The sequence below is a fragment of the Candidatus Latescibacterota bacterium genome (assembly GCA_020633725.1).
In the GTDB taxonomy this organism is placed as follows: domain Bacteria; phylum Krumholzibacteriota; class Krumholzibacteriia; order JACNKJ01; family JACNKJ01; genus VGXI01.
In genome coordinates, this window is the sequence record JACKDC010000003.1 from 288,358 (window position 1) to 346,028 (window position 57,671).

Annotated in this window: 42 protein-coding genes (2 of these 42 only partly in view); 18 read left to right on the forward strand and 24 right to left on the reverse strand. The window is 70.1% G+C overall.

What is annotated here, in order from left to right:
• From H6693_08575 to H6693_08605, 7 genes are all read right to left on the reverse strand, one after another.
• A protein-coding gene (locus tag H6693_08575) for a T9SS type A sorting domain-containing protein (protein MCB9516237.1) crosses the window boundary here: on the reverse strand, positions 1-1,862 show its 5' portion. 1,405 nt of this gene lie to the left of the window's left edge; 1,862 of the gene's 3,267 nt are visible here — the first part of the coding sequence; the start codon lies at positions 1,860-1,862; its stop codon lies beyond the left edge, outside the window.
• 10 nt (positions 1,863-1,872) lie between these two features.
• On the reverse strand, positions 1,873-3,531 hold the full coding sequence (locus H6693_08580; protein MCB9516238.1) for a T9SS type A sorting domain-containing protein: 1,659 nt from the start codon (positions 3,529-3,531) through the stop codon (positions 1,873-1,875).
• A 10-nt stretch (positions 3,532-3,541) separates the two neighbouring features.
• A complete protein-coding gene (locus H6693_08585; GenBank protein ID MCB9516239.1) occupies positions 3,542-5,212 on the reverse strand; it encodes a T9SS type A sorting domain-containing protein in 1,671 nt (556 codons plus the stop codon).
• 180 nt (positions 5,213-5,392) lie between these two features.
• Positions 5,393-5,761 (reverse strand): VOC family protein, encoded by a 369-nt coding sequence (locus H6693_08590; GenBank protein MCB9516240.1) that lies wholly within the window; start codon positions 5,759-5,761, stop codon positions 5,393-5,395.
• 36 nt (positions 5,762-5,797) lie between these two features.
• Complete coding sequence (metH, locus tag H6693_08595; protein MCB9516241.1) at positions 5,798-9,472, reverse strand: methionine synthase; 3,675 nt, start codon at positions 9,470-9,472, stop codon at positions 5,798-5,800.
• Entirely contained in the window at positions 9,472-11,355 is a 1,884-nt protein-coding gene (locus H6693_08600) for a bifunctional homocysteine S-methyltransferase/methylenetetrahydrofolate reductase (protein MCB9516242.1), read from the reverse strand. The genes metH and H6693_08600 overlap by 1 nt, the downstream gene beginning before the upstream one ends.
• A 1-nt stretch (position 11,356) precedes the next feature.
• Positions 11,357-12,280 (reverse strand): NYN domain-containing protein, encoded by a 924-nt coding sequence (locus tag H6693_08605; protein ID MCB9516243.1) that lies wholly within the window; start codon positions 12,278-12,280, stop codon positions 11,357-11,359.
• Positions 12,281-12,324: 44 nt separating this feature from the next.
• On the opposite strand from H6693_08605, the gene H6693_08610 reads away from it, so the two are divergent.
• Positions 12,325-12,978, forward strand: a complete 654-nt coding sequence (locus H6693_08610; protein MCB9516244.1) for a hypothetical protein — start codon at positions 12,325-12,327, stop codon at positions 12,976-12,978.
• On the opposite strand, the gene H6693_08615 is transcribed toward H6693_08610, so the two are convergent.
• On the reverse strand, positions 12,975-14,192 hold the full coding sequence (locus H6693_08615) for a right-handed parallel beta-helix repeat-containing protein (protein ID MCB9516245.1): 1,218 nt from the start codon (positions 14,190-14,192) through the stop codon (positions 12,975-12,977). The genes H6693_08610 and H6693_08615 overlap by 4 nt on opposite strands.
• A gap of 456 nt (positions 14,193-14,648) precedes the next feature.
• On the opposite strand from H6693_08615, the gene H6693_08620 reads away from it, so the two are divergent.
• From H6693_08620 to H6693_08645, 6 genes are all read left to right on the forward strand, one after another.
• Positions 14,649-15,476: a T9SS type A sorting domain-containing protein gene (locus H6693_08620; protein ID MCB9516246.1), complete on the forward strand. Its 828-nt coding sequence runs from the start codon at positions 14,649-14,651 to the stop codon at positions 15,474-15,476.
• 126 nt (positions 15,477-15,602) lie between these two features.
• Positions 15,603-16,616, forward strand: a complete 1,014-nt coding sequence (locus H6693_08625) for a ThiF family adenylyltransferase (GenBank protein ID MCB9516247.1) — start codon at positions 15,603-15,605, stop codon at positions 16,614-16,616.
• Between the two features lie 74 nt (positions 16,617-16,690).
• Positions 16,691-17,809 carry a hypothetical protein gene (locus H6693_08630; protein ID MCB9516248.1) on the forward strand — a complete coding sequence of 373 codons (1,119 nt, stop codon included), beginning with the start codon at positions 16,691-16,693 and terminating at the stop codon, positions 17,807-17,809.
• A gap of 90 nt (positions 17,810-17,899) precedes the next feature.
• Positions 17,900-18,949: a hypothetical protein gene (locus tag H6693_08635; protein ID MCB9516249.1), complete on the forward strand. Its 1,050-nt coding sequence runs from the start codon at positions 17,900-17,902 to the stop codon at positions 18,947-18,949.
• Between the two features lie 162 nt (positions 18,950-19,111).
• A complete protein-coding gene (gene pruA, locus H6693_08640) occupies positions 19,112-20,749 on the forward strand; it encodes an L-glutamate gamma-semialdehyde dehydrogenase (protein MCB9516250.1) in 1,638 nt (545 codons plus the stop codon).
• A gap of 81 nt (positions 20,750-20,830) precedes the next feature.
• Entirely contained in the window at positions 20,831-21,565 is a 735-nt protein-coding gene (locus H6693_08645) for a hypothetical protein (GenBank protein ID MCB9516251.1), read from the forward strand.
• Here the strand turns inward: H6693_08645 and H6693_08650 are convergent.
• A complete protein-coding gene (locus tag H6693_08650; GenBank protein ID MCB9516252.1) occupies positions 21,562-22,446 on the reverse strand; it encodes a polysaccharide deacetylase family protein in 885 nt (294 codons plus the stop codon). The two genes, H6693_08645 and H6693_08650, sit on opposite strands and share 4 nt — an antisense overlap.
• A 224-nt stretch (positions 22,447-22,670) precedes the next feature.
• On the opposite strand from H6693_08650, the gene H6693_08655 reads away from it, so the two are divergent.
• Together H6693_08655 and H6693_08660 are read left to right on the forward strand one after the other, a co-directional pair.
• Positions 22,671-23,036, forward strand: a complete 366-nt coding sequence (locus H6693_08655) for a DUF2089 domain-containing protein (protein ID MCB9516253.1) — start codon at positions 22,671-22,673, stop codon at positions 23,034-23,036.
• Positions 23,037-23,131: 95 nt separating this feature from the next.
• Complete coding sequence (locus H6693_08660) at positions 23,132-23,632, forward strand: hypothetical protein (protein ID MCB9516254.1); 501 nt, start codon at positions 23,132-23,134, stop codon at positions 23,630-23,632.
• Between the two features lie 6 nt (positions 23,633-23,638).
• Here H6693_08660 and H6693_08665 read toward each other — a convergent pair whose 3' ends face one another.
• The 14 genes from H6693_08665 to H6693_08730 all read right to left on the reverse strand — a co-directional run bounded on the left by H6693_08665 (position 23,639) and on the right by H6693_08730 (position 46,396).
• Positions 23,639-25,372: an ABC transporter ATP-binding protein gene (locus H6693_08665; GenBank protein ID MCB9516255.1), complete on the reverse strand. Its 1,734-nt coding sequence runs from the start codon at positions 25,370-25,372 to the stop codon at positions 23,639-23,641.
• Complete coding sequence (locus H6693_08670) at positions 25,353-27,149, reverse strand: ABC transporter ATP-binding protein (protein MCB9516256.1); 1,797 nt, start codon at positions 27,147-27,149, stop codon at positions 25,353-25,355. Before H6693_08670 ends, H6693_08665 begins: the two co-directional genes overlap by 20 nt.
• A 98-nt stretch (positions 27,150-27,247) precedes the next feature.
• Positions 27,248-27,856: a hypothetical protein gene (locus H6693_08675; GenBank protein MCB9516257.1), complete on the reverse strand. Its 609-nt coding sequence runs from the start codon at positions 27,854-27,856 to the stop codon at positions 27,248-27,250.
• 165 nt (positions 27,857-28,021) lie between these two features.
• Positions 28,022-29,218, reverse strand: coding sequence for a glycine C-acetyltransferase (gene kbl / locus H6693_08680; protein MCB9516258.1), 1,197 nt, complete (start codon positions 29,216-29,218; stop codon positions 28,022-28,024).
• Between the two features lie 17 nt (positions 29,219-29,235).
• Positions 29,236-30,210, reverse strand: a complete 975-nt coding sequence (locus H6693_08685) for an NAD-dependent epimerase/dehydratase family protein (protein ID MCB9516259.1) — start codon at positions 30,208-30,210, stop codon at positions 29,236-29,238.
• A 260-nt stretch (positions 30,211-30,470) separates the two neighbouring features.
• Positions 30,471-33,587, reverse strand: coding sequence for a T9SS type A sorting domain-containing protein (locus tag H6693_08690; GenBank protein MCB9516260.1), 3,117 nt, complete (start codon positions 33,585-33,587; stop codon positions 30,471-30,473).
• 248 nt (positions 33,588-33,835) lie between these two features.
• The gene (locus H6693_08695) at positions 33,836-34,507 is read right to left on the reverse strand and encodes a hypothetical protein (protein ID MCB9516261.1); all 672 of its coding nucleotides are present in this window, start codon (positions 34,505-34,507) and stop codon (positions 33,836-33,838) included.
• 212 nt (positions 34,508-34,719) lie between these two features.
• On the reverse strand, positions 34,720-36,573 hold the full coding sequence (locus H6693_08700) for a T9SS type A sorting domain-containing protein (protein MCB9516262.1): 1,854 nt from the start codon (positions 36,571-36,573) through the stop codon (positions 34,720-34,722).
• A 282-nt stretch (positions 36,574-36,855) separates the two neighbouring features.
• Positions 36,856-37,185, reverse strand: a complete 330-nt coding sequence (locus H6693_08705; protein ID MCB9516263.1) for a DUF971 domain-containing protein — start codon at positions 37,183-37,185, stop codon at positions 36,856-36,858.
• Positions 37,186-37,582: 397 nt separating this feature from the next.
• Positions 37,583-39,796: a hypothetical protein gene (locus H6693_08710; protein ID MCB9516264.1), complete on the reverse strand. Its 2,214-nt coding sequence runs from the start codon at positions 39,794-39,796 to the stop codon at positions 37,583-37,585.
• 32 nt (positions 39,797-39,828) lie between these two features.
• Positions 39,829-42,057 carry a hypothetical protein gene (locus H6693_08715; GenBank protein MCB9516265.1) on the reverse strand — a complete coding sequence of 743 codons (2,229 nt, stop codon included), beginning with the start codon at positions 42,055-42,057 and terminating at the stop codon, positions 39,829-39,831.
• A gap of 89 nt (positions 42,058-42,146) precedes the next feature.
• Entirely contained in the window at positions 42,147-43,235 is a 1,089-nt protein-coding gene (locus tag H6693_08720) for an Mrp/NBP35 family ATP-binding protein (protein ID MCB9516266.1), read from the reverse strand.
• Positions 43,236-43,304: 69 nt separating this feature from the next.
• Entirely contained in the window at positions 43,305-45,650 is a 2,346-nt protein-coding gene (locus H6693_08725; protein ID MCB9516267.1) for a thioredoxin domain-containing protein, read from the reverse strand.
• A gap of 29 nt (positions 45,651-45,679) precedes the next feature.
• A complete protein-coding gene (locus H6693_08730) occupies positions 45,680-46,396 on the reverse strand; it encodes a TVP38/TMEM64 family protein (protein ID MCB9516268.1) in 717 nt (238 codons plus the stop codon).
• 190 nt (positions 46,397-46,586) lie between these two features.
• Between H6693_08730 and H6693_08735 the strand changes: the two genes are divergently transcribed.
• From H6693_08735 to ccoG, 8 genes are all read left to right on the forward strand, one after another.
• Positions 46,587-46,823: a CDGSH iron-sulfur domain-containing protein gene (locus tag H6693_08735; protein MCB9516269.1), complete on the forward strand. Its 237-nt coding sequence runs from the start codon at positions 46,587-46,589 to the stop codon at positions 46,821-46,823.
• A 29-nt stretch (positions 46,824-46,852) separates the two neighbouring features.
• Entirely contained in the window at positions 46,853-47,623 is a 771-nt protein-coding gene (locus H6693_08740; GenBank protein ID MCB9516270.1) for a sulfite exporter TauE/SafE family protein, read from the forward strand.
• 175 nt (positions 47,624-47,798) lie between these two features.
• Positions 47,799-50,276: a heavy metal translocating P-type ATPase gene (locus H6693_08745; GenBank protein MCB9516271.1), complete on the forward strand. Its 2,478-nt coding sequence runs from the start codon at positions 47,799-47,801 to the stop codon at positions 50,274-50,276.
• Positions 50,264-50,512 (forward strand): cbb3-type cytochrome oxidase assembly protein, encoded by a 249-nt coding sequence (locus H6693_08750; protein MCB9516272.1) that lies wholly within the window; start codon positions 50,264-50,266, stop codon positions 50,510-50,512. Before H6693_08745 ends, H6693_08750 begins: the two co-directional genes overlap by 13 nt.
• Positions 50,499-52,871: a cytochrome-c oxidase, cbb3-type subunit I gene (gene ccoN / locus H6693_08755; GenBank protein ID MCB9516273.1), complete on the forward strand. Its 2,373-nt coding sequence runs from the start codon at positions 50,499-50,501 to the stop codon at positions 52,869-52,871. The genes H6693_08750 and ccoN overlap by 14 nt, the downstream gene beginning before the upstream one ends.
• 1 nt (position 52,872) lies before the next feature.
• Complete coding sequence (locus H6693_08760; protein MCB9516274.1) at positions 52,873-53,106, forward strand: hypothetical protein; 234 nt, start codon at positions 52,873-52,875, stop codon at positions 53,104-53,106.
• A gap of 1 nt (position 53,107) precedes the next feature.
• Positions 53,108-53,665: a c-type cytochrome gene (locus tag H6693_08765; GenBank protein ID MCB9516275.1), complete on the forward strand. Its 558-nt coding sequence runs from the start codon at positions 53,108-53,110 to the stop codon at positions 53,663-53,665.
• Positions 53,662-55,068: a cytochrome c oxidase accessory protein CcoG gene (ccoG, locus tag H6693_08770; protein ID MCB9516276.1), complete on the forward strand. Its 1,407-nt coding sequence runs from the start codon at positions 53,662-53,664 to the stop codon at positions 55,066-55,068. The genes H6693_08765 and ccoG overlap by 4 nt, the downstream gene beginning before the upstream one ends.
• Before the next feature lie 191 nt (positions 55,069-55,259).
• On the opposite strand, the gene H6693_08775 is transcribed toward ccoG, so the two are convergent.
• Positions 55,260-56,324, reverse strand: coding sequence for a tetratricopeptide repeat protein (locus H6693_08775; GenBank protein ID MCB9516277.1), 1,065 nt, complete (start codon positions 56,322-56,324; stop codon positions 55,260-55,262).
• A 337-nt stretch (positions 56,325-56,661) separates the two neighbouring features.
• Here H6693_08775 and H6693_08780 point away from each other — a divergent pair, with 337 nt between their 5' ends.
• Positions 56,662-57,671, forward strand: the start of a protein-coding gene (locus H6693_08780) for a response regulator (protein ID MCB9516278.1). The gene runs 1,606 nt beyond the window's last position; only the first 1,010 of its 2,616 coding nucleotides appear in the window; the start codon lies at positions 56,662-56,664; its stop codon lies off the right edge, out of view.

A 57,671-nucleotide genomic window follows, 5' to 3' on the forward strand; every position in this document is an offset into this window, starting at 1 on the left:
GTGTTCGAGCAGTCGAGGATCCGCCCTAGCCACTGGCCGTTCACCAGCACCGACCCGGGCGCATCGACGTCTCCGCGCAGAACGGCACCAGAAACCATGCTCAGCCCGTGCTCAAAGTAGCTGCCAGGGGCCAAGGTCACCGTGTCATGGCGAGCGGTCGCGAGCAGAGCTTCCGCCACGGTGCCCGCGTCCTCGGGCACCCGGGTCTCGTGCGTTCCCACCTTGAAGGGCGCATCGCTGATGTCTTCACGGTCGGGGGACTTCACGCGAAGGTAGCAGTTGGTGGAGTACTCCCCGGCGACGATCCAGGTCTCCTGCCCGTCGTGGGCCGTCCCCGCGAACAGCGTTTCCCAGGGTCCGTCGGGACCGGAACGCGAGAGCTCCACATCCACCAGCTCCCCCGTCTCCCCGGCGTCGGGCAACCAGCGCAGATTGACCTGCGCGCCGAAGTGAAGGACCTCGCCGCCATTGGGACTCGTCACCACGATGTCCGGGGTCAGGCGCTTGCCCTCAGCATAGGCCAGCGGGCTCGCTCCGCCATCGATGATGGCACGGAGGGCGTAATCGTGCTCGCCAACCTCGGCAGCGCTATCCAGCCACGACCGCTGCTGGGGATCCACGCCCACCAGAACGGTCTCGTGATCGCGCTCGATCTGGAATCCCGACGGCGGACTCCCCGTCCAGCCCCAGGTCATGAAGACCCCGTCGCTGCGATCCGCGCTCGCGACGAAGCCGTCAGGAGCAGGCCCGCTACAGCCCATCCCCAGTGCACCAATGAGCGCGCCGCAGGAGTTGTTCTCCGGGAGACAGGGCGATACTTCCGACACGGTCAGAACACCCTCCTTCCAGCCGCACAGCCAGGGATTGATCGTCAGGTTGCCGTTGATCCCCTCCTGGCCATCGAGGCCGCCCACCCAGTTCCCGCCCGTGTTTCCGTAGGACAAACAGCAACTTGCCGTCACATCTCCCACCACCGGAAGTCCGGGAGAAAACCAGCCGATCCCGTTGTAGGCGATCAGTACCCGCTCTAGGGCCAGCGTCCCATCAATGACCTTGATCACCGACCCTGAGCCCCTGCGCGCTCCGTTGCCCACGAACGTCGCATCGGACAGCGTGATGTCGCCTCTGGAGTAGAGTCCGCCGCCCTGCCCGCTGCCATTGCCTCCGGTGTAGAAGATGGCCTGGTTCTGGTAGAACACGAGGTGGTGCAGATCGACATCGCAGTACTGGAGGAAGACACCACCACCATTAGCCTCGGGGCAGCACTCACCGCCGACATCTCCCGCCCAAACCGTGTTTCGCTCGAAGCGGACGTCGTGGATGAGGGGCGACGACACGTAGGCCCCCAGACCGCCACCACCGCCCCCCCAGGAAATCGGGGACCCTGCCTGGCAGTTCCGCACGGTGGAGAAGGTGAAGCTAGCGCTGCTATGCCGCAGGTAGAGGCCGCCTCCGATGCCCTGGGCGACGCAATCGTCGATGACGAGTTCGCGTAGGGTCGGTGAGGCATCCTCGCAGTGGATAGCACCACCATTCCACTCGCTGCCCTGATACAGGGTAAAGCCCGAGACGAGGCTGCTCGGCCCCTCGCCGCTGCCGAACGTGATCGCTCTCGACTCATGCTCACAGTCGATCACCGTCGCCTCTGCCCCGGCCTCCGAGGTGAGCACGAGATTCACCCCATGGAAGTTCAGGTCGCGATTCCCCGCCCCCGTGTACGTCCCCGGCGCCACCAGCACCGTGTCGCCCTCGGAGCAGGCGTCGATGCCCGCCTGGATCGTGGCGTAGTCCGACGGCACACGGTGGGTCGCCGCACTGGCGGCGGCTGGTATCAGCAAAAGCAGGAACGCGAGCCCTTTCATCACGACCTCCTCATCGCAGCAGTACGAGACGCTTGGATTCGGTGTGTCCCGCCGACGTGAAGCGCAGCAGATAGACCCCGCTGGCCTGGTCGGCGCCGTCCCAGGTCAGGTCGTGGGCGCCGCTTTCGAAGTGCCGGTCGACCAGCGTGGCGACGCGCCGGCCGGCCAAATCGAAGATCTCCACGCGCACGCGCCCCGGCGCGGCCAACGAGAACGGCACGGTGACCTTCGGGTTGAAGGGATTCGGGTGGGGCTCCAGCAGGCGCGTGACGAAGGCCGGCGGCACGTTCACGGTGAGGGCCCGTAGCAGCTGCCAGGTCTCGCCGGGCTCGCGGCCCTCCAGCGTGTAGACGAACTCGCCCCCGGGGGCGAGTTGGGGGGCGGTGTCGCGGACGGAGTAGCGGCCCTCGCCGGTAGCCGCCCAAGAGACGTCCCAGGTGGTTTCGCCGGCGGCCGCGGTGAGACGGAACTCGCCGAGGCTGGCCTGCCACGTCAGGTCTACCGCGCCGGCGGCGGGAGCCGCCGTGAAGCTGGCGAGAAGAACGGGCGTGTTGTCACAGCCCGCGCCGAAGGCGCCGATCAGCACGCCGCAGTCGTTGTTCTCCGGCAGGCAGGGGGAATCAGAACCGACACGAAAGTTCCCGCCGGGCAGATCGCAAAACATCGGGTCTGCAAGCAAGTTGCCCCCCATGCCCTCGAAAGCAGCATCGCTGCCGTCATTCGCCCAGAACACACAGCATGTCACTTGCGATGGATCCACCGCATGAACGGCATCGCTCTCGGTGTTGTAGACAAAGGCACTCGCCGTGAGCGTCGTATGTGAACCAGCCAGGACGGCCGCAGCAGCATCCGCCGCATTGCTGGAAAAGACGCAGTTCTCGATGGAAGCCTCCCCGCTACTCCAGAGGGCGCCACCTGTCGAGGCGGCGCTGTACGGCGTATCCTGCACCGACGCGACGTTGTTCACGAAGACGCAGTTGCGAAGGACATTGGAGCCGCCAGACAGGAAGGCACCGCCTCCGTCTGAGTAGGGGCAGCACTCGTCATAGCCAAGCACTTCGTTGTAGGCCAGATTCCCGCGGAACTCGACGTGGTCCATCGTGATCTGCGAACTGTAGGCAAAAAGGCCGCCCCCTAGGGCGTACCGAGTCCCGAACCAGCTGTCGGACCGAGCCCATGCCGTGTTCTCGACGAACTTCACCCTTTCGAGAGCAACGGCTGATCTATCACACCTTATGGCGCCACCCGTCCCCCCGTAGGGGTGCTGGTCCGAAGCGTTGTGAACCAAAACCAAGTCCCGGAAGCTCACGGAGACTTGGCTGCACAGGATCGCACCTCCCCACGTCGCTCTGCCGTTCGCAATCGTGAAGCCCTCGACCAGAGTGCCTTCAGTCTCGCCGCTGGAGAGCGTAAGTGCGCGGCTCTGCAGCTCGCAGTCGACTACTGTCACCTCCGGCCCGGCCTCCGAGGTGAGCACGAGATTCACCCCATGGAAGTTCAGGTCGCGATTCCCCGCCCCCGTGTACGTCCCCGGCGCCACCAGCACCGTGTCGCCCTCGGAGCAGGCGTCGATGCCCGCCTGGATCGTGGCGTAGTCCGACGGCACACGGTGGGTCGCCGCACTGGCGGCGGCTGGTATCAGCAAAAGCAGGAACGCGAGCCCTTTCATCACGACCTCCTCATCGCAGCAGTACGAGACGCTTGGATTCGGTGTGTCCCGCCGACGTGAAGCGCAGCAGGTAGACCCCGCTCGCCTGATCGCCGCCGTCCCAGCTCAGGTCGTGGGCACCGGCGGTGAAGGTTCGATCGGCCAGCGTCGCGACGCGCCTGCCAGCCAAGTCGAAGATCTCCACGCGCACGCGCCCCGGCGCGGCCAACGAGAACGGCACAGTGACCTTCGGGTTGAAGGGATTCGGGTGCGGCTCGAACAGGCGTGTGGCAAAGGCCGGCGGCACGGTCACGGTGAGGGCCCGCAGCAGCTGCCAGGTCTCGCCGGGCTCGCGGCCCTCCAGCGTGTAGACGAACCCGCCCCCGGGGGCGAGTTGTGGCGAGACGTCCCGGGCGGCGTAGACGGCCTCGGCGGTGGCGGCCCAGGGGACGTCCCAGGTGGCTTCGCCGGCGGCCGCGGTGAGACGGAACTCGCCGAGGCTAGCCTGCCACGTCAGGTCTACCGCGCCGGCGGCGGGAGCCGCCGTGAAGCTGGCGAGAAGAACGGGCGTGTTCTCGCAGCCCGCACCAAAGGCACCGATCAGCACGCCGCAGTCGTTGTTGATCGGTAGGCAGGGCGACGCCGGACCCAGTCGCAGATCCCCTCCGGCGAGATCGCAGAACATCGGGTTCTCGGAGAGATTGCCAGGGAGATCCCCCTGCCCAAGGAGGCCACCAATCCAGTCCCAGGGGACGTTTCCGTAGGCGAGGCAGCAGACGGTTGAAACCGTACCCCACACTGCTTCGTGCGGGGAGTAGGCGCCAACGTCGTTGAAGGCGATGATTGCCCGTTCGAGCTCGACTTCGCCCTCTGTGCAGTAGATCGCCGACCCGAAGCCGAGCGAGCAGGTATTGCCCACGAAGGTGGCTCCGCGAATGCTCGCGCTGCCGCGGATGAACATGCCCCCACCCATGGGCTCTGCCGCGTAGCACGCCTCCGCATGGTTGTCGTGGAAGACGACATCCTCCATCGCCGGCGTGCTACGGGTGAAGTAGGCACCGCCTCCGTACGGCGCGGGGCAGCACTCTCCAGTCTGATCGCTAGCCATCGCCAGGTTTTGCTCGAACCGGACGCGCCTAAGAGTGGGAGCGGAGTCATAGGCGGCCAGTCCTCCCCCTGTTCCGATCCATGCGGTACAGTGGCCCGCCTGATTGCCCCGGACCAAGAGGTCTTCGAGGACTGCCTGGCTGCCGTCGAGGCCAACGCCTCCGCCGGATCCGCCGTAGTACCCTGAGCTGAAGCCGCCCTCGATGACGAGCTTGCGGAGAGTCGGCGAGCTTCCCTCGCAGGCGACGCACCCACCGAACGGGTTGCTTCCATCGAGCAGCGTAAAGCCCTCCACGACGCTACGGACGTCTTCCCCCTGCCCGAAGTAAATGACCCGGCCGGCGCCCTCGGCATCGATCACCGTCGCCTCCACCCCCGCCTCCGACGTCAGCACCAGGTTCACCCCGTGGAAGCTGAGGTCACGGTTCCCCACCCCCGTGTACGTCCCCGGCGCGACCAGCACCGTGTCCCCCTCGGCGCAGGCGTCGATGCCCGCCTGGATCGTGGCGAACTCGCCCGGCACGCGGTGCGTGGCGGCGGTGGCTGAGCCGGCGAAGAGGAGAAGCAGCGGAAGGCAGCAGGCAACGGCGCGCATGAGAACCTCGGCGGTGCGCCGGCTCGCCGCGCCCAGCGGGGCGACGTCCGGCAGAAGGGCCTGGATTAGGTTCTTAGCGAAGTGGCGCCGTGGACCTCCCGGACGGCGAGATTGGGCAATTCTAGCAGGCGGCGGGCGCCGTCGCAAGTGGGATTGTACACGTGTACGGAACGCGGGCGGTCAGCTGGCCCTGGGCTCCGGCTCGATCAGCCCCAGCATGTGGCCTTCGGGATCGGTGAAGAAGGCCAGCCGCCCGACCCCCGACAGCGCGAAGGGCCCCTGCAGGATCTCGCGGCCGGCCTCGCGGGCGCGGGCGCAGACTTCCTCGATGTCCAACACCTGCACGTAGATGCAGCGGTGCGTGGGCAGGGCGCCCTTGCCGGTGAAGATGCCCCCGCCGATCGTGCCCGGCCGCTTCTCGGCGTTCAGCTCCCAGATGCCGGACGACTCGTCCTTGGGCATCTCCCACTCGAAGACGCGGCGGTAGAAGGCCGAGAGCGCCTCGCCGTCCTTCGCGTTGATCTCCCACCAGACCACGGGGTTCTTCACGTCCGCCTCCTCGTCGTCAACGGCGCCGGCGACCGGCTAGCTGCGCGACGTCGCCGCGTCCACCAGCCGGTAGGAGAGCCAGCGCTCCACCTCCTCCACCGGCACGCCGCGGCGCGCCGCATAGTCCGCGAGCTGATCCTGGGCCAGGCGGCCCACGTCGAAGTAGCGCGCCTCGGGATGCGCGAAGTAGAGCCCGCTCACGCTGGCCGCGGGGAGCATGGCGGCGTTCTCCGTGAGCGACAGGCCCTGGCGTCCCGCCTCGAGCAGTTCGAAGAGCGGGAACTTGAGCGCGTGGTCGGGGCAGGCCGGGTAGCCGAAGGCGGGCCGGATGCCGCGGTAGTCCTCGCGCAGCAGTCGCTCCAGCGGCCAGCGCGGCGACTCGCCCACGCCCCAGTCCTCGCGCGCGCGCTCGTGCAGCCACTCCGCGAAGGCCTCGGCGAGGCGGTCGGCCAGCGCCTTGCTGAGCAGGGCGCGGTAGTCGTCGCCCTTGCGCTGGTAGTGGCGCACGAGCTCGTCCGTGCCCAGTCCGGCGGTCACCGCGAAGGCGCCCAGGAAGTCGCCCTGCGGCGCGACGAAGTCCGCCAGACAGAAGTGCCGCTTCTCGGGCGCCTTCTCGCCCTGCTGCCGGAGCATGGGCAGGCGCAGGTGTGCGGCGCCCTGCGACTCTGCATCGAGCAGCACCAGATCGTCGCCCTCGCTCCGCGCCGGCCAGAAGCCGTAGACGCCCCGCGCCGTGAGCCGCGCCTCCTCGACGATCACCTCGAGCATCGCGCGGCCATCCGCGTAGAGCTCGCGTGCGGCGTGGCCCTGCTCGGGGTGATCGAGGATCCCCGGGAAGCGGCCGCGCAGATCCCAGGCGAAGAAGAAGGGCGTCCAGTCGATGTAGGGGACGAGCTCCTCCAGGCGCGGCGCCACCTCGCGCAGGCCGGTGAAGCTCGGCCTGGGCGGCGCGTAGGCGCCCCAGTCGAGCCGAGGGCGATTCGCCCGCGCCGCCGCGAGCGTCAGCAGCCGCTTGCCTTCGCCGCGTCGCGATGCGCGCAGGCGCTCCTGCTCGCCCGCCGTGTCGGCGAGGAAGTCCGAAGCGGCGCCAGGATCCAGCAGACGCCCCACCACACCCACGGCGCGGCTCGCGTCCTTCACCCAGACCACCCCGCCCGAGTACTCCGGCGCGATCTTGACCGCCGTGTGCAACGGACTCGTGGTCGCACCGCCGATGAGCAGCGGCTGCTGCAGGCCGCGGCGCTCCATCGCGGCGGCCACCTGGGCCATCTCGTCGAGGCTCGGGGTGATGAGCCCGCTCAGCCCCACGATGTCCGCCTTCTCCTCCACGGCCCGGTCCAGCAGCGTCGCCGCCGGCACCATGACGCCCAGGTCCACCACGCGGTAGCCGTTGCAGCCGAGCACTACGCCCACGATGTTCTTGCCGATGTCGTGCACGTCGCCCTTCACCGTGGCCATGAGCACCGTGCCGCGGCTCGCGCCGCCGGCGGCGTCCTTCTCCAGGAGCGGCTCGAGCACGGCCACCGCGCGCTTCATCACGCGCGCGCTCTTCACGACCTGGGGCAGGAACATCTTGCCCGCGCCGAAGAGTTCGCCCACCTCGTTCATGCCGTCCATGAGCGGACCTTCGATCACGGCCAGCGGCGCGCCGAAGGCCGCGAGCGCCTCCTCGAGATCCGCGTCGAGATGATCGAGGATGCCGTGGCGCAGCGCGTAGGCAAGGCGCTCGGCGACGTCCCCCTGCCGCCACGCCGCCTCCTCGGTGGCGCGGAGCGCCTTGGCGTCCACGCCCTCGGCGAAGCGGATGAGGCGCTCGGTGGCGTCGGGACGGCGGCGGAAGAGCACGTCCTCCACGCGCTCGCGCAGGGCGGGCTCCACCTCTTCCGTCAGCGCCAGCTGTCCCGCATTCACGATGCCCATGTCGAGCCCCGCCGCGATCGCCTCGCTGAGGAAGATCGCGTGCATGGCTTCGCGCACCGTGTCGTTGCCGCGGAAGGCGAAGGACAGGTTGCTGATTCCCCCGCTGATCCGCGCCCCCGGGCAACGCGCCTTCAGCCGCGGCAGCGACTGCAGGAAGGCCAGCGCGTACTCCTCGTGCTCGACGAGCCCCGTGGCCACGGCCAGCACGTTGGGATCGAGGATGATGTCCTCCGGCGCGAAACCCGCCTGCCCCGTGAGCAGGTCGTAGGCGCGCCCGAGGATCTCCACCTTGCGGTCCACGGTGTCGGCCTGGCCGTGCTCGTCGAAGGCCATCACCACCACGGCCGCGCCGTGCTCGCGCACGATCCGCGCGCGCTCGAGGAAGAGCGCCTCGCCGTCCTTGAGGCTGAGTGAGTTCACCGCGCCCTTGCCCTGCAGGCACTTGATGCCGGCTTCGAGCACCTCCCAGCGCGAGGAGTCGACCATCACCGGCAGCGTCGCGATCTCGGGTTCGGCGGCCAGGAGCTGGAGGAAGCGCGTCATGGCGGCGGGGCCGTCGATGAGCCCGTCGTCCATGTTCACGTCCAGCATGTTGGCGCCGCCCTGCACCTGCTGGCGGGCCACCTCCAGCGCGCCCTCGTAGTCCTCCTCGCGGATCAGCCGCGCGAAGCGCCGCGAGCCGGCCACGTTGGTGCGCTCGCCCACCATGAAGAAGTTGCTGTCCTCGCGGATCGTCTGCGGCTCGAGTCCGCTGAATCGGCTGGGGCGGGGCAACGGCGCCTCCAGCGGGAAGGGCCGCGGCGCGATCCCCTTCACGGCCGCGGCCAGCGCCGCGACGTGCGCCGGCGTGGTGCCGCAGCAGCCGCCCACCAGGTTGACCAGTCCCTCCCGCGCCATCTCTTGTATCAACGACGCTGTGTCTGCTGGCTTCTCGTCGTAGCCGCCGAAGGCGTTGGGCAGGCCCGCGTTGGGATAGACGCTCACCGGCACCGGCGCGAAACTCGCCAGATCCGCCAGCGCCGGATGGATCTCCCGCGCCCCGAAGCTGCAGTTGAGTCCGACGCTCAGCGGACGCGCATGCGCCACCGAGGCCCAGAAGGCCTCGAGGGTCTGACCCGACAGCGTCCGCTGCGAGCGGTCGGTCACGGTGACGGAGAGCATCACCGGCAAACGCGCGCCGCGCTCCGCGAAGAGCCGCTCCAGCGCCACGATCGCCGCCTTGGCGTTCAGCGTGTCGAAGATGGTCTCCACCAGCAGGATGTCCGCGCCGCCGTCCGCCAAGCCGCGCGCCGCGGCGTAGTAGGCGTCCCGCACCTGCTCGAAGGTCACGGCGCGATAGCCCGGATCCTCGACGCGCGGAGACAGCGACAGCGTCTTGTTCGTGGGACCGAGGCTGCCCGCCACGAAACGCCGGCGCGCGGGGTCGGCGGCCTCCGCGGCATCGCAGGCCGCGCGCGCGAGCTCGGCGGCCGCGCGGTTCATGGCCTCGCAGTCCGCTTCGAGCCCGTAGTCCGCCTGGCTGATGGCCGTGGCGTTGAAGGTGTTCGTGCAGATGATGTCCGCGCCGGCGTCGAGATACTGGTCGTGGATGCGGCGGATGGCGTCCGGCTGCGTGAGGCAGAGCGCGTCGTTGTCGCCCTTCAGGTCGCGGGGATGGTCGCGGTAGCGCTCGCCGCGGAACTCCGCCTCGCCGAAGCCGAGGCCCTGGATCAGCGAGCCCATGGCGCCGTCCAGAACCAGGATCCGCTCGGCCATCAGGGCGCGCAGGGCGTCGGTGGCGTCGGGACGCATCAGCGGCCCCTCCGGTTGGCGGCGGCCAGGTCCGGCTGCAGTTCCTCGAGCATGCGCCGGGCCACCTCGCCGCGATTGAAAGGCGCGCTGATCTGCAGGCCCTCCACCTCGCCCAGCACCGCGCGGCTCATCTCCAGCGCGATGGCCAGCCCCTCGGCCCGCTCGGCCTCGGGATCGCCGGCCACGGCGCGCATGCGCGCCATCACGTCCGCGGGGATGCTCACGCCCGGCACCTCGTTGGCCAGGAACTCGGCGTTGCGCAGCGACTGCAGCGGCCAGATGCCCGCGAGCACGGGGACGCGCACGTCGGCCACCGCGGCGAGGAAGGCGCGCAGCGGCGCCAGGTCGAAGACCGGCTGCGTGACGGCGTACTCGGCCCCCGCGTCCACCTTCCAGCGGAAGCGCTCGATCTCGCGCTCGATGTTCAGCGCCGTCGGGTTCGCCCCCACGCCGATGAGGAAGCCCGTGGGCGGGCCGATGGCGCGGCCGCCCACGTCGTAGCCATGGTTGAGCCGGTGGACCAGATTCGTCAGGCCGATCGAGTCCACGTCGAAGACCGGCGTGGCCTGCGGGTAGTCGCCCTGCACCGGCGGATCGCCGGTGATGAGCAGCAGGTTCCGCAGGCCCAGCGCGTAGGCGCCGAGCAGGTCGGCCTGCATGCCCAGCAGGTTGCGATCGCGGCAGACGTAGTGCAGCACCGGCTCGATGCCCTCGAGCTCGCTCGCGATGCGCACCGCCGTGGCCATGGGGCTGAGCCGCGCCGTGGCGCGGGGACCGTCAGGGATGTTCACGGCGTCGAAGCCCGCCGCGGCCATGTCGGCGGTCAGGGCGAGCAGCTTGTCCAGCTCCCAGCCGCGTGGCGGCAGCAGCTCCACGCTGCAGACCTTTTCGCCCGCCGCGATCTTCGTTGCGAGCTTGCTCTTCGCCGGCATCGGCACCGGCTCCACCTGCTTCATGCGCGGCGGCGGCGCCAGCGGCACGGCGTGCGTGGGATGGCTCGGCGACACCGCGCGCAGGCTGCGCGAGAGCGCGGCGATGTGATCCGGCGTCGTGCCGCAGCAGCCGCCCACGATGCGCGCGCCGGCCTCCACGAAGCGCTTGCCGTAGCGCGCGAAGTAGTCCGGGCTGGACAGGTAGAAGTAGCGCTCTTCCATCCGCTTGGGATAGCCGGCGTTGGGCTGCACGCTGAGCGGGAGATCCGTGAGCCCCGCCAGCGCCTCCAGCGCCTCGAGCATGAGCTCGGGGCCGACGGTGCAGTTGAGGCCGATGGCGTCGGGGCCGGCGGCCAGCACGAAGGGAACCACGTCCGCCAGCGGTGCGCCGTAGAGCGTGAGCCCCTCCTCGCCCAGCGTGAGCTGCGCGACGATCGGCAGATCGGCCGCGGCCTGGCGCACGCCGCGGATCGCCTCGGCCAGCTCGCCCGGGTCGGCGAAGGTCTCCAGCACGAAGAGGTCCACGCCGCCGTCCACCAGCGCGGCCGCCTGGCTCGCGAAGGCCGCGCGGGCCTCCTCGCGGCTGGTGGGCCCCCACGGCTCGAGCTTGACGCCCAGCGGCCCCATGCTGCCCGCCGCCATCACGCCCGGGCGGCCGGCGGCGATCTCCTTGGCCAGGGCCGCGCCGCGGCGGTTGATGTCGGCCATGCTGTCGGCCAGGTGGTGACGGCCCAGCTTGAACACGTTCGCGCCGAAGGTGTTGGTCTGCAGCACCTGGGCGCCCGCGCGCAGGTAGTCCGCGTGGACGCCCTGCACGAGGTCGGGGTCGTCGAGGTTGAGCGCGTCGAAGCAGCGGCCCAGGTGCACCCCGCGGTCGTAGAGCGTGGTGCCCATGGCGCCGTCGAAGAGGAGGACGCCTTCGTCCAGCCGCCGCTTGAACGCCGCGCGCACGCTAGCGGCCCTTCGCTCCGGGGCCGAGCCCCGACACGACGTAGGTGTTGCCCGCGGTCTTGTCGCGCGAGAGCTGGATCAGCTCCAGCTCGGCGGCGTCCTCCAGCAGGTCGCCGAAGGTGGAGTAGCCGTAGCCCTGCTCGTTGAAGGTGGGCTGCTTGCGCTTCATGGTGTCCTTGACGAGCGAGCCATAGACCGTCTCGCGGCCTTCGCGCATGAGCGCGGTCACCGTGGAGATGAGCAGGGCGAAGACCTTCTGCTTGCCCTGCGGCACCTTCGCGAGCTTGTCCAGCGCCGCCTTCGGCTCGCTGGTCTTGCCGAGGTCCTCGAGGAAGATGAACTCGTCGCAGGCCCCCACCAGCAGGTCGCTGGCCGCTTCCTTGAGCGCCATGCCCACGATGACGCGCCGGTTCTCGCGCAGCTTGTTCACGAGCGGGGTGATGTCGCTGTCGCCGCTGACGATCACGAAGGTGTCGATGTGCTCCTTCGCGTAGCAGAGCTCCATGGCGTCCACCACCAGGCGGATGTCCGCGCTGTTCTTGCCCGAGATGCGCGGCTTGGGAATCTCGATCAGCTCGATGCCGGCGCTGTGCAGGGCGTCCTTGTCCTTGGGATAGCGCGACCAGTCGGCGTAGGCCTTCTTGAAGACGATCTTGCCCTTCTCGAGCAGACGATCGGTGACGGGCTTGATGTCGAACTTGGTCGCACGGCTCCGGGCGTTCTTGCCCAGGGCCACGTTGTCGAAGTCGATGAAGAGCGCCAGCTGGCGCTCCGAGCGGGTACCGTTCACGGCACCTCCATTCCAAACTAGAGGGATGCGCCCGCCCCGGCAGGGCCGGCGGCTGGCAGGAATCTGGCACGGGTCCGGGCGGAGGTCAATGCCCGTCCCGGGATGTGCTTGCTGCGCTGCGTGCGGAAGGCGCATACTCGTCCTCGTGGCGGGCCGCCCGGCCCGGGGGAGGGACAGTCATGGGACGCAGACTCGCGCTCGCGCTGCTCGCGCTGGCCATCGCCGCCGCGCCCTGCCTGGCGCAGGACACCATCAACATCCACTTCAGCACCTACGGCTACGAGAGCGGCGGCTTCGAGTTCTCCGCCCAGGGGGACACGCTGGTCCTGGTCGGTTTCGTCGTGGACGCCGAAGGAGTGATCCCCGGCTTGCCCTACAGCCCTAGCGTCAACGAGTACACGATCGTCTTCACGGATCTCGTCTCCGGGGGCGAAGGGGTCGAGGGCGGCGTCAGCACCTTCACGTACACGGGCGGCGTCATGTCGATCTACCAGGACCCGAGCTTCGATGGGGATTGGGAGCAGCCCCACGAGGCCAACCAGCCGCCGGCGAGCTTCGTGAACGGCGAGCTCTGGCTTCGGGGCGAGATGGGACCCTTCGATTGGACGCTCTGGCGCGACATGAGTATGGGAGTCTGCGGGGCGATCGTCCAGGTCACCGGCGGCCTCGCGGCACCCTGGGTTCCGCAGTCGCTGGCCTGCGGTGGGACCATGGTCCCGGCGGGCGGCTTCTACCAGGCCATCGGCTACGACCTGCAGCTGAATGCCGAGATGTGGCGGGAGTCCGTCGCCATCCGCGCCAGCAGCCTCGGCGCCATCAAGGCGCTCTACTAGTAGAGCGCCTTCACTCGGCCCCAGCTCGCGTCCTCGGTGGCCGTCAGGCAGGCGTCGCAGCCCTGGCCCAGCGCGCCGATGATGAGCGGCAGGCAGGCGCTGTCCGCGCAAAGCGTGTAGTCGCCCGCGCCGGCGTCGCAGAAGAGGGGATCCACGTAGAGCGTCTCGCTGAGGTCGCCGTCCAGGGTGTCGTCCTCGTTCGCCCAGACGCAGTTGCGGGTGTAGCTCACCGTCTCGGTACCGTAGACGCGCCACGAGGCCGGACCGTTGTTGGCGGCGATGATGTTCTGCTCGATCGTGAGGGTCGCGTAGCCGTAGGTGATGCCCGCGCCCGAGGTCGCCGTGTTGTCGACGATCGTGTTGCCGGTGATCTCGTCGCCCGCGCCATACCAGTAGAAGATCCCGCCGCCGTCGCCGCCGTCGATCACGCTGGTATTGCCGGCGATGAGGCAGTTGCGCACCGCCGAGCTTCCGTTCGCGTACTGGATGTCGAAGCCGCCGCCGTGGACGCGCGCGACGTTGTTCGTCACTTCGGAGTCGACCAGTTCACCCTGGCAGTACTCGCAGCTGACGCCCCCGCCCGAGAAGTTCGAGTAGTTGTCGCTGACGGTGCAGCCCGAGAGATCGCCGCCGTAGTAGAAGCACACTCCCCCGCCCTTGGCGTTGGTCCCGTTGCACTGGCAGTGGCGAATCACGCAGTCGGCGATGGCGACCTGGTCGCTCGCCCAGATGCCGCCACCGTTGTCGCCCTCGCACCACTCCACCGTGCACTGCGACACCGTGGCGCTCACGCCCTGGGCGATGCACAGCGCGCCGCCATTGGGGCTCAGGGGATCCGTGTTGGCCGAGGCGTCGCCATTGCGGAAGACGCAGTAGCCGAAGGTGGAGCCGTCCCCGGCGCCGCTGGGCAGTTCGATGTGCGCCCAGGTGTTGCCGGCGGTCTCGGGCAGGAAGCGGATGGAGTCCACCGCCGTGCCCACGGCCTGGATCACGCCCTCCACGCGCAGCGCGAAGCCGCCGGCGAAGAGCACGTCCACGCCGGGGTCGATGGTCAGCGTCTGCCCCGCCGGCACGGTGATCTGTCCCTGGACGACGTAGGGGCTGTTCGCGGCGGTCCAGGTGCCGCTCACGTCGCCGGGACCCACGTTCGTCGCCAGGGCCGCGGCGGGGACGAAAAGGAGCAGGAGCGCGAGGTGGAGCGGGAGTCTGGACATGGCGGAAGTCCTTGCGGGTTGGGGGTAGACACCAAGCTGCCGCCGGGCGCGGGCGGCGTCAACCCCGGGTCCGGGGATTCCCGGCTATCGGGAGCAGGGGATCGGAAACCCCGCTGGGCGGTTCTCGCCGATTCCACGAATCGGCAGGTCACGCCGCGGCATCGGAACCGTACCCGCGAGCATCTGTCACTGCTGCCACCCCGGACTGGAGGTCCGTCCATGCGCAATTCGCGACTGACCCTCGCGCTCGGCCTCGCTCTGCTCGCCTCGGCGCTGCCGGCCGGCGCCGTCGAGCGCACCGTGCTCTTCGAGAAGTTCACGAACACCGGCTGAAGCGCCTGCGGATCGGCGGAGCCGATCTTCCTGCAGTTCATCGCTGATCACCCGGACAACACCGCGGCGATCCTGTGGCACACGGATTTCCCGTATCCCATCGACCCCTTCTACTATCACAACGTGGAGGACAACGAGGGGCGCATCAACTGGTACCCCGTGCCCAGCGTTCCGCGCATCAAGGCGGACGGCGCCAACTCGGCCACGAGCTACGCCGGCTACGTCACCGCGCTCAACAACCGCCTGGCCCAGCCCACGGATCTGAGCATCGACATCACCGGCAGCTGGGATCCCGGCACGCGGCAGGTGCTGATCCAGGCGACGGCCAGCACCACCAGCGCGCTGCCGGGCAGCTATGCGCTGTTCATCGTGCTCACGGAGAGCCAGGTCTACTACGAGGGGACCAACGGCATCGACTGGCACGAGTACACCTTCCGCGATGCCTTCCCCGACTTCAACGGCACGCCGGTCACCTTCAGCGGCGAGTTCCCGCAGACGGCGACGGCCTACGCCAGCTTCGTGCTGCCCACCGGCGACCCTCCCCATGAGTACCGGCCGGAGTTCTGCGACATCGTCTGCTTCGTGCAGGAGACCAGCGTCACGAAGGAAGTGCAGCAGGCCGCCAAGGTGGCGCTCACCGAGCTCGGCAACACGGCCGTGGACGCCGCGCCCGTCGCGCCGCGTCTCGGCCAGAACTTCCCGAACCCCTTCAACCCGACGACGACCATCCCCGTCCAGCTCGCCGACGCCGGTGACGTCCGCCTGGCCATTGTGGACGTCACCGGCCGTCGCCTGCGCACCCTGCACGACGGGCCGCTGGGCGCCGGCGATCACGCGCTGGTCTGGGACGGCCGCGACGACTCGGGGCAGCCCGTCGGCAGCGGCGTCTACCTGGCGCAGCTCGTCCACGCGGGGGGCCGCGAGAGCCGTCGACTGGTCTTGATGAAGTAGCGCCGCCACCACTCAGCGAAGCGAAGGCGCGCCGCATCCCCGCCGGGGGGAGCGGCGCGCCGTTTCGCGTGACCCTGGCGACGCACGCCGCGCTCCGCTATGCTCGCGGCCAGCCAGGAGCGCGCCGTGACCCAGGACTTCACCGAACGCCAGCAGCTCTTCGCGCCCTTCGGGGCGGAGGCCCAGGCGCGTCTGGCGCGCGCGCGCGTGCTCGTCGTGGGCGTGGGCGCCACGGGCAGCGCCATGGCCGAGGGCCTCGCCCGCGCCGGCGTGGGCGCGCTCACGCTCGTGGACCGCGACCTGGTGGACGCCGGCAACCTGGGCCGGCAGTGCCTCTACGCGCGCGGCGACGTCGGCCGCCCCAAGTCCCGCGCCGCCGCCGAGCGCCTGGCCGCGATCGTCCCCGCGCTCGCGGTGGACGCCCACGTGGCCGAGGCCACGCCCACCCTGCTCGAGGCGCTCGCCCCGGGCGCGGCGCTCATCGTGGACGGGACGGACAGCTTCGCCACGCGCGCGCTGATCAACGAGCTGGCCTGCCGCGCGTCCATCCCCTGGATCTACAGCGGCGCCATCGGTGCCACGGCCGTGAGCCTGCCCATCGTGCCCGGCGAGACGGCCTGCCTCGCCTGCCTCTATCCCGCGCCGCCGGCGCCCGAGAGCGAGGAGCGCTGCGACGTGCTGGGCGTCCTGCAGGCCGCGGTGCTGCAGGCCGCGGCCCTGAGCCTGACCGAGGCCCTCAAGCTGCTGGGCGGCCGCACGGACGCGCTCCGCCGCGAACTCTGGACCGTGGATCTCTGGCGCGGGCAGCTGGGCCGGGTGCGCGCGGCGCGGCCGCGGCGGGACTGCCCGGTCTGCGTCCACGGCGACACTCCCCTGCTCGATGCCCCGCGCGATCGGCCCCGCGTGGCCATGCTCTGCTCCCGCACCCTCCAGGTGACGCCCCCGCCCGGCACCCCCGCCCCCGATCTGGCGGCGCTGGCGCGCCGTCTGGATGCGCCGGCGCCGGGTCCGGACTACCTGCGCGCGCGGATCGACGGCCTGGACGTCGTCGTCTTCCCCGACGGCCGCCTGCGCCTCGTGGGCTGCGACAGCGCCGAGCGCGCGCTGGCGCTCCATCGGCGCTTGAGCGAGGACGCTTGAAGCGCGCGGGGTGCGCCGTCCCCCGCGTTCATGCTATGATGGTGGCAGGTCGTGTCGGAATCCGGGGAGATCGCATGCCGCGCCACCGTCGATTCCGGCTTCTGCTGGTTCCCGTGCTCGCCCTGCTGGCGGCTCCCGCCGCCGCGCGCAGCTTGCGCGTCCCCGCCGACATCGAAAGTCTGCAACTGGCCATGGCCGTGGCCGTGGACGGCGACACCCTGCGCCTCGCCCCCGGCACCTACACCGACGACCCGGTGCAGACTCGCCTCGGCCCCACTCTCTACGTGATGGACCGCCTGCTCACGCTCATCGGCGAGCCCAGCGGCAAGGTGATCCTGCACGGGGGCTACGCCGATCGCATCCTGCTCGCGACGCCCGGCGCCACGGGCAGCGCCATCGAGAACATCGACTTCGTGGGCGGCATGGCCTGGGAGGGCGGTGGCGTCTATCAGGCGAGCAGCCTGCTGCGCCTCGTGAACTGCAGCTTTCGCGAAAACGGCGCGGAGGCGGACGGCGGCGGGCTCTACGCGTTGCGCGGCAGCCTGGGCCTCGAGGGCTGTGTCTTCGACAGCAATCGCGCGGGCGCGCGCGGCGGCGGACTCTTCCTCGCCGACGCCGCGATCGAGCTCACCGGCTGCACCCTGATCGGCGACGAGGCCCGCGCCGGCGGCGCGCTCTATCTCGCCCCAGGGGGCCACGCGGAGCTGACCTTCTGCCTGCTGGTGGACGGCAGCGCCGCCAAGGGCGGCTGGGCACGGGTGGACGACGGCTTCCTGTCGGCCCGGCAGTGCACCTTCTTCGGGCTGCCTGGCGAGCGCGAGAGCGGGGGCATCAGCCTCCGCGGCGAGCTGGGCAGCGCCTTCATCGAGACGAGCATCCTCTGCTTCTCCGGCGCCGCCGCGCTGGAGGGCGAGCGCGAGGGCGCGGCGATGCTGCTCTGCTGCGACGTCTACGGCAACGCCGGCGGCGACTGGGCGGGACTCGTGGCGGCGCAGGCCGGCCAGGGCGGCAACCTGTCGGCGGATCCGGGCTTCTGCGGGCTGCGCGAGGGCAACTTCGCCCCCGCCGCCGACTCCCCCTGCGCGCCCGCTGGCAATCCCTGCGGCGAGCTGATCGGCGCGCTGGACGTGGGCTGCTCCGGCGGCGGCGGCGACCACGCGGAGGGCGAGGTGCTGCGCAGCGAGGGGCGGTGACGCGGGCGCCGCGACGTCCGCCTGGATTTGCCCTCCCCGGCCCCCTAAACTACCTGGACTCGCGCGACTCGAAGCACCCAAGGGGGGACCATGCTCAAGGCTCTTTCCCTCGTGGTCTGCGTCCTCGCGGCCGCGACGGCCTCGGCGGACACGATCCACGTCCCCGCCGACCACCCCAGCATCCAGGCGGCCATCGACGCCGCGAGCCCGGGCGACGAGATCGTCATCGCCGCCGGCACCTACGCCGTCGCCGCGCCGCACGCGCTGCTCCCGGGCGGACTGACCTTTCGCGGCGTCGGCGACGTCGTGCTGACCGGCAGCACGGATGCCTACTTCGACGTCACCGCGCCGCAGAACCTCGACCGCTTCCGCTTCGAAAACCTGCGCTTCGTGGGCAACCCCGTGGCCATTCGGACGCCCACGCCGGTCAATCCCTTCCCCGAGACGCGCCTGGAGGTGGACGGCTGCACCTTCGAGGACAACGCCATCGGCATCGACGCGCGCAACACCGGGCAGTTCTGGCTGACGAACAGCCGCTTCGAGGGCGGCACGGTTTGCGTCGACCTGCGCTTCGCCTGGCCCTTCATCCAGAACTGCGTCTTCGTCGGCGCGCGGAACGCGATCTTCAGCCAGGAGGGGCAGGCGGATCGCCTCATCGATCACTGTCTCTTCGTGGACTGCTACGGCTTCTACGGCGCGGTGTCGGCGGAGGCCGACGGCGAGTTCCTGATCAACCAGTGCACCTTCGACGGCTGCGGCTCCGTGGACGGCGCGGCGGTCTCGTCGCGGCTGGGGGCGACCGTGGTGATGGACGCGTGCATCGTCGTGGGCGGCCCCGGCCTCGCCTTCGGCTGCGTCGCGGGCCTGCCCAACAGCTTCGTCATCACCTGCTCGGACCTCTGGAACAACGCCGGCGGCGACTGGCACGACTGCGGCTACGGCGGCCCCACGGAAAACGGCAACCTCTCGGCCGATCCGCTCTTCTGCGCGCCGGACCAGGGCGACTACGGCCTGCGGACGGACTCGCCCTGCGCCCCGGCGGGCAACGCCTGCGATCTGCTGATCGGCGCCTACGACGTGGGCTGCGAGACCACGGCGACCGAGTCGCGGAGCTGGGGCGCCGTGAAGTCGCTGTACTGATCCAGGCAGCGGCACGGCGGGTCCCCGGGGATTGCAAAGCCCCGGGGATTTCGCATACTAGCGGAAGGTGCCGGGCCGCGAGGCGGGCCGGCCGGCCGCGACGTCCCGGAGAGTGTGGGTCCTCCCGCTGGGCGCCCGGCCTCCGCCAGGCAAGGAGACGCGATGGCGCACGGAATCTTCAGGCTCCCCGCTCCCGTCAACGAACCCGTCCTCGAGTACCGCCCCGGCAGCCCCGAGCGCCGCGCGCTGCAGGCGAAGCTGGCCGAACTGGCCGGCAAGGAGATCGAGATCCCGCTGGTGATCGGCGGCAAGGCCGTCAAGACCGGCAAGCTGGCCACCTGCGTGATGCCCCACGACCACGGCCACGTGCTGGCCCGCTACCACCAGGCCGGCAAGGCCGAGGTGGCCGCGGCCATCGACGCGGCGCTCGAAGCCCGCAAGACCTGGGCGCGGATGCCCTGGCAGGATCGCGCCGCCATCTTCAAGCGGGCGGCGGACCTGCTCGCCACGAGCTGGCGCTCCACCCTCAACGCGTCCACCATGCTCGGCCAGAGCAAGAACGCCTTCCAGGCCGAGATCGACGCGGCCTGCGAGCTGATCGACTTCTTCAACTTCAACGTGAAGTACATGGAGTCGATCTACGCCGAGCAGCCCCCCCACAGCCCCAAGGGCAGCTGGAACCAGCTCGAGCAGCGGCCGCTGGAGGGTTTCGTCTTCGCGGTGACGCCCTTCAACTTCACCAGCATCGCCGGCAACCTGCCCAGCGCGCCGGCCATGATGGGCAACGTGGTCCTGTGGAAGCCGGCGTCCAGCAGCGTCTACAGCGGCTGGTTCCTGATGAAGCTCTTCGAGGAAGCGGGCGTGCCGGCCGGGGTGATCAACTTCGTGCCCGGTCCCGGCAGCGTGGTGGGCCCCATGATCATGTCGCACCGCGAACTCGCGGGCATCCACTTTACCGGTTCGACGGGCGTCTTCCAGGGCATGTGGAAGACGGTGGGCGACAACATCGCGGGCTACAAGAGCTACCCGCGGATCGTCGGCGAGACCGGCGGCAAGGACTTCGTCGTGGCCCACGCGAGCGCCGATCCCGAGGCGCTGGCCGTGGCCCTGGTGCGCGGCGCATTCGAGTACCAGGGGCAGAAGTGCTCGGCCGCGAGCCGCGCCTACGTCCCCAAGAATCTCTGGCCCAAGGTGAAGCGCAGCATGCTGGCCATGCTCAAGGACATGAAGCAGGGCGATCCGGCCGACTTCACGAACTTCTCGAATGCCGTGATCGACCGGGGCGCGTTCAAGGACATCACCGGCTACATCGACTACGCCAAGAAGAGCAAGCGCGCGGAGATCATCGCGGGCGGCGGCTACGACGACAGCAAGGGCTTCTTCATCGAGCCCACGGTCGTGGTGACCGACGACCCCCACTTCAAGCTGATGGAAGAGGAGATCTTCGGCCCCGTGCTGACGATCCACGTCTACGAGACCCGCAAGTGGGCGCAGACCCTCGCGCTGGTGGACGCCACCAGCCCCTACGCCCTCACCGGCGCGGTCTTCGCCCGCGACCGCGAGGCCGTGATCGAGGCGCGCGAGGCGCTGGTGAACGCGGCGGGGAACTTCTACATCAACGACAAGCCCACGGGCGCCGTGGTGGGCCAGCAGCCCTTCGGCGGCGCGCGGGCCAGCGGCACCAACGACAAGGCCGGCAGCCACCTCAACCTGCTGCGCTGGGTCAGCCCGCGGACGGTGAAGGAGAACTTCATCCCGCCCACGGACTACCGCTACCCCTTCCTGCAGCCGGACGAGTAGCCGCTTCGGACCGGGACGCCTTCGGGGGCCGCTTGCCGCGGCTCCCGATTTGTTTTAGGCTTGAAGGGCAAGGAGGGGAGGATGACGATGACAGTGAAATCGGCCGCGCGCTGGCTGCTGCCCTTGGCAATCGTGTCCGCCACGGCGTGCATCTTCGATCCCGCCGCGCCGCCGACGCATTCCCCCTCCATCGTGGGTACGGTGCTGGGCGCCGACGGCAGCCCGGCTCCGCGGACCCCGATTGGTCTGATCTACGGTCTCCGCCCGGAATACTGGGGGGACTGGCCGCCCGATGAATCCGGTGACTGGGACTGTGACGGTCCGGCGGCGGTGGGGATCACGTTCACGCTGCCCGAGCCCAGCGGGGTGACCTTCCAGATCCTGGATCACGATCGGAGGACCGTCCGCTCTCTGCTTCAGAACGTGCTGTTGCCAGCGGGGTCCCACGGGGTCACGTGGCAGCTCGTGGACGACGGCGGGGCACTCGTGCCCAACGGCGTGTACTTCTACAAGCTGAGAATCCGGCAGAGCGGGGCGGTCCACGAGGAGGAACGGGGCTACTTCTTCCTGAACCGAACTGGCCTGGACTACGAGTCCTGCCTCGGGCCGGCCACGACCACTGACGACCAGGGCCGCTTCTTCATTCCTTACAGCTCGCTGCCGCTTGGGCTGGAGGTGGATCTCCACGGAGGCGGCACCGCCACCATCCCCGACTCGCTGTGGATCCAGGCCTCGCTGGGCGACACCCAGGCGCGCCTGCTGATCCGCGTCGAGGATCAGGCGACGGACCTGCCCGTCACGCTGCAGCTCAACTAGCGGCCCGACCGACCCTGCCGCCCCGCCGCGGCGGCGCGCGTGCGACCCGGCGCGGGCACTGCCGGCGTAGGTGCGGCGTCCCGCCACAGACCCAGGCGCTGCAGCCAGCCCAGCGCGCCGCTGGTGGCGGCCTTGAACAGGGCGAAGTCCGCGTCCGCCGCGAAGCGGTGCAGATGGAAGGCGTCGAGGCCGTCGTTCGCGAAGCCGGGGTGGCTCGTCACCGCGGAGCGGTAGCCGTACTCCACCAGCCGTTCGGGGATGCGCTGCGGCAGCAGGCGCTCGTCGGGCGCGGGGCAGCAGAAGTGCCGCACCGGATAGCCGAGCTTCTCCTCGATGTCCAGCCCCGCCTGCCAGACCGCGCGCTCGAAGACGGCGTCGCTGGTGGGCTCCTCGCAGTCGAGGGGATTGCGCCCCTGGTTGCCCACCAGCAGGACGGCCGGGTCGAGGCCGCGCAGGTCGTCCCAGCCGGCGGCAGCTTCGCCGCCCGCCGTCACGCCCGCCTCCACCAGCGCCGGCGAGACGTAGAGCGTCCCCCGCGCGCCGAACTCCCGCAGCAGCGGATAGGCCAGCTCGATGGCGCTTCTCAGGCCGCCGTCGAAGCTCAGCGTGACGAGCCGCGCCGAGCCGCGGACGTGGGACAGCCCCTTGAGCAGCTCGTCCAGGCTCACGAAGCGGTAGCCCTTGGCCTTGAGGTGGCCGAGCTGCGCGCGCAGCGCGGCGATGGGCAGGCGTGCATCCCCCGGGCTCGACGGTCCGTCGTTCGGCCGGAAGCCCGCGTAGCGCAGGATCAGCGGGCGTCGCCGGTGCTTCCAGCGCGCCAGGGCGTTGAGCCCGAGGCGCTCGAGTCCGGCGAGGGTGGAGGAAGGTCGACGTTCATCCATGGGTGGCGACCTCGCGTTGACGGTGAACGCCGCCGGCAGGGCCAGCGGCGCGCTGCGAAGAGCATAGAGCAACGCCGGGGCCAAGGCAAAGCGGATGAATTCCGACAATTCTCAGCCGCTTTGGGGGCATCGAACCCTGGCATCCCCGCTGCTCATAATTTTCAACATAGGGCTTGATTTTCTTAAGTCATTGCTCTACAATCCTCATCGAGAAGGAGGTAGACATGGACATTGGCAAGGCCACCTGCCCCGGCTGCGGGCGCCCGATGAGCATCACGCGGGTTCACTGCAGCGACTGCGATCTGAACCTGGATGGCCAGTTCGAGGTCTCCGAGCTGGCCAGACTGTCCCTGGAGGAGCAGGTCTTCCTGGTGGCCTTCCTGCGCCATCACGGCTCCATCAAGCGCATGGAGGCGCTGTTCGGCATCAGCTACCCCACGGTGAAGAACCGTCTCAACGCTCTCGCGGCCAAGCTGGACCGTCACTACCAGGTGCCCCGCCCCGAGATGGACACCCTGGAGCGGCTCGAACGCGGTGAGATCAGCGTGGACGAAGCCTTGAAGCGGCTCGCCAGCGAGGAGGACGTCTGATGCCCCCCAGCCTGCTCGTCCCGAAACCCGACGTGCGCGGCCACGGGGACCCCGTGCGCCTGCAACTCATCTGACGCCCACGAAGGAGGCGAACCATGTCCGAAGAACGCAAGAAGGTCCTGGAGATGCTGGCGGCCGGCAAGATCACCGCCGACGAGGCCGAGCGGCTGCTCGAGCGGCTCGATGGCGGCGGCGCGGGACGCGGCGAAGGTCGCGGCCGACACTGGCGGCGACACCTGCACCAGCACCGCCACGGCGACCGCGATGCCACGGCCAGCGCCATTGCCGGCCCCGACACCGCGCCGCCCGGCACCGAGGACGACGACGCCCCGCGCCCCCTCCCCCGCTACCTGCGTGTACAGGTGGACGGCCGCGGTGGCGAGACCGTGAACATCCGCGTGCCGCTCAAGCTCGTGCGCACGGGGATCAAGCTGGGCGCCATGCTGCCCCGGGACGCCAAGGCCAAGCTCGAGGCCAAGGGCATCGACCTGGAGAGCTTCAGCGGCCTGGAGGCCGACGAGCTCATCGACGCCCTGCGCGAGCTGACCGTGGACGTCCAGGACGGCGACGACAACGTGCGCATCTTCACGGAGTAGCCGCGGCTACTCCGTGGCGAAAAGCCGCTGGTAGTCCTCGTGCTCGGCCAGCAGGGCGGCGTGGGTGCCCGTGCGGTGCACCACGCCGTCCTGCAGCCACAGCACCCGGTCCGCGCGCTGGGCCGTGGCCTCGCGGTGCGTCGACACCAGGATGCCCGCGTCCGGCAGCTGGCTGCGCACGTGATTCCAGAACTGCCGCTCGGTGCGGGCGTCGAGCGCGCTGGTGACGTCGTCCAGCACCAGCACCGACGGCGATCCCGCCAGCGCCCGCGCGATGGCCACGCGCTGCTGCTGACCGCCCGAGAGCCCCTTGCCCCCCTGCGACACCTCCTTGTCCACCGGCACTTCGCGCGTCAGGCGGGCCGTGCGCAGCGAGCGCAGCACGGCGTCGCCGCTGACGTCCTCGCGGTCCAGGCTGACGTTCATGCCCACGGTGCCCGCGAAGAGCTGCGGCTCCTGGGGCGCGTAGGCCACGTGGCGCGCGCGCACGTCGTCCGCGAGCGCGGCCAACGGCAGGGAGCCCAGGCGCACCTCGCCCTCGTCGGGCGTGAGCAGCCCCGTCGCGCACTCGAGCAAGGTGGACTTGCCGCAACCCACCGGTCCCACCAGCGCCACGGTCTCGCCCGGGCGCACGTTCACGGTGACGTCCTTCAGCACCGGCACGGCCGTGCCCTCCGCGTCGCGGTGGGCGAAGCGCAGGCGCTCCATGACGAGCGCGGGGTGACGCTCGGGCAGGTCCTCGCGGCCGGGCTGGCGCTCCTCCGCGGCCTCGAGTTCCTGCATGCGCTTCACCGACGTGTGCGTCACGCTGGTGCTCACGAAGAACCAGCTGATGGTCCACAGCGGCATGCTCAGTCCCGACAGGTAGGCCACGAAGGCGTAGAAGTCGCCCAGCGTGAAGTGCGGATCGCGCAGCACGAACCAGCCGCCGAGAAAGAGCACCACCACGAGGCCCACCTGGTTCATGATCGAGAAGAAGCCCTCGAGCAGCGCCTGCAACGAGACCACGCGCTTCTCCGTGCGCTCGCGCTCCTTGAGCACCGTGTCGAAGAGCTGCTCCTGGGCGTCCTCCATGGCGAAGCCCAGCACGATGCGCGAGCCGGAGAAGCCCGCCTCCAGCGTCTCCACCGTGCGGCTCGTGGCCTGCTGCCGCTCGTTGTAGCGGCGGTGCTGCAGCGACTCGGTCTTGCTGAGCAGCCACACGATGAGCGGTAGCGGCAAGGTCGACGCCAGGGTGAGCTGCCAGTGCAGTCCGAACATCACCGCCAGGCTGAAGGCCAGCGTCAGCCCTGCCTCGATGGGACGGAACACGCCCGAGCAGGCGTACCAGCCGAGCTTGTCGCCCTGGTCGATGTCGTCGGTCATGCGCGCCACCAGATCGCCCGGCTGGAAGCGCTGGAAGAAGTCGTGGCGCTTGGCCAGGATCCGGCGCAACAGCTCGAGGCGGATGCTCATGGCGATGGCCAGGTTCATCCAGGCGCGGCTCGACGGCAGGAAGGCCTGCGTCAGGCTGCGCAGGAAGCCCATGGCGAGCAGGACGAGCACCCAGTTGCGCGCGCTGGTCACGTCTACCGTACCGGCCGAGTCCGTCTGCACGAGCGAGTCGATGATGAACTTGAAGATCAGCGGGTAGAGCGTGCGCGTGGCGATGCCCAGCACGGTCAGGGCGAAGACCACCGTCAGCCCCCCGCGCACGCGGCGCCAGTGTGGCGCGAACCAGCTAAGCACTCTTTTCAGCACCGCGCACCTCCTCCATCTGCAGGGCCACCAGCTCCGCGTAGCGTCCGCCGCGCGCCATGAGTTCGTCGTGACTGCCGCTCTCGACGATCCCGCCGTCGATCACCAGGATCCTGTCCGCCCGCCGCACGGTGGACAGGCGATGCGCCACCACCAGGGTCGTCCTCCCCTCGGTGAGGCGCTCGAGCGTCGCCTGGATCCGCCGCTCGGTGCCGGGATCGACGCTGCTCGTGGCCTCGTCCAGCACCAGCACCGGCGGATCCACCGCCAGCGCCCGCGCGAAGGCCATCAGTTGCCGCTGGCCGTAGGACAGATCCCGCCCCCGGCTCTCCAGCGGCGACGCGTAGCCCTGCGGCCGCCGGGCGATGACCTCGTGCAGGCCCGCCGTGCGCGCCGCCTGCTGCACCTGCGCGTCGTCCACCTCGGGACGGAAGGCGCGCAGGTTGTCGGCCACGCTCGCCGGGAACAGGTAGAGATCCTGCAGCACCAGCCCGAAGCGGCGGCGCAGCTCGCGGGGGTCGAAGTCGCGGAGGTCGTTGCCGTCCAGCGTGATCCGCCCCGCCGTGGGGTCCATGAAGCGGCAGAGCAGCCCCACCAGGGTGCTCTTGCCCCCGCCGGTCGGCCCCACCAGCGCCACGGTCTCGCCCGCGCCCAGCGTGAAGCTCACCTTCTCGAGCACGGGGTTGCCGGCCTCGTAGGCGAAGCTGACGTCCTCGAAGCGAATCGTGGCCGGGCGCGCGGGCACCGCCACCGGATCCGCCGGCGCCGCCACCTCGGGCTCCGTGTCCAGGATCTGGAAGATGCGATCGGCCGCCCCGCCCGCCCGCTGGATCTCGGCGAGCTGCTCGGACAGCGCGATGATCGGCCAGTAGATCTGGGCGATGAGCTGCGCGAAGGCCACCAGCGTGCCGACGCTGATCGTCTCCGCGCGCACCCAGCCCGAGCCGAGCCAGAGGGCGCTCACCGTCATCACGACTTCCAGGAAGCCGAGGCCGTGGAAAAGGCCGTACTCCATGAAGAAGAGCTTCACGGAGAAGCGGTTGTAGCGGCGATTCTCCGCCTCGATGCGCCCGCGCGCCCAGTTGCTGCGGCCCACGGCCTGCAGGTAGCGGGCGGCGGGGAGCGTCTCGGCGAGCAGGCCCACCAACCGGGCGTAGAGCGCGCGCTCCTTGCGGAAGCGCGGGCGCATGACGCGGAAGATGAGGAAGGTGCCCGCGAGCATCACGGGGATCACCACGGCCGCCACGCCGAAGAGGCGCATGTCGAGCTTCGCCAGCACCACCAGCGCTCCCACCAGGGTGCCCACGGCGTGCAGGATCTGCATCATCATCGTGCTGGTGAGCGCGACGAGCCGCTGGCTGTCCGACTCGATGCGGCTCACCAGCGTGCCCACGGGCAGCCGCTCCAGCCAGAGCACGCCCAGGCGGAAGAAGTGCCCGAAGAGCGAGCGCTTGATGGCGTTCACGGCCATCACGCCGGCCTTGCCCAGCAGGATGCTCGAGACCACCGTGGCCAGGCCCATGCCCACCATCAGGCCGAGGTAGGTCAGGGCCGAGCGGAAGAGGCCGCCGAGGTCGCCGCCGGGGACGTCCACGTCGATGATGTGACGCAGTACCAGTGGCTGCCCCAGGTGCAGCGCCACGCTGACGAGCCCCAGCCCGAAGGCGAGGAAGAAGGCCGTCAGGTGCGGGCGCACGTAGGGATGGATGCGCCGGAACATCTCCCAGGTGGGCAGACGTCCCTGCTCGTCGAGATCGCTGTCGTCGCGGTCCCACCACATGCTGGTCTCCTGGCCGCGGCCGCCGGGCCGCAGAAAAAAGGGTCCCCACCCGCTTGCGCAGGTGGGGACCTGAAGCGTAACGGGTCTTGCGATTTAGACTAGTAGAGCGCCTTGATGCTGCTCATCGTCGAGCCCTCGACCGGGACGTAGCCGCCGGGGAACTCCACCTCGACGCCGTCGCGATCCGGGACGATCACTTCGAGGTTGTCGTACCAGACGGTGTCGCCCGGGTTCGAGTAGATGCGCACCTCGATGACGAGCCCGGTGTGGCCACCGCTCACGGTCCAGTCGAAGCTGGTGATGTCCCAGCCCAGACCGAGACCGTAGTCGCTGTTGCCGCTCGCGCTGCCGGCGTAGCCGTCGACATCGAGCGGATCGTCGTTCCAGTGGCCCCAGATGCGGCCGCTCGGGCTCGCGTCGGGAGTGTCGTCGTAGCGCGCGATCGAAGCCGAGACGACGTCGCCGTCCAACAGGCCGCGAACCCAGCAGACGTAGCCCTGCGGCGTGCCCGCGCCATCCACCGTGGCATCGGCGAACTTGAGGGCGTAGTTGCCGTCGTAGACGACGTCGCTCACGTTGGTGGCCTCGTAGAGGTCGAACCCGCTCAGCACGGTGCTCGTGCCGTCTTCCCAGCCGTAGGTGTACGTCGCGGCGTTGGCGGCGACCGCCAGCATCATGATTGCGGCGAGCAGAAGCAGTTTCTTCATCAGACTGTTCCCCCTGGGGTGCAGTGCAAGGTTGATCTGAACTGGCATACGCGTATGGTCCACGGGCCGCCCTCCGGGCAGCCGCCTTGTGGAACGCCAGAGCATAACACCAACAATCCTGGAGCCACAAGTCCGGGATGGTGAAGATTCGAGAAAGGTTCGTGGCTAGCGGATGACGCCCAGCTCCCGGCCCACCGCCGTGAACGCCGCGATGGCCCGATCCAGGTGCTCCCGCTCGTGGGCGGCCGAGATCTGAACCCGGATCCGGGCCTTGCCCTGGGGCACCACCGGGTAGAAGAACCCGATGACGTAGATCCCCCGCTTCAGCATGGCCTCGGCGAAGTCCTGGCTCAGACGGGCGTCCCCCAGCATGATGGGCACGATGGGGTGCTCCCCGGGGACGATGGCGAAGCCGGCGGCGGTCATCATCTTGCGGAAATACTTGGTGTTGGCCTCGACCTTGTCCCTGAGGGCCGTGCTCCCCGAGATCAGTTCCAGGGTGCGGAGGGCCGCCGCCACGATGGCCGGGGCGACGGTGTTGCTGAAGAGATAGGGCCGGCTCCGCTGCCGCAGCAGGTCCACGATCTCCTGGCGGCCGGTGGTGAAGCCCCCGGACGCCCCGCCCATGGCCTTGCCCAGGGTCGAGGTGATCACGTCCACCCGGCCCAGGGCGCCGCAGTGCTCCACGCTGCCGCGGCCCGTGGGGCCGAAGAAGCCGGTGGCGTGGGAGTCGTCCACCATGACCATCGCCCCGAACTCCTCGGCCAGGTCACAGACCTTGTCGATCTGGGCGACGATCCCGTCCATGGAGAACACCCCGTCGGTGGCCACCAGGATCCGGCGCGCGCCCGCGCCGCGGGCCTCCTCGAGCCGCGTGCGCAGCTCGCCCAGGTCGTTGTTCGCGTAGCGGTAGCGCTGGGCCTTGCAGAGGCGGATCCCGTCGATGATGGACGCGTGGTTCAGCGCGTCGCTGATCACCGCGTCCTCCTCGCCCAGCAGCACTTCGAACAGGCCGCCGTTGGCGTCGAAGCAGGACGTGTAGAGGATCGTGTCGTCGGTGCCGAAGAACTCGGCCACGGCGCGCTCGAGCTGCCGGTGGATGTCCTGCGTGCCGCAGATGAAGCGCACGGACGAGAGGCCGAAGCCGTGGCTGTCCATGCCGTCCTTGGCCGCCTGGATGATCGCGGGGTCGTTGGCCAGGCCCAGGTAGTTGTTGGCGCAGAAGTTCAGCACCTCGGCGCCGCTGTCCAGGCGGATCTGGGCCTTCTGGTCGCTCACGATGATGCGCTCGCGCTTGTAGAGGCCGGCGGCCTCGATCTCGCCGAGGGTGGCCCTCAGCTCGTCGCGCACGGAATCGAACATGACGTCTCCTTGGGGAATCAGCCCTCCAGCGCGCCCGCGGCCTGCTTGCGGCGCAGGGCGGCGATCATGTCGCGGGTCATGGCATCCAGGTCGAAGTCCGGCGTCCAGTCCCAGTCCGCGCGGGCCGCGCGGTCGTCCACGCTGCGGGGCCAGCTCTCGGCGATGGCCTGGCGGTAGTCCGGCACGTAGCTCACCGTGAAGTCGGGGACGAGCTCGCGGATGCTCGCGGCCTGCTCGCCCACGGTGAAGCTCATGGCGCCCAGGTTGTAGTCGCCGCGGCGGGTCAGGCGCTCTCGCGGCGCCGCCATGATCTGCAGCGTGGCCTTGATGGCGTCGGGCATGTACATCATGGGCAGGCAGGTGTCCTCGCGCACGAAGCACTCGTAGCGCCCCGACTGCACCGCCTCGAAGTAGATCGCCACGGCGTAGTCCGTGGTGCCGCCGCCGGGCGCGGTCGCGTGGCTGATGAGCCCGGGGTAGCGCACGCCGCGGCAATCCAGGTCGTAGCGGCGGCCGTAGTAGTCCACCAGCAGCTCGCCGGCGACCTTGGTGATGCCGTAGACGCTCCGCGGCCTCAGCACGGTCTCGTCGGGCGTGCGGTCCCGCGGCACCTCCGGCCCGAAGGCCGCGATGGAGCTGGGCACGAAGATCCGCCGCAGGCCCACGGCCACGCCCACGTCGAGCACGTTCTTCGTCCCGCCCACGTTGACGTCCCAGCACACGTCCGGCCGCCGCTCCCCCGCCGCCGACAGGATCGCCGCCATGTGGTAGACGGTGTCGATCCGGTGGCGCGTCACGGCCGCCTCGAGCGCGGCGCGATCGGTGACGTCCAGGCTGAACGCCGGGCCGGCGCCGCTGTCCTCGGGCGGACGCAGGTCCGTGGCGACGACGTTGTCGGCCCCGTGGCGCTCGCGAAGCGCCAGGACGAGCTCGCTGCCGATCTGGCCGAGGGCGCCGGTGACGAGAACGCGCTGCGTGTCGGGTGCGGGCATGGGATCCTCGTTGGTGGCCGGAGCGGTGGACGGGACCGCCCCGCCGGGCCGCCCCGAAGCGGCACCAATCTAGCCTATCCAGACTGGGGAATCAAGAATCCGCCCGCCGGCGCCCGCCGCGAAAAAGGGGGAGCCTCGCGGCTCCCCCTCTGCTTCTTCACGCGAGCGAGTGATCGTTTTGGCCGAGCACTCTGCCCGCTAGCGAGCCTTGTGTCCGGGTCGCGCCCCTTCGAAGCGGGGCGCGAGAGGACACAAGCTCGCTACTTCAGGAGCACCATCTTCTCCGTGGCGGTGAAGTCGCCGGCCGTCAGCTTGTAGAAGTACACGCCGCTGGCCGCACGGCTGCCGCCCTGGTCCTTGCCATCCCACAGGACTTCGTGATCCGCCGCCACCATGGGCTCGTCAACGAGCGTGCGGACCAGACGGCCGCTCAGGTCGTAGACGTTCAGGTGCACGTGCTCGTTCGTCGCGAGGGCGAACTTGATCGTGGTCGTTGGATTGAAGGGGTTCGGGTAGTTGCCCCGCAGCGCCGAGTGGGCGGGCACGGTGTCCACACCATCCGGCGACGTGTTGGGCTGGTAGCTGAAGAGGTTGGAGAGCACGTCGCCCACCATCCTCCGCGCGTAGTCGAAGTTGTTGCCCAGGCCGAAGCCGGCGTCGCGGACGCGCACGTAGCTGAACGGATTGAACAGCACGTGGTTCAGGTGTCCGCCGGCGCTGGTGGCCAGGCCGTTGCCGTCCGGGTCGCGGTTGAAGATGCCGGCCACCATCGCGGTGCCGCCGTCATCCTCCCACGCGTGGCTCTCCACGCTGAGCGGGTTGCCGCTCGGCGCGACGGCCGAGAAGTTGTCCAGGCTGGGGCAGCCGCCGTCCACCCAGAAGTAGGGCGTCAGGCCGCCGACTTCCAGCGCCGGATGCGTGGCCACGGTCTTGGGCACCAGGTTGCCGGTGAAGTCGTCGTAGTACTGGGTGGCCGACAGGAGGCTCGCGCCCAGCACGTCCGACAGGAACGGCTCGCCGTTGCCCAGGTCGTTGGCGATGAGGTCGCCCATCACCCACAGGTACGTGTCGTGCGTCGAGTTCTCCATGAAGTCGGTCAGGAGCTCGTCGTCGTGGGTCTTGTCGTCGGCCGCCGTGGTGATGGCACCGCTCGGCACGCCGCCGCTGTCCCACACGATCACGTCGTACTGGTCGAGGTCACCGATCTCGGCGCGGCCGCCGAGGCCGTTCTCCAGACCCGAACTCGGCGCCTGGGTCAGGTAGGTGTCGTAGCCGGTGTATCCGTTGTAGCGGAAGGCTTCGTCCCACCAGAAGTAGGCGCCGTTGGCGTCGTCGCAGAACAGCATGCTGGCGCCCGCGGTGGGCAGACAGCGCACGACGTAGGTGCTGCGCAGCGCCGGGTCGGTGGACATCGCCCAGGCCGGCCGCGTGGAAATGGTCCCGTCCACGGCCTCGGCGCGATAGAAGAACTCGATCACGTCGCCGGGCTCGAAGTAGTTGTCCGCGAAGTCGAACGCGTACTTGCCCAGCGTGATGTTCCCCTGCGTCACGGCCGAGTCGGCCTGCATCGTACCCCACGACTCGCCCGCGAAGGACTGGAGGCCGGTCCAGGGCGAGAAGATTCCGTCGCTGCCGTCCGGGTCCGCCATGGCCGCCACCGGCGTGCCGGCGTGCGGTCCGCTGGGAACGCGGAACCAGAGGTAGAACTCCGGCCGGTTTTCGCCGGCGTCGCCGTTGAAGGTGGTCTTGATGCCGCCGAGCAGGTCCATGTTGAGCTCGACCATCGTCGAGTCGCCGATCACCACGGTGCTGCCCGCGATGGGACCCACGTCGTTGCAGCTGTCGATGCGCACCTTGCCCGTGCCCGCCTCGGGGAAGTTGTCCTGGAAGCGGTCGAACGTGCTCACGTCCCAGGCCACGGCCGAGGCGTTGATGAGCATCACGCGCACCACGTCGAAGTAGGGCGCCGGCGTGTGGCCGGTGCCGTCACCGTTCGTGTTGCACCAGAACGGGCACATGTCCACGGCGTTCAGCGCCACGCCGATGCCGTTGACCGTGCCGCCCTGGGCGGACTCGGCCACGTACTGCGTGACGTTCCACTGGGTGTCGAACCACTGCTTGTCGTCGCCGAAGTAGACGGTGTTGTCGTTCTTGTAGACGCCGAGGCAGGGGCTGCCCACGACCTGCGCCGCCACGCCCCAGCTCTGATAGATCAGGGCGTTCTGCGGCAGGTCGTAGTAGACCCAGTAGGTCAGCCAGACCTGGGTGTCCGCGGAGACGACCACCGACTGCCCGCTGGGATCGCCGGCCGGGTGCGCGCTCTCGAGCACCGGGCTGCGGACGTCGTTGTCCAGGTAGGGCGGGCCGTAGATCGTGACGGGAATGGGGTATTCCGGGTTGGTCGTGTTCAGGTCGAAGAAGGCCCAGGCGCAGGTCACGTTGGTCACGCAGATGTCCTCGGTGAACAGGCCCTGGTACAGGTCGGCGAAGTCGCCCACGCCGGGAGGCGCGGTGGGCGTGAACTCCGTCGGCGCGATGCCGTCTTCGAAGTCGTACTGGAAGATCGTGACGTCGTCGCGCACCAGCTCGACGTTGTCGATCCAGACCGCGCCGATGTCCGACGTGAACAGGCCGTCCTCGTCAGACCAGGCGCCGTCCGTCGAGAAGCGCAGCGTCAGGTCGCCGAAGGTGCCGCCGGGGAAGTCCGTCGCCAGCACGGTCAAGTTGACCTGCACCAGCACGGCCTCGGCGGAGTTCTGGTTGTCGTAGATCTCTTCGTTGACTCCATCCACGTCGATGAAGACCTGGAAGTGATCCCAGACGTCGCCTTCGTAGTAGCCGTTCATCACGAAGTTGAGATTCAGGCTGTCGGCGAAGTCGGCGCTCTCGATGACGAGATACTGGTCCCAGTTGTTGCCGTAGCCGTCGCTGTGGGCCCAGCCGCAGACGTCCTGACGACCGCACCAGAAGGCGTAGTCGTTCGGGCCGCCGCCGGGCGTCCAGGGCTGGCCGGCGCCGGACATGTCGGTGGCGTGGCCATCGACGATGTGGGCGTCCTCCAGATGCCACCAGTTGCCCTCCTGGGACGTCTTGTCGTGACCATACCAGCCGGCTGCGGCGCAGTCGCCGTTGTAGTCGAAGGTAAAGCCGCGATCATCGGTCCCCGGCGAGCCGAAGGAGCCATCTCCGGAAGCGGCAAAGAGGAAAAGCGTGTCCTCGCGGACGCTGACGTTGGGCTGAGCGGCCTGATCGCGCAGGACCTCCGAGCCCAGGCGCTGGTAGATGCGCTCCGCGGGCCCGGTCGGACGAGCCATCGCGGAGGCGGCCATCACCAGCACCAACGCCGTCGCGAGGGCAATGACGGTGAATCGCTTCATGTCACCCTCCAAGTGAGCGTTGAGCAGTTCTATACGAGACGCGTTTTTCTCATGGGGGCATGACGGCCGCCTGCCGGGGAATGCCGGCGACCAAGGAGACGGCCCTCTCCGAGGGCTGAGACGAGCTCCGGTATCATGCAACCGCATCAGGTCGAGGTGAGCGTTCCCGACCGTCGCGGCAGGTGGGTGGCGAGTGAAGTCTAATTGATCCGCTGGGGGCGGGCAAAGAAAATCGCCGCGGGCGGCTACTAGTAGAGGCTCTTGATCGCCGACCAGCTCGTGGGCTCCACGGCGACGATCTCGTCCAGCGAAACGGTCACCGTGAGCAGGATCTCGCCGAGGCCGAAATCACTCATATACTCCGGGTTGGCGATGTGATCGCGATCGCCATTTCGCGGCTCGGTCTCGTAGTAGTCGAAGACTACGGAGATGTGCTCATGGTCAACGGCGGCATCCCCCCATAGCACCGGAGCAGGTTGCACATAGCTCCCCGAGAGTGGCCGGACGAAGATCCCCACGCTTTCATCTTCATCCGAGGGGAAGTTCCAGGGGATGTTCCCGAAGCTCAGATGTTCCCAGCAGTCATTGCAGGTCGTGGTGAACACGCCCAGGGAAGTACCGAGGGCGTAAAGGTCCTCGGACTCGAGTCGAGCACAAAGCCAGACCTCGTAGTACTGCCCTGAATCAGGGTAGTCGCCCCCATGGTAGAACGAAAACTCGGGAATGTACCAGATGCCCGAAGCAGGCTGAATGGGGTACATGAACGAACCTGCCAGATAGTGCTCGTTGAGCCCCGAAAGCGGATAGGCCGGCTGGCCGTCGTGGTATTGGAAGGTGACGAGTTCGGCAGGCGCAGAGCGGGCAAGAAGCGCCAGCGCGCACGTCGCGATCACGACACCGAGCAATCTCCGCAGGTTCATCCTCCACCTCCTCGCTCCACCAGCATAGATGCATCGCCGACCCGGAGCAAGCCACCCTTCGTCCACCAACAAGAAAAGGGGGAGCCACTGGGCTCCCCCTCACATTCTTCACGCGAGCGAGCGATCGCTTTGGCCGAGCGCTCTGCCCGCGAGCAGGCGCGTGTCCGGGTCGCGCGCCTTCGAAGCGGCGCGCGAGAGGACACGCGACTGCGTCACTTCAGAAGCAGCATCTTCCTCGTCTGCTGCGCCTCCGCGCTGCGCAGACTGTAGAAGTAGACGCCCGACGGCAGCGTATTGCCGGCGTCGTCCTTGCCGTCCCAGACAACCTCGTTCTGACCGGCGGCCTGCGGGCCGTCGATCAGCACGCGCAGGTGACGACCCGACGCGTCATAGACCGACAGGTTCGCGTCGCCCGCGCTGGGCAGGGCGTAGCGGATGACGGTCTTCGGGTTGAAGGGATTCGGCTGGTTCTGGTCCAGGCGCAGAGCCACGGGCACCGGTCCGTCCGGCGTGTCCGTGAGGTCGCGCTGAAGCCAGAGCACCGACTTCTGCATGAGCTGCGCGCGATCCGCCGCGTTGTCGATGGCCTCGAAGCCGAAGCCCAGGTAGACGACGCGGTAGACCGGCGTGTCCACGGCGATGCCGGCGTTGTAGGTCGTGCTATAGGTCAGGATCGTGTGGGCCGCCGCGTCACGAGGCGCGATGGCATCCGGGTAATCCTGGTTGTTGGCTCCATCGCCGCCCTGGATCACGAGGTCCAGGCCATCGGTGATGAAGTCGCCCGCCACACCGTCGATCGTGTAGTCGTTGGTGTCGTCGGCGACGAAGTTCGCGTGCAGGTAGTCGTGGTACCAGACCAGCGCCGCACCGCCCTGGTCGTTGCTGTCCCAGCCCACGTCCTGACCGCTGATGAACAGCGCGCCGCCACCGTCGAGGTAGGCGCCGAGCGCCGCGCGATCGGCGTCATCGAGGGTGGGGAAGGCGAAGCCGACGTCCCAGACCACGACGCTGAAGTTCGACAGGATGCCCGCGCTCAGCGCGGCGCTGCCGCGGTCCCAGATCGCGTAGCTGCGGCCCGTCGTGTCCAGCGCCGGCCCGTAGTAATCGCTCTCGAAGCTCTCGGCGCCGTCGTCGTCCACCAGCAAGATCTCCGTGTCGGCGGTGATGACCGAGTACTTCACCTGACGATCGGTGCCGTCACCCTGGCTGTGGATCGTGAGCGCTACCGCGCCGCCACCGCTCGAGCCGGTCTCCACGACCACGTTGAAGCTCGCGCGGGCGCCGGCCGCCAGGTTCACCGGCAGCGACGTGTAGTTGTTCACGCCGTCGGTGAAGTAGGCGTTCCAGTCGCCGGGCATGCCGCTCGTGTCGAGGGCCAGGTCGTAGGTGTCGGAGGAGTCGCCCATGTTGAACAGCGCGAACTCGTCGAACTGGTGGCTGCCGCTGTCCACCACCACGCGCTCGCCGAGCGAGTAGTAGCGGAACGCGTACGGGCCCGTGGGCACGGAGTTGCACGACTGCAGGATGACCTTGTCCGAGTCACGCTGCAGGAAGGCGATGATGCGCATGTTGGCCGTGTTCCAGCTCGGATCCAGCGTGAAGTTCGCCGTGTGGGTCTGCTCCTGGCCGTTGCCGTCGATCGTGATCGCGATGTCGTCCACGATGTCGCGCAGCACATCCTGCTCGTAGTCGCCGGAGTACAGGCAATCGTTCTCGATCAGGCAGACGTGCACGACGTGCCCGGTGATGTCGGCGACATCGTCCTCGAGGGCGATGCGCGTGGTCACGTAGGGGCTCACGCCGAGGTCGAAGTCCGTGATCTCCACCACCCAGGGCGTGGCGTCGGGGAGCATGGACTGGACGATCGCGTCGTACGGACCGCCGTCGATCACGTCCGTGCCCGCGCCCACCAGGACATTGGTGCCCTGCCAGACGAGGGTCGGGAACGCGCTGGCGCCGTAGTACGAGATGCGGGCGAGGCCGTCAGGGCAACTGCCCAGGCCGCCGCTCGAGTTGCTCAGGTAGCGAATGGAATTGAACTCAGTACCGTCATAACGGCCCGACATCACGGCCAGGCCTGCGTATGCACGCGGACAGTACACTCACCAGGTGGCAGAGATCATCTCCGCCACGACGGTGCGGGGCACCAGGGCGTAGGCCTGGGCGCTGACGAGCAGGAGCAGCGCGGCGGCCAGGATCAAGCGGAGGCGCGTCATGGATTCCTCCTGAAGGGCATGGAGAACACACCCGGCCCGCGGCAGCGGACCGGTTTAGCGGATATGGGACAATCTTAGCAGGAATGCAGGCGCAAGTCAGCGGAATTCACCTGCCGCGGACCGGAATCGCGCTCAGGCCCGCCCCTGGCAATCGGGGCAGGGGCAGATCGCCCTGAGGTGGTCGAAGCTGAAGATCCCCGTGCCGTGCCCGTCGCTGAAGATCGGCTGCACGGCGTAGCGCCCCACGAGCTGCAGGCTCACGGGGTGGACGTCCTCCGGCACGCTGGCCGGGTCCAGCAGGGGCACGCCGCTGACCTCGTCCACGCAGACCGCGCAGCGGCAGTTCAGGCGCAGGTAGCGCGCCGGGTAGAGGCTCGTGTGGCCGTCGGCCCAGACGATCTCCACGTCGTGCTCGCCATGACGGCGGATGCTCTTGGGCGTGTTGCCAACCTGCTGGGCCATGCGCTCTCCTACGCTCGTGTGACTCGAAGGTAGGCGCAGCCGCGCCGGCCGCAAGGCGTGGGTTCGCCGCGGTCGGATTCCTGACACCGATGTCCTGCTCGCCCCCGGGGGCGGGTGTCCAGTTCGCTGGAAGATTCTGCGGCGATCTGAGCTTGCCGCCCTTGACGGCCTTCGCATGATACTATACATTGGTATCTAGCGCAAGCCTTCCACAGCACTTTCCTGGGGCAAGCACCATGGGGACTCGAAACTCCGCGCGCCGCGACAGCCGGTCAAATCAGGCAGGTGCGGGGCTCTCTCTACCCGCCCCCGGGGGCGGGTGAAAAGCCGTGCAACAGAAAGCCCGGCGACGCGTGGTCGCCGGGCCCGAAGTCGTGCTCTGAACGAGAGTGCAGCGCTACTTGAGCAGGAGCAGCTTCTTCCCGTCCACCCCACCGTCGCTCTCGAGGCGGGCCAGGTAGAGGCCGCTCGCCAGCGCGTGGCCTGCCGTGTCGCGGCCGTCCCAGCGCAGTTCACGGGTTTCGCCGGCCTCGAGGCGCGCGTCGAGCAGCACACGGAGCTGGCGGCCCGTGGCGTCGTGGATCGCCAGGCGGGCCACGCCGTCGCGCAGGGCGCGCACGCGCAGCAGCGTGCTCGGGTTGAAGGGGTTGGGAAAGCTCCCGTCGATTCGAGCCGCGGGCCCCGGCGTCGCGCCTGCGGCGGAGGGCGGCACGGCGGTGAGGGTCTCGTCGACCGCCACGATGATCCGGTTGTTGCCGCCGCCGAAGACCCAGCCCTCGGCCGTGGGCGCCGCGGCGTGGGTGTAGCCGTCGCCCAAGGTGGGCAGGCCGTTGTCGAAGGGCGGCTGCACGGCGTGCCAGGTCTGGCCGCCGTCGTCGGTGAAGCGCAGCGGCTCGTAGTAGCCAAAGAGCCCGGCGCCGTGCATCGGGTCGCGGAAGACGAGGCGGTTGGCGCGGTTCGGGTTGACCTGGGTCCAGTTCTCGCCGCCGTCGACCGTGCGGAAGATGCCGGTGCAGTCGAGGGTGCGGCCGGCGGCCAGGCCTTCCAGGTTGTCGACCCAGTAGAGGTCGTCGACGAAGTCGCCAAGGCCCGCCGCGGCCACCGGCGACCAGGTGTCGCCGCCGTCCACGCTGCGGTACATGCGACCGATCGAGCCCTGGCGGAAGGACACCCAGCCGTGCTGGGCGTCGGCGAAGGCCAGGCCCCCGGCGCTGAAGCTCGCCGGCAGTCCGCCTGCGACGGGGCTCCAGGTCTGGCCACCATCGTCGCTGCGGAAGATGCCCCCACCGCCGGCGGCGGTCCAGGTGCTCACGAAGTAGCGGTGCGCGGCGGGCAGCGCGAAGCGGGAAACGCGGTTGTCACCCGGCAACAGCGTTTCCTGCCAGGTGTCACCGCCGTTGTCGGTCCAGGCGATGTTCTGGTAGGAACCGACAACGCCGTGGTCACTGTCGAAGAACTTGCCGTCACTGGCCCAGCGGAAGTTCGGCGGGTCGACGAGCGCCGCCCAGTGGTAGCCGCCGTCGTCGCTGCGTAGCCAGCCCTGGGGGTCGCTGGCGCTGGTGGGCTGGTTCGCGGCGAAGAGCGTGCCGTCGGGGCGGCGCATGAAGAAGTTCATGTCGGCGTAGGGCGTGTCGTCGGTCTGGTTGTCCGCGGCGTTGACGACCGTCTGCCCCAGGTCGTCCGTGTAGTAGAGATCGCCGGCGTCGGAGCCGAAGAAGACGCGTCCGCCCGGCGCCTGGTAGAGGCTGGGAAAGCCGCGCACGTTGCGGTTGACGTGCTGCGTCCAGGTGACGCCCGCGTCGGTGGTCTCCCAGAGCTCGCCGCCCTCGATCGCGACGGCCAGCAACCAGTGCGTGGGTGAAAGCGCCAGGTGCCGGTAGCGGTAGAGCGGCGGCGTGGGGTTGAAGTGCTCGGTCCAGCTGAGGCCGCCGTCGACGCTCGTGAACGTGGTGAAGTCCTCGACGAGGTAGCCGTGCGTGGCGTCGGTGAAGAAGACGTCGTTCATGCCGAAGGGCCGGTTCGAGACCAGCGTGATCCAGGTGGCGCCGGCGTCCGGCGTGCGGAGCGCGCCGTCGTCGGTCACGACGAAGCAGTCCTGCGCCGACGTCCACGCGTGATAGCGCAGCGCGTCCACGCCGCCGGGACCGATGTCGCTCCAGGTGAAGCCGCCGTCGCTGGACAGCAACAGCGCGCCCTGCTCGCCGCAGGCCGACAGGCCGCCCCCGGGGACGGCCGTGAGGTCCCGCAGCGCGCCCGGCGCGCTGTTGGCCACCGGGCTCCAGGTCAGGCCGCCGTCCGTGGACAGATAGAGCGCCGCGCCCTCGCCCACGGCGAGCAGGGCGCCGTCGCCGCGCAGCCGGACGTCGTAGAGATGCGGCTCGCCGGGCAGGGTGGCGATCAGCTGCCAGCTCTCGCCGCCGTCGGTGGTCGCCAGCACGCCGCCGCCGCCGCAGACGGCCCAGCCGTTCTGCGCATCGCTGAAGGCGTAGCCGAAGACGGTGTTGCCCTGGGGCGACGCATGCCCCCAGGAGTAGTGGAAGACGGGCTGCGCGCCCGCGGGCAGCGCGAGCAGCAGCAGTGCGGCGACCAGGGCGACGCGAAGACGAAGCATGGGGTTCCTCCCGGGTGCAGGATGAGTGAGCGCTACTTCAGGAGCAGCAGTTTCTCGCCGTCCACGCCGCCGTCGCTTTCGAGGCGGGCCAGGTAGACGCCGCTGGCCAGCGCGCGGCCTGCCGCGTCGCGGCCGTCCCAGCGCAGTTCGCGGGTTTCGCCGGCCTCGAGGCGCGCGTCGAGCAGCACGCGGAGCTGCCGGCCCGTGGCGTCGTGGATGGCCAGGCGGGCCACGCCGCCGCGCAGCGCGCGCACGCGCAGCAGCGTCGACGGGTTGAAGGGGTTCGGGAAGCTGCCGGCGAGCCGCGCGGACGGTCCCGGCGCCGCGTCCGCAGCGACAGGCGGCACGGCGGTGAGGGTTTCGTCCACCGCGACGATGATGCGATTGTTGGAGCCGCCGATCACCCAGCCCTCGGCCGTGGGCGCGGCCGCGGCGCCGTGGCCGTCCGGAAGATCGGGGAGGCCGCCGTCGAAGGGCGAGACGAAGGCGTGCCAGGTGAGTCCGCCGTCGTCGGTGAAGCGCATCGACTGATACTCGCCGTAGAAGGCCACGCCGCGCAGCGAGTCGCGGAAGACCAGGTTGCTGGTGATCGCCGTGTCCACCCGGGTCCAGGTCGCGCCGCCGTCCACGGTGCGCCAGACGCCGGCGCTGCCGTCGAGGCGGCCGCCGGCGAGGCCGGTCTGCGCGTCGAACCAGTGGAAGTCGTCGACGTAGTCGCCGAGCCCGCTGGCCCCGAGCAGGCTCCAGCTCGCGCCGCCGTCCAGCGTGCGATAGAGCCGTCCGAGCGTCCCCACGCGCATGGAGAGCCAGCCGTGCTGCGCGTCGGCGAAGCCGAGCGCGCCACCCATGAAGCTGGCCGGCAGGCCGACGCCGGTGACCTGCGTCCAGGACTGGCCGCCGTCGCCGCTGCGGAAGAGCCCTCCGCCGCCCGACGAGTTCCAGGTGCTTACGAAGAACCGGTCCGCGGCGGGCAGCGCGAAGCGCCAGACGCGGTGCGCACCCGGCAACAGCGTTTCCTGCCAGCTGTCGCCGCCGTTGTCGGTCCAGGCGATGTTCTGGTCGGAGCCGACAACGCCGTGGTCACTGTCGACGAACTTGCCATCCACGACCCAGCGAAAGTCCGGCCGGTCGGCGGGCACCGTCCAGTGGTGGCCGCCGTCGTCGCTGCGGAGCCAGCCCTGGGGCTGACCGGTGGAGTTGGGCTGGTTCGAGGCGAAGAGCACGCCGTCGGGACGGCGCACGAAGTCGGTCATGGGCGCGCTGGGCGCGGCGTCGGTCAGGTTCTCCGCGGCGTTGACCACCGTCTGCCCGAGGTCGTCGGTGTAGTAGATGTCCCCCGCGTCCGAACCGAAGAACACGCGCCCGCCCGGCGCCTGCACGAGGCAGGGGAAGCCGCGCAGGTTGCGGAAGAAGTGCCAGTCCCAGGTGACGCCGCCGTCGAGGGTCTCCCACAGCTCGCCGCCCTCGATGTCCGTCACCAGCAGCCAGTGGGTCGCCGTGAGAGGGAGCGTGCGGTAGCGGTAGACCGGATTCACCGGATTGAAGTCCTCGACCCAGGTGACGCCGCCGTCGTCCGAGGTCCAGGTGGTGAAGTCGGCGGTCATCCGGCCGTGGAGCGCGTCGGTGAAGAAGACCTCGTGGATGCCGAAGAAGTGGCCCGAGACGACGTTGATCCAGGTGACGCCCGCGTCCGGGCTGCGCCAGGCGCCGTCCTCGCTGGTGACGAAGACGTCCTGGCTCGAGGTCCAGTGGACGTACCAGAGGTCGTCCGTCGTGGGCGGGCCGATGGACGTCCACGTGAAACCGCCGTCGGCCGAGAGCAGCAGCGCGCCCTGCTCGCCGCAGGCGGAGAGTCCGCCGCCCGGCACCGTGGCGAGATCGCGCAGGCCGGCGGGGGCGTCGTGCACGGGGGTGCTCCAGGTGGCGCCGCCATCGGCGCTCACGAAGAGCGCGTCGCCTTCGCCCACGGCCACGAGCGCGCCGTCGCCGCGCAGCAGCACGTCGTAGAGGTGCGGGTTGCCCGGCACGAAGCCGACGAACTGCCAGCTCGCGCCGCCGTCGACGGTGGCCAGCACACCCCCGCCGCCACAGACGGCCCAGCCGTGCTGCGCGTCGCTGAAGGCGAAGCCGTAGACGGTGTCGCCCTGGGGCGCGGGATGCCCCCAGGCGTAGTGGAACTGAGGCTGTGCGCTGGCGGGCAGCGCGAGCAGGAGCAGCGCGAACATGGCCACGCCAAGGCGGCCGGCGCAGGGACGGAGCATGGGGACCTCCCGAGTGCCGGTCGAGCGCGAATCGCCGACCCGAAGGCCACCATTATATCGGAAGATCTGCGAGAAGGCCAGCCCCGCGCCTAGAAGGAGAGCTCGATCTTCCCCCCCAGCTCTCCGCTGAGCGTCCGGATGCTGATCTGCGCCGCGAGCTGCTCGGCCACCGTGCGGAAGGCCTGGCCGGCGGGGCTGTCGGCGTCCACCGCGCTGGGCCGGCCCGCGTCGCAGTGCTCGCGGATCGCCGTGGCCAGGGGCAGGTCGCCCAGGAAGGCCAGGCCCAGCTCCTCGGCCGCGCGGCGCGTGCCGCCGTTGCCGAAGATGTCGTCGCGCTCGCCGCAGTGCTTGCAGACGTAGTAGCTCATGTTCTCCACGAGGCCGAGCACGGGCGTCTTCAGCATCTCGAAGAGCGTGATCGCCTTCTGCGCCACCTTGAGCGCCACGTCCTGCGGCGTCGACACCACCACCGCGCCGGTCAGCGCGAGCTTCTGGCACAGGCTGAGCTGCACGTCGCCCGTGCCGGGCGGCAGGTCGATGATCAGGTAGTCGAGTTCGCCCCACTCCACGTTGCCGAGGAACTCGTCCAGCGCCTTGGCCAGCATGGGCCCGCGCCAGACCACGGCCTGCTTCTCCTCGATGAAGAAGCCCATGGAGATCACCTTCACGCCGTACTGCTCCACGGGCAGGATGCGCCCGCCCGACACCTGCGGCGCCGTCGTGATGCCCATGATCGCCGGAATGCTCGGTCCGTAGATGTCCGCGTCCATCAGGCCCACCCGCGCGCCCTGCGCCGCCAGCGCCACGGCCAGGTTGGCCGACACGGTGCTCTTGCCCACGCCGCCCTTGCCGCTGGCCACCGGCACGATGTGCGCGATGCCGGGCAGATGCCCGGGACCTGCCGGCGCGCCCCCCGACTGGGGCCCGCGCACCTGCGCGGTCATGTTGACGTCCACCGACGTCACGCCCGGAATCTCGCTCACCGCGTTGATGGCGGCGTTCTTCATCATGTCCTTCACCGGACAGGCGGGCGTGGTGAGCTCGATGGTGAAGCGCACGTCGCCGCCCTTGATCGCGAGATCCTTCACGAAGCCGAGGCTGACGATGTCCTTGCGCAGGTCGGGATCTTCCACCATGCGCAGCGCGTCGAGAACGGCCTTCTCGGTCACTTGACTCATGACGTCACTCCTTGGCTCGGGACACCCCGAAGAAGGGCAGCGGGCGCGCCGCCGTCAAGGCGCTGAAAATCAGGGACTTGGCGCTCCGGAACCCCCCTGGGGTTCCACGGTGATCTCCGCGCGCAGGCCGAGGGCCGCCGGCGCGAGGCAGCGCGAGTCGTCGCAGGCCTGGTAGTCGAGACGCAGGCGCAGCAGCCGCGGGCCGGGCGGCGCGTCCGGCGCCACCTGCAGCGCGCCGCGCAGCAGCTGCTCTCCGGTGAGCGGCGCCGACGACCCGCCCCCGGGGGCGGGCAGGTCGAGCGCCAGCCCCTCCGCCTCGCCCTCGAGGCGCAGGGCCAGGCCGGCGAGTTCGTCGCCGCCGAGCTGCCAGCCGTTGTCGATCGCAACGCGCACGGTGACAGCGACCGACGCGCCCGCACGAACGGTCGTTCGGTCGGTGTACAGCTCCACCCAGAGCGGCGGGCGGTGCAGGCTGTCCGCCGGCGGGCCGTCCGCGCCGGCGAGCGGCGGCAGGCCGGGACCCTGGCCCTCGCCGGCGAGATGCTCGGCAAGGGCGGCGATGAGCGTGCAGGTGCCGCGCGGCGCGCGGTCCATGGGCGCGGCGAAGGCCTCGAGGGTGCGCCGGGCGGCGTCCTGGTAGCGGGATTCGCCGGCCGTCTGCGCCAGGCGCAGCAAGAGCTGGGCGGCGAGGCCGTTGCCCGAGGGCAGCGCCGCGTCGAAGGGATCGCGGCCGCGCGCGAGCAGCGACTCGTGGATGTCGCCGGTGAAGTAGAACCCGCCGTCGGGCGCGGCGAAGTCCGCGAGCAGCGCGTCGGCCAGCGCGCGCGCCTCGGCGAGCCAGCGCGAGTCGCCCGTCGCCGCGTGCAGCTCCAGCAGGCCCAGGCCGAGGGCGGCGTGGTCGTCGAGGTAGGCCGGCAGCTGGGCGGCGCCGTCGCGCCAGCTGCGGAGCAGGCGGCCGTCCGCGCGCATGGCGCCCAGCACGAACCCCGCCGCCTCCGCCGCGGCGAAGACCCACTCCGCCTCGCCCAGCAGCGCTCCCGCCCGCGCAAGTCCCGCGATGGCCAGGCCGTTCCAGGCGGCGAGCACCTTGTCGTCGCGCTCGGGCCAGACGCGCCGCGCCCGCGCCGCGCGCAGCCGCGCATGCGCGTCGGCCAGCCGCTGCCGCAGCGCGGCGGGCGCGAGCCCCTCGGCCGCGGCGGCGTCATCGATCGTCCGGGGCAGGTAGAGGATGTTCCCGCCGCTCCGCCGCCCCGTGGCCTCCTCGGCGTAGTTGCCGCCGGGCACGCAGCCGTGCACGCGCGCCACGAGCGCGCCCTCGTCCGCGCCCAGCTGCTCCGCCAGCTCGGCCTCGGTCCACAGGTAGAAGCGGCCCTCCTCGCCCTCGCTGTCGGCGTCGAGGGCGGCGTGGAAGCCGCCGGTCTCGTCGCGCATGTCCTCGAGCAGCCAGCGCGCGATGCCCCGCGCCACGTCGGCGAGGTCTTCACGCCCCGCGGCGCGCGAGGCCCGCGCATACACGGGCAGCAGCTGCGCGTTGTCGTAGAGCATCTTCTCGAAGTGGGGCAGAAACCAGCGCGCGTCGGTGCTGTAGCGGTGGAAGCCGCCGCCCACGTGATCGTGGATGCCCCCGCGGGCCATGCCGTCGAGGGTGTCCACCACGAGGGCGAGCAGGTCCGCGCGACCGCTGCGCGCGTGCTCGTCCAGCAGCAGGGCCAGCGCCTGGTGTGGCGGGAACTTGGGCGCGCCCGAAAAACCCCCGTGTGCATGATCGACGTCGCGCGCCAGTGCCACGAGCGCGTCGTCCACCAGGGCGCGGGAGAGCGCGGGCGGCGCCTCGGCGCCGGCCGGCAGCGCGGTGGCCTGGGCGACGGCCGCGACGATCGCGTCGGCCTGCTTCTCCACCTCGTCGCGGCGCTCGTCCCAGAGCTGGCGCAGCCAGGCGAGCAGCGTCAGGAAGCCCGGCTGCCGCGGCCCGCGGTCCTCGCGCGGGAAGTAGGTGCCGGCGAACCAGGGGCGGCCGTCGGGCGTGAGCCAGAGCGAGTTGGGCCAGCCGCCGCGGCCGGTGAAGAGCTGCGTGGCGGTCATGTAGACCGCGTCGAGGTCGGGGCGCTCCTCCCGGTCCACCTTCACGCAGACGAATCCGGCGTTCAGCAGCGCGGCCACCTCCGCGTCCTCGAAGGACTCGTGCTCCATCACGTGGCACCAGTGGCAGGTGGAGTAGCCCACGGAGAGGAAGAGGGGTCGATCCGCGGCGCGCGCCGCGGCGAGGGCCTCCTCGCCCCAGGGCCGCCAGTCCACGGGATTGCGCGCGTGCTGGCGCAGGTAGGGACTCGACGCGAAGATCAGGCGGTTGAACTCGGGACCGCCATCCGGCGGCAGGGCGGCGATGGCCGCGGCGTCGGGCAGGGGCTGGCGCATGGGCGCTCCTTGCGGGAGGTGAGGGGCCTTCAGCGGGCCGCGGGTTCCTCGTCCGTGTCCGGCTCGGGACCGCCCGGCCCCTCGCGCAGGCGGCGGCGCGCCCAGGGCACGAGCAGCCCGAGGAAGACCAGCACCGCCGCGGCCAGCAGCACCAGCGGCCAGGGCACCTTGCCGCTGGAGATCCCCTGGGCGAGCGCGTCGCTGCCGGCGACGTAGAAGAGGTGGCCGGGCAGCATGGTGAGCCAGGACCAGAACAGGTAGGTCCAGAAGCCCACCTGCGTCAGCCCGAAGGCGAAGTTCAGCAGGCTGTAGGGAAAGATGGGAAAGAGCCGCGTGAGCGCCACCGCCAGCGCACCGCGCTCGGCCGTCCAGCGCTCCACCACCTTGAACACGCGGCGATGGCCCAGGCGGTGACGCAGGTAGTCCCGCGCCAGGTGACGCGCCAGCAGAAAGGCCAGCGCCGCCCCCAGCGTGGTGCCGACGCTCGCGAGCACCAGCCCCTGCAGCGTGCCGAAGAGCGCGCCCGCCGCCAGCGTGAGCGGCAGGCCGGGCAGCGCCGACACCCCCACCAGCGCGAAGAGCCCCAGGAAGACCGCCCCGCCCAGCACCCCGTGCTGCGCGATCCACTCGCGCAGCTCGCCCAGCCCCGTGCCCAGCCCCAGGCTGCGCCCGAAGAGGAAGAAGACCAGCACGAGCAGCGGCAGCAGCGCCGCCTTGAGGAAGACGCCCCGCGGCACGCGCGACATCTTGGTTGGAGAGGGAGCGCCCAGGACCGCCTCCTTGCTCGCGGCGCCGCCACCCTGGCGGATGGGCCAAGCTAGACCACGGCGGCGCGCGCTTCAAGGACAGCCTGGACGGCAGGCCCCCCTTGCCTCGCGGCGCGGATCGTCGCACACTGCGTCGAGCGAACGATCACCGCCATCCAAAGGAGAGCGCATGGCCGACCCGAAGATCGCCGAGAAGCGTCCCGCCGTCATGGACCTGCCCGCCGGCACGCACGCCTGGTGCGCCTGCGGCGAGTCCAAGAACCAGCCCTTCTGCGACGGCGCCCACAAGTCGACGCCCTTCCGGCCCTTCATCTTCACCACCGACGAGCCCAAGAAGGTCGCCCTCTGCCAGTGCAAGCGGACGGGCGGCGTGCCCTTCTGCGACGGCGCGCACAAGGAACTCTAGGCCCGCGGCGACGGTGAGGTGACGGGACGATGCTGACCCTGCTCGCGGATTCCTGCTGCAGCCCGACGCTCATGCCCGCGGTCCGCAGCTTCGATCCCTGGCTGCTCCTCGGCACCGGGCTGACGATCAGCCTCGGCCACTGCATCGGCATGTGCGGCCCGCTGGTGGGCGCGGTGGCCGTGGCCGAGAGCGAGCGCGGCGGCGGCCTCGGCCGTCTGCTGCCGGCCTTTCTCGTCTACCACCTCGGACGCATCGGCGCCTACGGGCTGATCGGCTTCGCCCTCGGCCTGGTGGGCTCGGCGACGCAACTCGCGGGGCAGGGCCAGTGGCTGCGCGGCGGGCTGTCGCTGGCCGTGGGGCTCGCGATGGCGCTGCTGGGGCTGGGTCTCGCGGGCTGGCTGCCCACGCGGCGCTGGGTGGAGAGCGCGCGCCTGGCGAGGGCGGTGACGTCGGGCTTCCGTGGGCTCCTGCGGCGGCGGGGCCCGGGACGCCGCCTGCTCCTCGGCGTGGCCAACGGCTTCCTGCCCTGCGGGCCGGTCTACGCGGTGGCGCTGGGCTCCATGGCCGCGGCCGGACCCTGGCGCGGCGCGGCGGCGATGCTGCTCTTCGGGGCGGGCACCCTGCCCGTGCTGCTGGCCCTGGGGCTGGGCGCCGGCCGCCTGAGCCCGCGGCTGCAGGCCCGCTTCAACCGTCTCTCGGCGCTGCTGGTGCTGCTCATCGGCGTCCAGCTCCTGCTGCGCGGAGCCGCCGCGTTCGCGTGGATCCCCCATCTGCGCTGGGGCGAGTTCGTCGTCTACTAGAGTCGCATGCCCCACGTCAGGTTAGCGCGGTTTCAAATATCCCTATCCTTTTTCCCATATTGATTCCTGCTGCCTTCCGGTCTATTGTGCTGCCGTCACCCGCTTCAGTTGAAGGACTTGCGCTCACGCGGGGTCGGGCAGCAGGAGCCCGTCCTCGGTCGCTCACGAGGCCCCAATGCCCGCTTCCGCACGGGATCGCTCGACGCCCGCGCCCAACGCGACCGAGGCGGCCCTCAGCGCCTGCCCGCTGCCCGGCGTCGACGCGCCGCCCAGCGAGGAGGCGCGGGCGGCCTGGGAGCGCGCGCTCGCCGAGGGGCGCTGCCTGCACTGCGAGAGTCCCCTGGGGAGCGGCTGGCGCGAGGAGGACGGCCCCTTCTGCTGCCGCGGCTGCCGCAGCGTCTACGCGCTGATCCACGGCGAGGGCCTCGAGCGCTACTACGATCTCCGCCAGGGTCCGCAGGCGCCGGCCAGCACGCTGCGGCCCGACAGCTTCGCCTGGCTCGATCGCCTGCTCGAGGAGCGCGGCGACGTCGAAGGCCCCCTGCGCCTCAGCCTGGACATCCAGGGCGTGCACTGCGCCGCCTGCGTCTGGCTGCTCGAGGAGCTCTTCCAGCGCGAGGCCGGCGGCCTCGACCTGCGCATCAACCCCAGCCTGGGCACCGTGGACCTGCTCTGGGATCCCGCGCGCGGCGAGCTCAAGGACTACCTGGCCGAGGTGGAACGCTTCGGCTACCGGCTCGGCCCCTCGCGCAAGCAGGCCGCGCCGCGTTCGCGCGCGCTGCTGCTGCGCATGGCCGCGGCCATCGCGCTCGCGCTGAACGTGATGATGTTCAGCATCAGCTACTACTTCGGCCTCGCGCCGGTGGACGGGGCGCTCTACGTCTTCTTCGGACGCCTCAACCTGCTGCTCGCCACCGCGGCGCTCGTGGTGGGCGGGCCGGTCTTCTTCCGGGGCGCGGTGGCCGGCCTGCGGCGGCGCGTGGCGCACCTGGACCTGCCCATCTCGCTGGGCATGCTGCTGGCCTGGGCCGGGTCGGTCTACGCCTACTTCACCCAGGGCCCGCGGGCGGCCTACTTCGACAGCCTCACGGGCTTCGTCGCGCTGATGCTCGTGGGTCGCTGGGCGCAGGAGCGCATCCTCGAGCGGAACCGCAACGCGCTGCTGGCCGACAGCGGCGCCGAGCTGATCACCGCCAAGCGGCGGCGCGGGGATCGCCTGGAGGCCGTGGCCGCCACGGAGATCGCCCTGGGCGACGAACTGTGGATCGCCCCCGGCGACCTCCAGCCCGTGGACGGCGTGCTGCTGCGCAACCCGGCCGAGGCGTCGCTCGACTGGATCACCGGCGAGTCGGACGCCGTCGCCTATCGGCCCGGCGACACGATCCCCGCCGGCGCCTTCAACTGTGATCGTCAGGGATACGTCGTCACCGCCACGCAGGACTTCGCCGACTCGCGCCTGGACGCCCTGCTGCGCAGCAGCGGCAAGGAGAGCTTCCGCCCGCGCTGGTGGCACCGGGTGAGCAGCGTCTACGTCACCGTGGTGCTGCTGCTCGCGGGGCTGGGCTTCGCCGCCTGGGCGCTGCTGGCGGGCGATCTGCGGCGGGCGATGGAGGTGACGGTGGCCGTCCTCGTCGTCACCTGCCCCTGCGCGCTCGGCCTGGCCACGCCGCTGGCCGAGGAGCTGATCTACGGCGCGCTGCGGCGGCGGGGCGTCTTCCTGCGCACGGGCAGCTTCATGGAGAAGGCCCTGCGCGTGAGGAAGGTGCTGCTCGACAAGACCGGCACGCTCACCCTGGACCGACTCGAGCTCGAGCCCGAGTCCCGCAAGGCGCTCTGGGCGCTGCCCGCCGAGGAGCAGTCGCTGCTGCTGGCCATGTGCTCGCGGAGCAATCACCCCGTGAGCCGCAGCCTTGCCGCGGCGCTCGCGCCCCTGGGCGGGACGTCGGCCGCCGAGCTGTCCCCCGAGGGCATGATGGAGACGCCCGGCCAGGGCCTGCGCTGGCCGCGCGAGGACGGCGAGCTGCGCCTCGGCCGCGGCGAGGGCGCCGAGGGCGAGACCTGGTTCACGCGTGACGGCGCGCGCATCGCCACCTTCCGCTTCCAGGAGCACTTCAAGGCCGACGCCGCCGCCGAGCTGGCCCTCCTCGCCGGGCGGGGCTACGCGCTGCACCTGCTGAGCGGCGACGCGCAGGGCAAGGTCGACAGCGCCGCCGCGGCCCTGGGCATCCCCGCCGCGAACGCCCTCGGCGGGCTCGACCCCGAGGCCAAGGCCGCGCGGGTCCGCGCGCTGGACGCGCACGACACCCTGATGGTCGGCGACGGCATCAACGACAGCCCCAGCTTCGAGGCCGCGCTCTGCGCCGCGACGCCCGCCGTGGACCGGCCCGTGCTGCCCGGCAAGGCGGACTTCTTCTTCCTGGGCGACGGCATCGCCGCCCTGCGCCGCGCGCTCGAGGCCGCCGGCCGCCTGCGCCGTGTGGTGCGGGACAATCTGATCCTGGCGGCCGTCTACAACCTGGCCGCCGTGGCGCTCTGCTTCGCGGGGCTGGTGAGCCCGGTGGTGGCGGCGATCCTCATGCCGCTCAGTTCGGTGGGCGTGGTCACGCTCACCGCCTGGCGCCTGTCGGGACGGAGGCTGGCATGGATGTCGTGATCGGCCTCGTCTTCGTGAGCCTGGTGCTCGTCGCGCTCGGGCTCGTCTTCTTCTTCATGCGACTGCGCGAGGGCGACTTCGACCACGGCGAGCGGCTGTCCCTCCTCCCGCTCAGGGAGGACCGGCTGCAGACCGCCGGCGGCGGCGAAGTGGCCCGTGAGACGAACGTCAAGACCGCGATCACAGCGGACCCGGCACATGACAAGGAGGGAGGAGTCTCCAATGGCATCGGATAAGGTCCAAACTCGGACGGTCGTCTACGACGACGACATCGTCCGGGCATTCTCCATCGCGACCATCGTCTGGGGCGCGGTGGCCTTTCTGGTGGGCGTGCTCATCGCCAGCCAGCTCTCGTTCTGGCAGGCGAACTTCGGGCTCAAGTGGCTGACCTTCAGCCGCCTGCGGCCGCTGCACACGAACGCGGCGATCTTCGCCTTCGTGGGCAACATGATGTTCGCGGGCGTCTACTACTCCACGCAGCGTCTCCTCAAGGCGCGCATGGCGTCGGGCGTCCTGAGCTGGCTGAACTTCTGGGGCTGGCAGCTCATCATCGTGAGCGCGGCGCTCACGCTGCCCTTCGGCCTGACGCAGGGCAAGGAGTACGCCGAGCTGATCTGGCCCATCGACATCGCGATCGCGGTGATCTGGGTGGTCTTCGCGGTGAACTTCTTCTGGACCATCGCCCGACGCAACGAGAAGAACCTCTACGTGGCGCTGTGGTTCTACATCGCCACCATCGTGACGATCGCGGTGCTCCACATCGTCAACAGCCTCCAGCTGCCCGACAGCTTCCTGCACAGCTACCCCATCTACGCCGGCGTCCAGGACGCCCTGGTGCAGTGGTGGTACGGGCACAACGCCGTGGCCTTCTTCCTGACGACGCCCATGCTCGGCATCATGTACTACTTCATCCCGAAGAGCGTGGAGCGGCCGGTCTACTCCTACCGGCTGTCGGTGGTCCACTTCTGGTCGCTGGTCTTCATCTACATCTGGGCGGGCCCGCACCACCTGCTCTACACCGCGCTGCCCGACTGGGCGCAGACGCTGGGCATGGTCTTCAGCGTCATGCTCTGGGCGCCTTCCTGGGGCGGCATGCTCAACGGCCTGCTCACCCTGCGCGGCGCCTGGGACAAGCTGCGCACCGACCCGGTGGTCAAGTTCTTCGTGGTGGCCGTGACCTTCTACGGCATGTCCACCTTCGAGGGGCCGCTGCTCTCGATCAAGAGCGTCAGCGCGCTGGGTCACTACACGGACTGGATCATCGGCCACGTCCACGGGGGCGCGCTGGGCTGGAACGGCTTCCTGACCTTCGGCATGCTCTACTGGCTCGTCCCGCGCCTGTGGAAGACGGAGCTCTGGAGCAAGCGTCTCGCCGAGACGCACTTCTGGCTCGCGACGCTCGGCATCCTGCTCTACGTCGTGGCCATGTGGATCAGCGGCGTCAGCCAGGGTCTCTTCTGGCGCGCGCTCGACGCGGACGGCTTCCTCAAGTACCCCGACTTCGTCGAGGGACTGCTGGCCAGCCGCTTCATGTACCAGATGCGCCTGATCGGCGGCACGCTCTACTTCCTGAGTTACCTGCTCGCGATCGTGAACTACGTGATGACGATCCGCCAGGGCAGCAAGGCCACTTACGAGGTGACGGTCCCCGCCCTCACCGACGCCAAGCCCAACACCTGGCGTCTGCTCTTCGGCGCGCCGGTGGTCTACTCGGCCGTGGTGATCGTCCTCGCGGTCCTGCTGGGCATCTCCGGCGTCATCACGAGCGCGCTCACGCTCGCGGGCCTCGTGGTGGTCGCGATCGCGGCGATCCTCACCTTCGGGACGCGCAGCGGCTCCAGCGTCAGCTGGCACCGCCTCACCGAGGCGAACTCCATGGCCTTCACGGTGCTGGTGCTGCTGGCCATCCTGGTGGGCGGCATCGTGGAGATCATCCCGACGGTGGTCATCTCGAAGCAGGTGCCCACGGACGCCGCGGCGCTGGCGGCCAACCCCCACATCCAGCAGCCCTACAGCCCGCTGGAACTGGAGGGACGCGACCTCTACGTGCGCGAGGGCTGCTACGTCTGCCACAGCCAGATGATCCGCCCCTTCCGCCACGAGACGCTGCGCTACGGCGACTACTCGCGGATGGAGGAGTTCATCTACGACCATCCCTTCCAGTGGGGCTCCAAGCGCACGGGCCCGGACCTCCACCGCGAGGGCGGCAAGTACGCGAATCTCTGGCACTACCTGCACATGCAGGATCCGCGGTCCACGTCGCCCGGCTCGAACATGCCGAGCTACGCGTGGCTCAAGACCGGCACGGTGGACTTCGCGGGCACGGGCCACAAGATGGAGACGCTGAGCAGGCTGGGCGTCCCCTACACGGAGGCGGACATCGCGTCGGCGAAGGCGACCGCGCTGAGCCAGGCGGGCATCATCACCGCGGACCTGAGTTCGCAGGGCGTGAACATCGCCGACGACTCGGAGCTGGTGGCCCTCATCGGCTACCTGCAGCGCCTGGGACGCGGACCGCAGCCCACGGCGCCGGCCACCGGCGGCGCGAACGCGGCGGCGGCGCCGGACACCGTCAGCGTCGGGGAGGGCAGCTAGCATGTTTCACGACTACTTCGCGGGCAGCAACCTCCTGGTCTGGCCGATCGTGGGCCTGCTGCTCTTCGTGGCCAGCTTCGCGGCCATCCTGCTCCACGTCTCCGTGAACCTGCGCGACCGGCGGGCGGTGGAGCACCTGGCGAGCCTGCCGCTGGACGCGGGCGACGAGTTACTGATCGGGGACGACGCCCCGGCGACGCACCCGGACGCCGAGCGCGAAGGGAAGGAGAACTGAGATGAGCGAGTACAAGCAGGATCAGGTCTTCGACCACGACTTCGACGGCATCCAGGAATACGACAACCGCCTGCCCAACTGGTGGCTGTGGATTCTCTGGGGCAGCATCATCTTCAGCGTCGGCTACTGGCTCTTCTTCCACACCTTCGGGGTGGGCAAGCTGCCGCAGGCCCGCTACGACGTGGAGATGCAGAAGGCCGCCGAGGCGCAGCTCGCCAAGGGCGGGGCCATCGACGACGCGGCGCTCACGCTGATGAGCACCCTCCCCGCGCGGGTGGACGAGGGCAAGCAGCTCTTCGCCACCTACTGCGTGGCCTGTCACGCGGATCGCGGCCAGGGTCTCGTGGGTCCCAACCTCACGGACGAGTACTGGATCCACGGCGCCAGGCCGACGGACATCTACAACACGGTGACCAACGGTGTTCTGGACAAGGGCATGGCCGCGTGGGGCCGGCAGCTGGGTCCCAACCGCGTGCAGTCCCTGGTGGCTTTCGTGCTGACCATCAAGAACACCAATGTCCCCGGCAAGGCGCCGCAGGGAGAGAAGGTGACGGAATGAGCAGCGAAGACTCCGGTCGCCGGCATCGCCGGCGGCCGGATCTGGACACGGTCTACACGATCAACACCGACGGCTCGCGCAACTTCCTGCACCCCGCCGACGTCAAGGGTCCCTGGCAGATCCGCAAGAACCTGATCTGGCTGGTCCTGATCGTCATCTACGTGATCATGCCGTGGATCCCCGTCGGCGGCCACCCCATGGTGCACCTGGATCTGCCGGGGCGCAGCGCGCACCTCTTCGGCTTCACCTTCACGAACCAGGACTTCTATCTCGCCTTCTTCCTGGTGACCGGCATGGGCTTCGCCCTCTTCGTGCTGACGAGCCTCTGGGGCCGCGTCTGGTGCGGCTACGCCTGTCCGCAGACGGTGTTCATGGAAGGCGTCATGCGCCGCGTGGAACGCTGGATCGAGGGCCCGCGCAACCCGCGCATCCGGCGCAACCTGGGGCCCTGGAACTTCGACAAGTTCTGGCGCAAGGCGCTCAAGCACCTGCTCTTCCTGGGGCTGTCCTACGTGATCGCCCACGTCTTCCTGTCCTACTTCATCCCCGCGCGCGAGCTGCTGCACGTGGTGCGCTCGAGCCCGTCGGCGCACACGTCGGCCTTCTTCTGGTCGATGTTCTGGACCGCCGTGCTCTACTTCAACTACGCGTGGTTCCGCGAGCAGACCTGCCTCATCGTCTGCCCCTACGGCCGCCTGCAGTCCACGCTGGTGGACGACGACACGGTGGTCATCGGCTACGACGCGAATCGCGGCGAGCCGCGGGCCAAGGGCGTGGACGAGGGCGGCGACTGCATCGACTGCTTCCGCTGCGTTGAGGTCTGCCCCACGGGCATCGACATCCGCAACGGCCTGCAGATGGAGTGCATCGGCTGCGCGAACTGCATCGACGCCTGCGACGACATCATGACGAAGATCGACAAGCCCAAGGGCCTCGTGCGCTACGACTCCCAGCGCGGCTTCGAGTCGGGCCAGCGCCGCTTCTGGCGCCCGCGCGTGCTCATCTACGCGTTCATGGGCTTGCTGGGCCTGGCCGCCTTCGGCTTCAAGGCCTCGCAGCGGGAGTCCTTCCAGGTGAACGCGCTGCGCTCGGCGGGCCTGCCCTACAGCATCGAGGAGGGCAAGCTGCGCAACCTCTACACGCTGCACCTGCAGAACAAGACCGACGCTCCGCGCAGCTTCCGCATCGAGGCCGACGCCGACGCCATCGCCGCACACCCGGGCCTGGAGTTCATCATCCCCCAGCCGGAGATCCTGCTCGGCGCCCTGGAGGACGGCCGCGCGCCCGTCTTCGCGCTGCTGCCCCGGTCGGACTACAGCGCGCCCTTCGACCTGAACCTGCGCGTCACGCCACTGGACTCCGACGAGACCCGCACGCTCACCCTACGCTTCAGGGGGCCCTGATGATCACCTGGTTGAGAGACCGCCCCTGGATCTGGATCGTCGTGCTGCTCAGCTTCCTGCTGGCCGGCAGCGTGGCGACCTTGATCATCGCCGAGAAGAACAAGCCGGAGATCGTCAAGGAAGACTGAACGCACGACGCCGGCTCGCCCGCGAGCGAACCGGCGCCGTGTCCTTCGCGCGACGCGAAGCCGCTAGGGCAGCTGCGTGACCTGCGTCTCACTCTCCATCGTCGCGTCCCAGGGCAGTCGCCCGTCGGCCAGGGCGAGCGCGGTCTCGTCGGCGCGCGCGGCCAGGTCCAGCGGCTGCTCGGGCCCGCGGCGACCGTCCACGCGCTCCAGGCTCAGCGCCGCCTTCGCGTGCTCGGGCTCGAGCGTCAGCGCCGCGGCGTAGGCGTCGGCCGCCTGCACGGGACGGCCGCAGCGCTCGAGCGCCACGCCCAGGTTGTTCTGGAAGACGGCCACGCGCCCATCGAGCTTCACCGCCAGCGCCAGCACCGACAGCGCGTCCTCGAAGCGCTCGGACTCCACCAGCAGGAGGCCGAGGTTGTTCAGCGACCACGCGTCCTCGGGATCGGCGACGAGCGCGGCCCGATAGGCCTGCTCGGCCTCGGGGCGGCCCAGGTTGGCGAGCGCGCGGCCGCGCAGGCGCAGCGCGCCGGGGGCCGCGGGGTCGGCCTCGAGCACGGCCTCCACCTCGGCGAGGGCGGCGTCGTGGCGGCCGGCGTCCATCAGCACGCGCGCCAGGTTGAGACGCGCCTTGCGGAGCTCGGGCGCGAGGTCGATCGCGGCCTCGAGTTCGCCCTCGGCCGCGTCCAGCTCGCCCTGCTTCCACTGGCAGAGCCCGAGCATGTAGTGGCCCCAGGGGTTGTCGGCATGCTGCAGCACGTAGGCGCTGAAGACCGCGCCGGCCTCGCCGTAACGCGCGTCGGCGAAGAGGGACTCGCCGGCGTCGAAGTCGGCGGGCACGGCCGCGGCCGGCTCGATCGCGGGCGGGTCCTGGGCCTCAGCGGCCGGGAGCATGGGCGTGGGTTCGGCGACCACGGTGACGGCGGGCGCCTCGGTCACGGGGTCCGGCGCGGGCAGCGCGCGCGTGGCGGCCGGCCGGCTGCTGCGGGCCACCGTTCGCGTGGGCTGTGCGTCGCGGCTCTGCAGGCCGATGAGCAGCAGCACGCCGGCGGCGAGGATGCCGACGCCGGTCAGGATCGCGGGCATGGGCCAGTTCGGGCTGCGCTTGCCGTGGGAGTTCGAAGTGCGCATTGGGGGTCCTCCTCGTTGGGGGGCGCCGACCGCCGGCGCCCATGTCCTCCCCAGCGCAAGCGCCCCGCCAGGGCGGGCCGCCCCCGAGACCACGCGACAACACCTTGCCCCACAGTCAGTTGAAGCAAAGGCGCCCCCGGGGGCGGGCCGCGGGACCCCCGCGGTCGCGGTCCTTCGGAACCGGCCCTGTGTCTTCGCGGACACGGCGGCGCGGACCGCGGCGAACCCTGTCGCCGATTGGGCTCAGGGCCCCGGCCTCCGCTGCCGATATAAGGAAGTCCGCGGGAATCCCGCGTCGATTCGGTCCTCCGCACGGTCAAGGAGAGCGCCCCGCCGCATGAGTCAGGCCTCCCCCTCCGACACGAGCGCCCTCGCGCCCACGGCCCCGCTGCAGCCGGAGTTCAGCTGGCGGCAAAGCCTGCTGGTGCGCATCCCGCTGCTCTTCGCGGGCCTGCTGGCGGCGCTGGCGCTCGCGCTGGCGCTCGTGCTGGGCACGCTGGGACGGCGCCTGCTCGAGGATCAGGCCGCCGAGCAGGCGGGCCTCGCGGGCGCCACGGTCGTGGCGGAGCTGGAGGGACGCCTGGCCGAGGCGCGCGGGCTGGCCGTCTCGCTGGCCTCGCTGGGCGAAAGCCTCCCGCCCGACAGCACGCTCCACAAGCAGCTGCTGCCGCGTCTGCTCGACCCCGCCGGCAGCGAGGGCACCATCGCCGGCGGCGGCCTCTGGCCCGCCGCCCGCGCCTTCGACCCGAAGCGCGAGCGGCGCAGCTTCTTCTGGGGCCGCCAGGCCGACGGCGCCCTCGCCTACTTCGACGACTACAACGACCCCGGCGGCGACGGCTACCAGGGCGAGGAGTGGTACGTCCCCGCGACCCAGCTGCCGGCGGGCCACGCCTACTGGTCCCGCTCCTACAGCGATCCCTACTCGCACCAGCCCATGGTCACCTGCACCGTGCCGATGCGCCGCGACGGCGTCTTCTACGGCGTGTGCACCGTCGACCTCAAGCTCGAGGGCATGGAGGCCCTGCTCGCCGACGCGACGCGCACGCTGCACGGCTACGCCTTCCTGCTGGACCGCGAGGGACGCTTCATCGCCTTCCCGCCGCCCGAGCAGAGCGCCGCTCCCCTGCGGCTCGCCGGGAGCGAGACCCTGGACGCCCTCGCCGCGACGGATCCCCGCTTCGCGCCCTATGCCGCGGCCACCGACAGCCTGCGCGGCGCGATCCTGGCCACCTGCCGCGCCGACGGTCACTTCGATCCGGCCCTCGCCGCGCGCCTCGCCGAGGACAGCCACCAGATCGACACGCGCCAGGCCGAGTTGCTCGCGGCGATCCTCGGCGAGGCGGACGT

Bases quoted from the DNA above. Each gene is read 5' to 3' on its own strand.
- H6693_08580 (MCB9516238.1), bottom strand. From the start codon at position 3,531: ATGAAAGGGCTCGCGTTCCTGCTTTTGCTGATACCAGCCGCCGCCAGT.
- H6693_08585 (MCB9516239.1), bottom strand. From the start codon at position 5,212: ATGCGCGCCGTTGCCTGCTGCCTTCCGCTGCTTCTCCTCTTCGCCGGC.
- metH (MCB9516241.1), bottom strand. From the start codon at position 9,472: ATGCGTCCCGACGCCACCGACGCCCTGCGCGCCCTGATGGCCGAGCGG.
- H6693_08605 (MCB9516243.1), bottom strand. From the start codon at position 12,280: ATGCGCCTTCCGCACGCAGCGCAGCAAGCACATCCCGGGACGGGCATT.
- H6693_08610 (MCB9516244.1), top strand. From the start codon at position 12,325: ATGGGACGCAGACTCGCGCTCGCGCTGCTCGCGCTGGCCATCGCCGCC.
- H6693_08615 (MCB9516245.1), bottom strand. From the start codon at position 14,192: ATGTCCAGACTCCCGCTCCACCTCGCGCTCCTGCTCCTTTTCGTCCCC.
- H6693_08630 (MCB9516248.1), top strand. From the start codon at position 16,691: ATGCCGCGCCACCGTCGATTCCGGCTTCTGCTGGTTCCCGTGCTCGCC.
- H6693_08635 (MCB9516249.1), top strand. From the start codon at position 17,900: ATGCTCAAGGCTCTTTCCCTCGTGGTCTGCGTCCTCGCGGCCGCGACG.
- pruA (MCB9516250.1), top strand. From the start codon at position 19,112: ATGGCGCACGGAATCTTCAGGCTCCCCGCTCCCGTCAACGAACCCGTC.
- H6693_08645 (MCB9516251.1), top strand. From the start codon at position 20,831: ATGACGATGACAGTGAAATCGGCCGCGCGCTGGCTGCTGCCCTTGGCA.
- H6693_08650 (MCB9516252.1), bottom strand. From the start codon at position 22,446: ATGGATGAACGTCGACCTTCCTCCACCCTCGCCGGACTCGAGCGCCTC.
- H6693_08655 (MCB9516253.1), top strand. From the start codon at position 22,671: ATGGACATTGGCAAGGCCACCTGCCCCGGCTGCGGGCGCCCGATGAGC.
- H6693_08660 (MCB9516254.1), top strand. From the start codon at position 23,132: ATGTCCGAAGAACGCAAGAAGGTCCTGGAGATGCTGGCGGCCGGCAAG.
- H6693_08670 (MCB9516256.1), bottom strand. From the start codon at position 27,149: ATGTGGTGGGACCGCGACGACAGCGATCTCGACGAGCAGGGACGTCTG.
- H6693_08675 (MCB9516257.1), bottom strand. From the start codon at position 27,856: ATGAAGAAACTGCTTCTGCTCGCCGCAATCATGATGCTGGCGGTCGCC.
- kbl (MCB9516258.1), bottom strand. From the start codon at position 29,218: ATGTTCGATTCCGTGCGCGACGAGCTGAGGGCCACCCTCGGCGAGATC.
- H6693_08685 (MCB9516259.1), bottom strand. From the start codon at position 30,210: ATGCCCGCACCCGACACGCAGCGCGTTCTCGTCACCGGCGCCCTCGGC.
- H6693_08690 (MCB9516260.1), bottom strand. From the start codon at position 33,587: ATGAAGCGATTCACCGTCATTGCCCTCGCGACGGCGTTGGTGCTGGTG.
- H6693_08695 (MCB9516261.1), bottom strand. From the start codon at position 34,507: ATGAACCTGCGGAGATTGCTCGGTGTCGTGATCGCGACGTGCGCGCTG.
- H6693_08700 (MCB9516262.1), bottom strand. From the start codon at position 36,573: ATGTCGGGCCGTTATGACGGTACTGAGTTCAATTCCATTCGCTACCTG.
- H6693_08705 (MCB9516263.1), bottom strand. From the start codon at position 37,185: ATGGCCCAGCAGGTTGGCAACACGCCCAAGAGCATCCGCCGTCATGGC.
- H6693_08710 (MCB9516264.1), bottom strand. From the start codon at position 39,796: ATGCTTCGTCTTCGCGTCGCCCTGGTCGCCGCACTGCTGCTGCTCGCG.
- H6693_08715 (MCB9516265.1), bottom strand. From the start codon at position 42,057: ATGCTCCGTCCCTGCGCCGGCCGCCTTGGCGTGGCCATGTTCGCGCTG.
- H6693_08720 (MCB9516266.1), bottom strand. From the start codon at position 43,235: ATGAGTCAAGTGACCGAGAAGGCCGTTCTCGACGCGCTGCGCATGGTG.
- H6693_08725 (MCB9516267.1), bottom strand. From the start codon at position 45,650: ATGCGCCAGCCCCTGCCCGACGCCGCGGCCATCGCCGCCCTGCCGCCG.
- H6693_08730 (MCB9516268.1), bottom strand. From the start codon at position 46,396: ATGTCGCGCGTGCCGCGGGGCGTCTTCCTCAAGGCGGCGCTGCTGCCG.
- H6693_08735 (MCB9516269.1), top strand. From the start codon at position 46,587: ATGGCCGACCCGAAGATCGCCGAGAAGCGTCCCGCCGTCATGGACCTG.
- H6693_08740 (MCB9516270.1), top strand. From the start codon at position 46,853: ATGCTGACCCTGCTCGCGGATTCCTGCTGCAGCCCGACGCTCATGCCC.
- H6693_08745 (MCB9516271.1), top strand. From the start codon at position 47,799: ATGCCCGCTTCCGCACGGGATCGCTCGACGCCCGCGCCCAACGCGACC.
- H6693_08750 (MCB9516272.1), top strand. From the start codon at position 50,264: ATGGATGTCGTGATCGGCCTCGTCTTCGTGAGCCTGGTGCTCGTCGCG.
- ccoN (MCB9516273.1), top strand. From the start codon at position 50,499: ATGGCATCGGATAAGGTCCAAACTCGGACGGTCGTCTACGACGACGAC.
- H6693_08760 (MCB9516274.1), top strand. From the start codon at position 52,873: ATGTTTCACGACTACTTCGCGGGCAGCAACCTCCTGGTCTGGCCGATC.
- H6693_08765 (MCB9516275.1), top strand. From the start codon at position 53,108: ATGAGCGAGTACAAGCAGGATCAGGTCTTCGACCACGACTTCGACGGC.
- ccoG (MCB9516276.1), top strand. From the start codon at position 53,662: ATGAGCAGCGAAGACTCCGGTCGCCGGCATCGCCGGCGGCCGGATCTG.
- H6693_08775 (MCB9516277.1), bottom strand. From the start codon at position 56,324: ATGCGCACTTCGAACTCCCACGGCAAGCGCAGCCCGAACTGGCCCATG.